This window comes from Halorutilus salinus (assembly GCF_026242195.1).
Classification (GTDB): Archaea; Halobacteriota; Halobacteria; order Halobacteriales; family Halorutilaceae; genus Halorutilus; species Halorutilus salinus.
Window position 1 is genome coordinate 52,956 of the sequence record NZ_RKLV01000002.1, and the last position, 55,130, is coordinate 108,085.

Annotated in this window: 58 protein-coding genes and 4 tRNA genes (2 of these 62 cut by a window edge); 41 read left to right on the forward strand and 21 right to left on the reverse strand. The window is 61.6% G+C overall.

Annotated features, from left to right (window positions below):
• From EGH25_RS02025 to EGH25_RS02070, 10 genes are all read left to right on the forward strand, one after another.
• Positions 1–371, forward strand: the 3' portion of a protein-coding gene (locus EGH25_RS02025) for a DUF7539 family protein (RefSeq protein WP_266085809.1). It extends 49 nt beyond the left edge of the window; the window shows 371 of its 420 coding nt (coding positions 50–420); the start codon falls outside the window, past its left edge; the stop codon is at positions 369–371.
• A gap of 39 nt (positions 372–410) precedes the next feature.
• Positions 411–650 carry a 30S ribosomal protein S28e gene (locus EGH25_RS02030; protein WP_266085811.1) on the forward strand — a complete coding sequence of 80 codons (240 nt, stop codon included), beginning with the start codon at positions 411–413 and terminating at the stop codon, positions 648–650.
• A gap of 42 nt (positions 651–692) precedes the next feature.
• Positions 693–986, forward strand: coding sequence for a stress response translation initiation inhibitor YciH (yciH, locus tag EGH25_RS02035; protein ID WP_266085813.1), 294 nt, complete (start codon positions 693–695; stop codon positions 984–986).
• Positions 987–1,004: 18 nt separating this feature from the next.
• Positions 1,005–1,472: a hypothetical protein gene (locus EGH25_RS02040; protein WP_266085814.1), complete on the forward strand. Its 468-nt coding sequence runs from the start codon at positions 1,005–1,007 to the stop codon at positions 1,470–1,472.
• A 42-nt stretch (positions 1,473–1,514) separates the two neighbouring features.
• Positions 1,515–2,705, forward strand: coding sequence for a phosphoglycerate kinase (locus EGH25_RS02045; protein ID WP_266085816.1), 1,191 nt, complete (start codon positions 1,515–1,517; stop codon positions 2,703–2,705).
• Between the two features lie 135 nt (positions 2,706–2,840).
• Positions 2,841–3,092, forward strand: coding sequence for an antitoxin VapB family protein (locus tag EGH25_RS02050; RefSeq protein ID WP_266085817.1), 252 nt, complete (start codon positions 2,841–2,843; stop codon positions 3,090–3,092).
• The gene (locus EGH25_RS02055) at positions 3,089–3,484 is read left to right on the forward strand and encodes a PIN domain-containing protein (protein ID WP_266085819.1); all 396 of its coding nucleotides are present in this window, start codon (positions 3,089–3,091) and stop codon (positions 3,482–3,484) included. Before EGH25_RS02050 ends, EGH25_RS02055 begins: the two co-directional genes overlap by 4 nt.
• 262 nt (positions 3,485–3,746) lie before the next feature.
• On the forward strand, positions 3,747–4,541 hold the full coding sequence (locus tag EGH25_RS02060; RefSeq protein WP_266085820.1) for a ZIP family metal transporter: 795 nt from the start codon (positions 3,747–3,749) through the stop codon (positions 4,539–4,541).
• Positions 4,542–4,588: 47 nt separating this feature from the next.
• Positions 4,589–4,662, forward strand: a tRNA-Thr gene (locus EGH25_RS02065).
• Between the two features lie 220 nt (positions 4,663–4,882).
• On the forward strand, positions 4,883–5,191 hold the full coding sequence (locus EGH25_RS02070) for a hypothetical protein (RefSeq protein WP_266085822.1): 309 nt from the start codon (positions 4,883–4,885) through the stop codon (positions 5,189–5,191).
• On the opposite strand, the gene EGH25_RS02075 is transcribed toward EGH25_RS02070, so the two are convergent.
• Positions 5,188–6,093 (reverse strand): hypothetical protein, encoded by a 906-nt coding sequence (locus tag EGH25_RS02075; protein ID WP_266085824.1) that lies wholly within the window; start codon positions 6,091–6,093, stop codon positions 5,188–5,190. The genes EGH25_RS02070 and EGH25_RS02075 overlap by 4 nt on opposite strands.
• Before the next feature lie 78 nt (positions 6,094–6,171).
• On the opposite strand from EGH25_RS02075, the gene EGH25_RS02080 reads away from it, so the two are divergent.
• The 3 genes from EGH25_RS02080 to EGH25_RS02090 all read left to right on the forward strand — a co-directional run bounded on the left by EGH25_RS02080 (position 6,172) and on the right by EGH25_RS02090 (position 8,742).
• Positions 6,172–7,122, forward strand: coding sequence for an ABC transporter ATP-binding protein (locus EGH25_RS02080; protein WP_266085825.1), 951 nt, complete (start codon positions 6,172–6,174; stop codon positions 7,120–7,122).
• Positions 7,119–7,928 carry an ABC transporter permease subunit gene (locus EGH25_RS02085; protein WP_266085827.1) on the forward strand — a complete coding sequence of 270 codons (810 nt, stop codon included), beginning with the start codon at positions 7,119–7,121 and terminating at the stop codon, positions 7,926–7,928. Before EGH25_RS02080 ends, EGH25_RS02085 begins: the two co-directional genes overlap by 4 nt.
• A 175-nt stretch (positions 7,929–8,103) precedes the next feature.
• The gene (locus EGH25_RS02090) at positions 8,104–8,742 is read left to right on the forward strand and encodes a hypothetical protein (RefSeq protein ID WP_266085828.1); all 639 of its coding nucleotides are present in this window, start codon (positions 8,104–8,106) and stop codon (positions 8,740–8,742) included.
• 7 nt (positions 8,743–8,749) lie between these two features.
• Here the strand turns inward: EGH25_RS02090 and EGH25_RS02095 are convergent, their stop codons facing one another.
• Together EGH25_RS02095 and EGH25_RS02100 are read right to left on the reverse strand one after the other, a co-directional pair.
• Positions 8,750–9,106: a hypothetical protein gene (locus EGH25_RS02095; protein ID WP_266085829.1), complete on the reverse strand. Its 357-nt coding sequence runs from the start codon at positions 9,104–9,106 to the stop codon at positions 8,750–8,752.
• A 43-nt stretch (positions 9,107–9,149) separates the two neighbouring features.
• Positions 9,150–10,865: an ABC1 kinase family protein gene (locus tag EGH25_RS02100; protein ID WP_266085830.1), complete on the reverse strand. Its 1,716-nt coding sequence runs from the start codon at positions 10,863–10,865 to the stop codon at positions 9,150–9,152.
• Positions 10,866–11,390: 525 nt separating this feature from the next.
• Between EGH25_RS02100 and EGH25_RS02105 the strand changes: the two genes are divergently transcribed.
• From EGH25_RS02105 to EGH25_RS02120, 4 genes are all read left to right on the forward strand, one after another.
• Positions 11,391–11,552 (forward strand): type IV pilin domain-containing protein, encoded by a 162-nt coding sequence (locus EGH25_RS02105; RefSeq protein WP_338071862.1) that lies wholly within the window; start codon positions 11,391–11,393, stop codon positions 11,550–11,552.
• A gap of 334 nt (positions 11,553–11,886) precedes the next feature.
• Positions 11,887–12,267, forward strand: coding sequence for a type IV pilin N-terminal domain-containing protein (locus EGH25_RS02110; protein ID WP_420841080.1), 381 nt, complete (start codon positions 11,887–11,889; stop codon positions 12,265–12,267).
• 318 nt (positions 12,268–12,585) lie between these two features.
• Complete coding sequence (locus tag EGH25_RS02115; RefSeq protein ID WP_266085832.1) at positions 12,586–13,062, forward strand: hypothetical protein; 477 nt, start codon at positions 12,586–12,588, stop codon at positions 13,060–13,062.
• Between the two features lie 280 nt (positions 13,063–13,342).
• Positions 13,343–13,540, forward strand: a complete 198-nt coding sequence (locus EGH25_RS02120) for a hypothetical protein (RefSeq protein ID WP_266085833.1) — start codon at positions 13,343–13,345, stop codon at positions 13,538–13,540.
• A gap of 150 nt (positions 13,541–13,690) precedes the next feature.
• Here the strand turns inward: EGH25_RS02120 and EGH25_RS02125 are convergent, their stop codons facing one another.
• The 3 genes from EGH25_RS02125 to EGH25_RS02135 form a co-directional block, all read right to left on the reverse strand.
• The gene (locus EGH25_RS02125; RefSeq protein ID WP_266085835.1) at positions 13,691–14,059 is read right to left on the reverse strand and encodes an HVO_A0114 family putative DNA-binding protein; all 369 of its coding nucleotides are present in this window, start codon (positions 14,057–14,059) and stop codon (positions 13,691–13,693) included.
• A complete protein-coding gene (locus EGH25_RS02130; protein WP_266085836.1) occupies positions 14,056–14,361 on the reverse strand; it encodes a toxin-antitoxin system TumE family protein in 306 nt (101 codons plus the stop codon). Before EGH25_RS02130 ends, EGH25_RS02125 begins: the two co-directional genes overlap by 4 nt.
• 163 nt (positions 14,362–14,524) lie before the next feature.
• Positions 14,525–14,598, reverse strand: a tRNA-Val gene (locus EGH25_RS02135).
• Positions 14,599–14,681: 83 nt separating this feature from the next.
• Between EGH25_RS02135 and glmU (EGH25_RS02140) the strand changes: the two genes are divergently transcribed.
• Genes glmU (EGH25_RS02140) through glmS form a run of 3 tightly spaced genes read left to right on the forward strand, consistent with a single transcriptional unit; the run spans position 14,682 to position 18,823 of the window.
• On the forward strand, positions 14,682–15,890 hold the full coding sequence (glmU, locus tag EGH25_RS02140; protein WP_266085837.1) for a bifunctional sugar-1-phosphate nucleotidylyltransferase/acetyltransferase: 1,209 nt from the start codon (positions 14,682–14,684) through the stop codon (positions 15,888–15,890).
• Complete coding sequence (gene glmU, locus EGH25_RS02145; RefSeq protein ID WP_266085838.1) at positions 15,887–17,026, forward strand: bifunctional sugar-1-phosphate nucleotidylyltransferase/acetyltransferase; 1,140 nt, start codon at positions 15,887–15,889, stop codon at positions 17,024–17,026. Before glmU (EGH25_RS02140) ends, glmU (EGH25_RS02145) begins: the two co-directional genes overlap by 4 nt.
• On the forward strand, positions 17,027–18,823 hold the full coding sequence (gene glmS, locus EGH25_RS02150; RefSeq protein WP_266085840.1) for a glutamine--fructose-6-phosphate transaminase (isomerizing): 1,797 nt from the start codon (positions 17,027–17,029) through the stop codon (positions 18,821–18,823).
• Positions 18,824–19,048: 225 nt separating this feature from the next.
• Here glmS and EGH25_RS02155 read toward each other — a convergent pair.
• Positions 19,049–19,119 (reverse strand) — tRNA-Gly (locus EGH25_RS02155).
• Between the two features lie 92 nt (positions 19,120–19,211).
• Here EGH25_RS02155 and EGH25_RS02160 point away from each other — a divergent pair.
• The 6 genes from EGH25_RS02160 to EGH25_RS02185 all read left to right on the forward strand — a co-directional run bounded on the left by EGH25_RS02160 (position 19,212) and on the right by EGH25_RS02185 (position 26,402).
• A complete protein-coding gene (locus EGH25_RS02160; RefSeq protein WP_266085841.1) occupies positions 19,212–19,736 on the forward strand; it encodes an Rrf2 family transcriptional regulator in 525 nt (174 codons plus the stop codon).
• A gap of 33 nt (positions 19,737–19,769) precedes the next feature.
• Positions 19,770–19,883 (forward strand) — tRNA-Met (locus tag EGH25_RS02165).
• A gap of 57 nt (positions 19,884–19,940) precedes the next feature.
• The gene (locus EGH25_RS02170; protein WP_266085842.1) at positions 19,941–22,526 is read left to right on the forward strand and encodes a PAS domain-containing sensor histidine kinase; all 2,586 of its coding nucleotides are present in this window, start codon (positions 19,941–19,943) and stop codon (positions 22,524–22,526) included.
• Between the two features lie 95 nt (positions 22,527–22,621).
• On the forward strand, positions 22,622–25,171 hold the full coding sequence (locus tag EGH25_RS02175) for a PAS domain S-box protein (RefSeq protein WP_266085844.1): 2,550 nt from the start codon (positions 22,622–22,624) through the stop codon (positions 25,169–25,171).
• Positions 25,168–25,749, forward strand: coding sequence for a response regulator (locus tag EGH25_RS12070; protein ID WP_266085845.1), 582 nt, complete (start codon positions 25,168–25,170; stop codon positions 25,747–25,749). The genes EGH25_RS02175 and EGH25_RS12070 overlap by 4 nt, the downstream gene beginning before the upstream one ends.
• Positions 25,749–26,402, forward strand: a complete 654-nt coding sequence (locus EGH25_RS02185) for an RAD55 family ATPase (RefSeq protein WP_266085847.1) — start codon at positions 25,749–25,751, stop codon at positions 26,400–26,402. The genes EGH25_RS12070 and EGH25_RS02185 overlap by 1 nt, the downstream gene beginning before the upstream one ends.
• A 1-nt stretch (position 26,403) precedes the next feature.
• Here EGH25_RS02185 and EGH25_RS02190 read toward each other — a convergent pair whose 3' ends face one another.
• Together EGH25_RS02190 and EGH25_RS02195 are read right to left on the reverse strand one after the other, a co-directional pair.
• Positions 26,404–27,063, reverse strand: a complete 660-nt coding sequence (locus EGH25_RS02190) for a CAP domain-containing protein (RefSeq protein ID WP_266085849.1) — start codon at positions 27,061–27,063, stop codon at positions 26,404–26,406.
• A 45-nt stretch (positions 27,064–27,108) separates the two neighbouring features.
• The gene (locus EGH25_RS02195; RefSeq protein ID WP_266085850.1) at positions 27,109–28,209 is read right to left on the reverse strand and encodes an RNA ligase; all 1,101 of its coding nucleotides are present in this window, start codon (positions 28,207–28,209) and stop codon (positions 27,109–27,111) included.
• Positions 28,210–28,265: 56 nt separating this feature from the next.
• On the opposite strand from EGH25_RS02195, the gene EGH25_RS02200 reads away from it, so the two are divergent.
• Together EGH25_RS02200 and prf1 are read left to right on the forward strand one after the other, a co-directional pair.
• Positions 28,266–28,919, forward strand: coding sequence for an RNA ligase partner protein (locus EGH25_RS02200; protein ID WP_266085851.1), 654 nt, complete (start codon positions 28,266–28,268; stop codon positions 28,917–28,919).
• A 63-nt stretch (positions 28,920–28,982) separates the two neighbouring features.
• Positions 28,983–30,209, forward strand: coding sequence for a peptide chain release factor aRF-1 (gene prf1 / locus EGH25_RS02205; RefSeq protein ID WP_266085852.1), 1,227 nt, complete (start codon positions 28,983–28,985; stop codon positions 30,207–30,209).
• Here prf1 and EGH25_RS02210 read toward each other — a convergent pair.
• Positions 30,206–30,943: an SIMPL domain-containing protein gene (locus tag EGH25_RS02210; RefSeq protein ID WP_266085853.1), complete on the reverse strand. Its 738-nt coding sequence runs from the start codon at positions 30,941–30,943 to the stop codon at positions 30,206–30,208. The two genes, prf1 and EGH25_RS02210, sit on opposite strands and share 4 nt — an antisense overlap.
• Positions 30,944–31,106: 163 nt before the next feature.
• Between EGH25_RS02210 and argS the strand changes: the two genes are divergently transcribed.
• From argS to EGH25_RS02230, 4 genes are all read left to right on the forward strand, one after another.
• A complete protein-coding gene (argS, locus tag EGH25_RS02215; RefSeq protein WP_266085855.1) occupies positions 31,107–32,834 on the forward strand; it encodes an arginine--tRNA ligase in 1,728 nt (575 codons plus the stop codon).
• A gap of 58 nt (positions 32,835–32,892) precedes the next feature.
• Entirely contained in the window at positions 32,893–34,104 is a 1,212-nt protein-coding gene (locus tag EGH25_RS02220) for a proteasome-activating nucleotidase (protein WP_266085857.1), read from the forward strand.
• Positions 34,105–34,111: 7 nt separating this feature from the next.
• Positions 34,112–35,035, forward strand: a complete 924-nt coding sequence (locus tag EGH25_RS02225) for an AEC family transporter (protein ID WP_266085859.1) — start codon at positions 34,112–34,114, stop codon at positions 35,033–35,035.
• A 137-nt stretch (positions 35,036–35,172) separates the two neighbouring features.
• Positions 35,173–36,093, forward strand: coding sequence for a DNA adenine methylase (locus EGH25_RS02230; RefSeq protein ID WP_266085861.1), 921 nt, complete (start codon positions 35,173–35,175; stop codon positions 36,091–36,093).
• A 29-nt stretch (positions 36,094–36,122) separates the two neighbouring features.
• On the opposite strand, the gene folP is transcribed toward EGH25_RS02230, so the two are convergent.
• Genes folP through EGH25_RS02245 form a run of 3 tightly spaced genes read right to left on the reverse strand, consistent with a single transcriptional unit; the run spans position 36,123 to position 41,503 of the window.
• A complete protein-coding gene (folP, locus tag EGH25_RS02235; RefSeq protein WP_266085862.1) occupies positions 36,123–38,450 on the reverse strand; it encodes a dihydropteroate synthase in 2,328 nt (775 codons plus the stop codon).
• Positions 38,451–38,492: 42 nt separating this feature from the next.
• A complete protein-coding gene (gene purH, locus EGH25_RS02240) occupies positions 38,493–40,040 on the reverse strand; it encodes a bifunctional phosphoribosylaminoimidazolecarboxamide formyltransferase/IMP cyclohydrolase (RefSeq protein ID WP_266085864.1) in 1,548 nt (515 codons plus the stop codon).
• 23 nt (positions 40,041–40,063) lie between these two features.
• Positions 40,064–41,503 (reverse strand): NAD(P)H-hydrate dehydratase, encoded by a 1,440-nt coding sequence (locus tag EGH25_RS02245; RefSeq protein WP_266085866.1) that lies wholly within the window; start codon positions 41,501–41,503, stop codon positions 40,064–40,066.
• Positions 41,504–41,560: 57 nt separating this feature from the next.
• On the opposite strand from EGH25_RS02245, the gene EGH25_RS02250 reads away from it, so the two are divergent.
• Genes EGH25_RS02250 through EGH25_RS02260 form a run of 3 tightly spaced genes read left to right on the forward strand, consistent with a single transcriptional unit; the run spans position 41,561 to position 43,347 of the window.
• A complete protein-coding gene (locus tag EGH25_RS02250; RefSeq protein WP_266085868.1) occupies positions 41,561–42,001 on the forward strand; it encodes a PUA domain-containing protein in 441 nt (146 codons plus the stop codon).
• Positions 42,002–42,042: 41 nt separating this feature from the next.
• Positions 42,043–42,546, forward strand: a complete 504-nt coding sequence (locus EGH25_RS02255) for a DUF7344 domain-containing protein (protein ID WP_266085870.1) — start codon at positions 42,043–42,045, stop codon at positions 42,544–42,546.
• Positions 42,547–42,585: 39 nt separating this feature from the next.
• Positions 42,586–43,347, forward strand: coding sequence for a TrmB family transcriptional regulator (locus tag EGH25_RS02260; RefSeq protein ID WP_266085872.1), 762 nt, complete (start codon positions 42,586–42,588; stop codon positions 43,345–43,347).
• Here EGH25_RS02260 and EGH25_RS02265 read toward each other — a convergent pair.
• Positions 43,338–43,976, reverse strand: coding sequence for an MBL fold metallo-hydrolase (locus EGH25_RS02265; RefSeq protein ID WP_266085873.1), 639 nt, complete (start codon positions 43,974–43,976; stop codon positions 43,338–43,340). The two genes, EGH25_RS02260 and EGH25_RS02265, sit on opposite strands and share 10 nt — an antisense overlap.
• A 70-nt stretch (positions 43,977–44,046) precedes the next feature.
• Here EGH25_RS02265 and EGH25_RS02270 point away from each other — a divergent pair, with 70 nt between their 5' ends.
• The gene (locus EGH25_RS02270; protein ID WP_266085874.1) at positions 44,047–44,310 is read left to right on the forward strand and encodes an amphi-Trp domain-containing protein; all 264 of its coding nucleotides are present in this window, start codon (positions 44,047–44,049) and stop codon (positions 44,308–44,310) included.
• Between the two features lie 38 nt (positions 44,311–44,348).
• Entirely contained in the window at positions 44,349–45,356 is a 1,008-nt protein-coding gene (locus EGH25_RS02275; RefSeq protein WP_266085876.1) for a hypothetical protein, read from the forward strand.
• A 33-nt stretch (positions 45,357–45,389) separates the two neighbouring features.
• Here EGH25_RS02275 and EGH25_RS02280 read toward each other — a convergent pair whose 3' ends face one another.
• The 3 genes from EGH25_RS02280 to EGH25_RS02290 form a co-directional block, all read right to left on the reverse strand.
• On the reverse strand, positions 45,390–45,584 hold the full coding sequence (locus tag EGH25_RS02280; RefSeq protein ID WP_266085878.1) for a multidrug transporter: 195 nt from the start codon (positions 45,582–45,584) through the stop codon (positions 45,390–45,392).
• A 151-nt stretch (positions 45,585–45,735) separates the two neighbouring features.
• The gene (locus EGH25_RS02285; RefSeq protein WP_266085880.1) at positions 45,736–47,991 is read right to left on the reverse strand and encodes an NADP-dependent malic enzyme; all 2,256 of its coding nucleotides are present in this window, start codon (positions 47,989–47,991) and stop codon (positions 45,736–45,738) included.
• Positions 47,992–48,070: 79 nt separating this feature from the next.
• Positions 48,071–48,478: a CoA-binding protein gene (locus EGH25_RS02290; RefSeq protein ID WP_266085881.1), complete on the reverse strand. Its 408-nt coding sequence runs from the start codon at positions 48,476–48,478 to the stop codon at positions 48,071–48,073.
• A gap of 78 nt (positions 48,479–48,556) precedes the next feature.
• Between EGH25_RS02290 and EGH25_RS02295 the strand changes: the two genes are divergently transcribed.
• Positions 48,557–50,245, forward strand: a complete 1,689-nt coding sequence (locus EGH25_RS02295; protein WP_266085882.1) for a MutS-related protein — start codon at positions 48,557–48,559, stop codon at positions 50,243–50,245.
• On the opposite strand, the gene EGH25_RS02300 is transcribed toward EGH25_RS02295, so the two are convergent.
• Positions 50,242–51,414 carry an NUDIX domain-containing protein gene (locus EGH25_RS02300; protein ID WP_266085883.1) on the reverse strand — a complete coding sequence of 391 codons (1,173 nt, stop codon included), beginning with the start codon at positions 51,412–51,414 and terminating at the stop codon, positions 50,242–50,244. The two genes, EGH25_RS02295 and EGH25_RS02300, sit on opposite strands and share 4 nt — an antisense overlap.
• Before the next feature lie 58 nt (positions 51,415–51,472).
• Between EGH25_RS02300 and EGH25_RS02305 the strand changes: the two genes are divergently transcribed.
• Together EGH25_RS02305 and EGH25_RS02310 are read left to right on the forward strand one after the other, a co-directional pair.
• The gene (locus tag EGH25_RS02305; RefSeq protein WP_266085884.1) at positions 51,473–51,964 is read left to right on the forward strand and encodes a YfcE family phosphodiesterase; all 492 of its coding nucleotides are present in this window, start codon (positions 51,473–51,475) and stop codon (positions 51,962–51,964) included.
• Positions 51,961–52,626: a VOC family protein gene (locus tag EGH25_RS02310; protein ID WP_266085885.1), complete on the forward strand. Its 666-nt coding sequence runs from the start codon at positions 51,961–51,963 to the stop codon at positions 52,624–52,626. The genes EGH25_RS02305 and EGH25_RS02310 overlap by 4 nt, the downstream gene beginning before the upstream one ends.
• On the opposite strand, the gene EGH25_RS02315 is transcribed toward EGH25_RS02310, so the two are convergent.
• Positions 52,620–53,246: a riboflavin synthase gene (locus tag EGH25_RS02315; protein ID WP_266085886.1), complete on the reverse strand. Its 627-nt coding sequence runs from the start codon at positions 53,244–53,246 to the stop codon at positions 52,620–52,622. The two genes, EGH25_RS02310 and EGH25_RS02315, sit on opposite strands and share 7 nt — an antisense overlap.
• A gap of 88 nt (positions 53,247–53,334) precedes the next feature.
• On the opposite strand from EGH25_RS02315, the gene EGH25_RS02320 reads away from it, so the two are divergent.
• Positions 53,335–53,760, forward strand: a complete 426-nt coding sequence (locus EGH25_RS02320; protein ID WP_266085888.1) for a universal stress protein — start codon at positions 53,335–53,337, stop codon at positions 53,758–53,760.
• Here EGH25_RS02320 and EGH25_RS02325 read toward each other — a convergent pair.
• A complete protein-coding gene (locus tag EGH25_RS02325; protein WP_266085889.1) occupies positions 53,757–54,923 on the reverse strand; it encodes an inorganic phosphate transporter in 1,167 nt (388 codons plus the stop codon). The two genes, EGH25_RS02320 and EGH25_RS02325, sit on opposite strands and share 4 nt — an antisense overlap.
• 49 nt (positions 54,924–54,972) lie before the next feature.
• Positions 54,973–55,130: the 3' end of a DUF2270 domain-containing protein gene (locus tag EGH25_RS02330; protein WP_266085891.1), read on the reverse strand. 535 nt of this gene lie beyond the right edge of the window; 158 of the gene's 693 nt are visible here — the last part of the coding sequence; its start codon lies off the right edge, out of view; it ends in the stop codon at positions 54,973–54,975.

Genomic DNA, 55,130 nt, shown 5'->3' on the forward strand with positions numbered 1-55,130 from the left:
GGCTTGAAGGCTGGATAAGGAGCGCCGTTGAGGAGGCGCAGAACAAGGTGTTCGGCGACGGAAGGCTTGACGAGGGCGACCTGCGCAGGATAAACGAGGTCGACGAGGCGCTAAAGAACCGACGCGAGGGCGGTCTGTGGGGTACGGTGCAGTACCGTATATACGCCGAGGAGACCGACGACGGCGACGAGGTCGTATCGATCGACACCTTCGGTGTTCCGTCGATACCTCCTGATATCGAAGCCGTTGAGATGGACGAGGAGAGGCGCGAGATGTACAACGACGTACTCTCCGACTACGGCGTCGAGGTTAGCGAGGGGGTTGAGAGACGGTTCGAGGACTGGCGCGCCGAGAGGCGTGAACAAGCGTAACCCTTATTCGGGTCGCCTGACTTATCTATAGCCGTCAAGATGTCAGAAGCGGAAGAGAGCGGAAACGAAAGCGACGAAGCAACGCCGGCTGAGGTCGTCGAGGTAGTCGGTAAGACAGGGATGCACGGCGAGGCTATGCAGGTCAAGGCGCGTGTACTCGAAGGCTCCGATCAGGGACGCGTCCTCACCAGAAACGCCGTCGGTCCCGTACGAGAGGGCGACATCATAATGCTGATGGAGACGGCACGCGAAGCCAAGCCCCTCTCTTCGCCTATTTGATGATACTGACCCAGAGCCGGAGCCTTACGGGGGGGACGTAGAATGCCTGAGGTCTGCGCAACCTGTGGACTACCCGAAGACCTCTGTATCTGTGAGGACGTTGCCAAGGAGTCACAGAGCATAAAGATACGTATCGAGGAACGTAGGTACGGCAAGGAGGTTACCGTCGTGGAGGGGTTCGATCCCGACGATATCGACGTTAGCGAGATAGCGACCAAGCTCAAGAAGAAGCTCGCCTGCGGCGGCACGGCGGAGGACGGACGCGTCGAGCTTCAGGGCAACCATCAGGGGCGCGTCGGCGACATACTCGAAGACGAGGGATTCAACGTTGGATAGACGCGTTCTGTGGCACCCATGCTCGCCGAGGAACAGACCGTCGCGGTCGGCGTTCTAATCCTGATACTTTTCACGGGATGCGTGGGTAACGCGGGTCTCGAAAGGAGCACCAGCGCCGAGGTGGTCGAGAACCCGCCCGCGAACCTCACAGACGGACTGGAAGGCGACGAACTCCGTGTTCGCGCCGACGGCGACGATCTTCTGATAGCCTACAGCATCGCCGACCGTGATCTTATCGGTGGTACGGACGCGGCTATCGAGGTGATCGAGGCGAACGATTCGGCACGTCAGTACTGTCCCGGAGACTCCTCAGGCGTTCTGCGCGTTCCGCTCTCACGACTTGCGGAGGAACGCGGTAGCACCGTCGCGCTCCGGGACGACGACCGTCTCCTGCCGACGACACCCTGCGGCGACGTAGGCGGGTTCGGCACCGACGGTAGCGTGGAGACGGAGCGGTGGGAGCCGAACGCACGCGGCGGACGGTGACCCATCATAAGATATAATCGTACGAACCACCTCGCTCCGGTAATGCGGTCGCTTGACGACCTAAACGCCGCCGGGAAGACCGTCCTCGTACGTGTCGACTTCAACTCACCCGTCGACCCCGCGACGGGGCGTATACTCGACGACAAACGTATACGCGGACACGTCGACACGATCCGGCGTCTCGCCGACGAAGGCGGTGTGGTCGTCCTTCTCAGCCACCAGTCGCGCCCCGGACGCGCCGACTTTACGACGCTCGAAACCCACGCAGAACGCCTTTCACGTATCCTCGGACGCGAGGTGGGCTACGTCGACTCCGTCTTCGGCGACGGTGTAGACGAACGCGTCGAGTCGGCGGAACCGGGTGACGTACTTCTACTCGAAAACGCCCGTTTCTACAGCGAGGAGTACATAGAGACACCGCCCGACGAGGCGGCGGAGACACACGAGGTGCGCCGTCTCGCGCCCCTTTTCGACGCCTACGTCAACGACGCCTTCTCAACGGCGCACCGTTCACAGCCCTCGATCGTCGGCTTCCCGCACCGTCTACCCGCGTACGCGGGCGAACTCATGGAGCGCGAAACCGACGTTCTGGGTAGCCTCGACGACGCGCCCGAACCCCTCGTCCTGTCGCTCGGCGGTGCGAAGGTTGAGGACGCCCTCGGCGTCGTACGTAACGTCGCCGAGAACGGCGCGGCGGATCGCCTCCTCCTGTCGGGTGCGGTCGGTAACCTGTTCCTCGTCTCCGACGGCGTAGAGACTGGCGACGGCACCGAAGCCTTCCTGCGCGACAAGGGCTTCCTCCGTCTCGTCGACGAGGCGCGCGAACTCCTCGACGAACACACCGACCTGATCCGTCTCCCCTCCGATGTTGCGGTCGAGATCGACGGCGACCGAGTCGAGGTCGGCGTCGAAGAACTCCCCGTCGAACCTCCCGCTTCCGACATAGGCATAGAGACGGTTGCGGAGTACACAGCGACCCTCCGCGAAGCCGGAACAGCGGTCGTAAACGGTCCTCCGGGTGTCTATGAGGAACCCCTCTTCGAACGCGGTACGGAGGAACTGCTCGGAGCGGCGGCGGGCGCGGAGTACGCCGTCGCGGGCGGTGGCGACACGGCGGCGGCGATAGACGCCCTCGGCGTAACGGGGTTCGATCACGTATCGTCGGGAGGCGGCGCTTCGACGGCGATGCTGTCGGGCGACGAACTACCCGGCGTCGAGGCGCTCGACCCGTGAGGCTCGTACCGTCCCGTATTTACCCGCCTCGTACTGAGGTTTTCAGGTACGCGACAGGAACCAGAGAACGAAACGGCGAGAACAGTACCTCTGCCGGCAAAAGAACCAAGTCGTGTCAACGCGAATGTTAACGCGATGAGTACAGCCGACGAACAGATACGCGTCAGCGCCGAAACCAAGCGTGAGCTTGAGCGGAGAAAACGTGAAGGGGAGAGCTTTGAGGACGTACTTGAGCGTCTCCTTGAGAATGACCGCGACCTTCTCGCAGGTTTCGGCGCATTCGAAGGTACAGACAGAGGTGAGAAGCTTCGAGAGGTACACGAACGCACCAAGGAGAAATCGAAGAAACGTATCCGGGAGATGGCTGAGAGCCGAAGCGAAGAATGAGGGTACTGGATGCGACCTTTCTGGTTGACTACGGGAACGAACTCGACGAAACGGCTGAGTACCTGCTTAAACACTCCGCTGAAGAGTTTGTCATCCCCTCTCCCGTCCTGACAGAGTATCTACTCGGTATGGTTCACGGTACTCAACCGACAGATATCCCCTCGGCGCGGGCTGAACTCTCGTGGGCACATATCGCAGAGATAGACGAAGACACGGCGACGACGGCGTCCGAAATAGCCGACGAGATAGGAGAGGAAGAACCTGATCTGACAGGTATAGACTCACTTGTCGCCGCCGTAGGGCGCGAACTCGGTGCGCCCGTCGTCTCCAACGACACCGACCTAACCCACGACGAGACGAAGAAGGTCGTCGAGGTCGAAGAGTACCGGTAGAATACTATTCACGCCCTCTCGTGCCACGGTCTTTACGGGTGCGCCGGAAACCAGCGGACACAGCGACGAAAATACTATCCCCAAGCGGTATATGCACGCGCGACGCACCGTAGAGCATGAGGGTTGGAGACACAGGGGGATCGCTTGGATACGACGGCATACTCACCGGCGAAGGCGGTAGATTAACCGGCGGAGACAGTAACAACGGTTCGACCAAAGGGAATGTTTTAGATACGTTACGTGGGTACTGCGTAGCACGTACATGACACTACTCGCCGACCTGACACTTGTCTTCGTCGCGGGGCTTATCACGGCGTTAGCGACGGGTCTGGGCGCTCTCCCTTTCTTCTTCCTCGACGAGATAAGCGACCGCGGGAACGTCTTCCTCTGGGGTCTCGCCTCCGGCATAATGGTCTCGGCGTCGCTGTTCGGTCTCGTCGACGAGGGTCTCACAGAAGGTGCGCCCGCCGAGGTAGCCGTGGGGGCGCTCGCGGGCGTCGCGCTCGTCGTCGTCGCGCACGAGATAATCGTCGACGCCGAGATCGATCCACGTGACTACGAGGAGGCTGACTTCAAGAAGCTCGTTCTCATACTCGGTATACTCACCGTCCATAGCTTTCCGGAGGGTATCGCCGTCGGCGTTTCGTTCGCCGACCTCAACCTTACGGGACCTGAGTTCCTCGGCTTCACCGTCCCCCTTCTCGCCGTCTTCATGACGGTCGCAATCTCCGTCCACAACATCCCTGAGGGTACAGCCATATCCATACCGCTCAAGTCGATGGGTGTCTCAAAGACGCGTATGGTCTTTTGGGCGATCTTCTCCAGCCTCCCTCAGCCCGTGGGTGCCGTTATTGCGTTCGCGTTCGTCCGTCTCGCGCGCGAGTTCCTGCCATTCGGCTTCGGCTTCGCCGCGGGTGCGATGGTCTACCTCGTCGTCTCTGAGTTCGTTCCCGAAGCCATTGAGACGGGTAAGGGGCTCACACGCGGCGGCAAGCCCGAACTCGTCCTCGGTATCGCCGTCGGCGTCGGCGTCATGCTCCCTCTCGCCTTCATGTGAGACGAGTAAGCAAGATTTATGCTTTGGTCGCGTCTACGCCTTACCGCGCCTCGGTAGCTCAGTCTGGGAGAGCGGTTCCCTTGTAAGGAACAGGTCGTGGGTTCAGATCCCACCCGAGGCTGAACACGGTGAAGCCGAGAGGGTCTGAACCAGTGAACGAAGTGACCGAGTACTCGGCGTGAGCCGATTGCAGGGAACGAAGTGACCGAGGTTCAGATCCCACCCGAGGCTGTCTATCTCGTAGCGCGGATACGGTTCCTTACTACTTCTCGTACGCTTATCTGAACGTTTGTCCAGCGACGGCGGTAAGATTATGTACGAGGGCGACGTATTTCGGTGATATGGGGGACAGGGTCACCTATGCCGTAACCCACGTTCGGTACTGGGACGACGATGGGGATCGGCTGAAACACGTCAAACGCTGTGGTATAGATATCGACGACGGCAACGTCGGTGAGTCTGAGGTGGCGCGTCGGCGTTCGGTACTCTTCGGTATACGGTCGGGCGACAGCCATCTGACAGCTCAAAAGGAGGACGGAAAGCTGAAGCTAAGGGAGGCTGTCGAGGTCGTCGAGTCCGACGGCGGCGACTGGCTCCGTGTCGAAGGCGACGGTACGGGCGACTACCTCGGCGATCTACCAACGTTTTAGTCGAAGACGCGGCGCGCCCCCGCGTATCCTTCGACGACCACGTCGGTTGCTTCGGTCACGTAGGAGTAGCCGCTCGGCAGGACTTCGAGAGCCATCGTTCTGATCTCGTCGCCCGCGTACGGCTGTGAAATCTCGGCTCCTGCGTGTGGCGCGTGACCTTTCCATACATCGACCGCGAGTTCCTCCTTCATAGAGGGTACGGACAGGACGTAGACGCGTCTCGCCTCCTCGGCGTCGATACGTTCGAGCGTGACCTCGTCGCCTTCGTCGGCACCGACGGCGTCGGCGTACCCTTCACCCGGTTCGACGTAATCGCGGTCCGTTTCCAGAAGGCCGCCTTTGGTCGCGCGTCCCGAAGCCTCGCCCGCGACACGTACGACGTCGCCGTCCTCGATACCGAGACGGTTTGCGGTCGCGCGTCCGACGGCGATACCTTCACCGTCGCCGTAACGTACGGGCGCTGTACACGTCGCGACAACATCGGGCTGGTCGGCTTCCGAAAGCGCCACCCATCGGTAGAACGTCTGGTAAAACCCGCCGTCGACGACGAGGCGCGCGAGGCGTTCGGCGTCGACCAGCTTGACGTCTCCTGTCCGTTCCGCCGTGTCCTCGGCTCCTTCGTCGAAGCTTCCGGCGACCGCCACAGGGGTTGCACCTTCGAAGTCATCGGCTGAGTCGGCGAGCGCCTCGAAGCCTTCCGTCGAGCCTGTGAGTGCCACTACCTCCGTCTCTGCTTCGTGACCTGAACCCCGGAAGCCGACGAAGCCCGCGCCGTCGTCTTCGTACACGCCGACATCGAAGCCACGGAGACCCCAGATATCGACGACAAACTCACGGAAATACTCGTCGGGAAGCCTCTCGATACGGTCGCGTACGTGTACGAACCAGCCGTCGTCGGTCATCGTTCTACATACGGCGCAACGCAAAACAGTCTTTTTGCTCTCCGGAACCTACTTCCCCGTATCCGTCTTATCCGTGGTATGTCCGCTGTACGTACCGAAGACCTTACCAAGAGATACGGTGACGTAGTAGCCGTCGACTCGCTCGACATGGAGGTAGACGACGGCGAGGTGTACGGCTTCCTCGGACCCAACGGCGCGGGTAAGACAACGACGATCGACGTACTCCTTGGCTACACGTATCCAACGTCGGGCGAGGCGCGCGTGCTCGGTGAACCCGCGGGCGACCACCGTGTTCACGAACGCGTCGGCGTCATGCCCGAAGGGTTCGGTCTGTACCCGCGTCTCACGGGAAGGGAGCATATCGAGTTCGTCGCTGAGTCGAAGTCCGTCGACGTTAACACCGACGCCGTACTCGAACGCGTGGGTCTGGGTGACGCCGCGGAGGGAGACGACCCCGCCGACAGACGTACGGGCGGGTACTCGAAAGGTATGAAGAAACGCCTCCTGCTCGCGACCGCGCTCGTCGGTGAACCCGACCTTCTCGTCCTCGACGAACCCACGAGCGGTCTCGACCCAAACGGGGCGCGGCGTATACGCGAGATCGTACGTGAGGAGAACGACCGCGGCGCTACGGTCTTCTTCTCCTCCCACATACTTGGACAGGTCGAGGCTGTCTGTGACCGCGTCGGTATCATGCAGGAGGGCGAACTCGTCGCCGTCGATACCGTCGAAGGTCTGCGCGAGGGCGTCGTATCCGTCTCGACACTCTCGGTTCTAACCGACGGTGACGGTGGGACGGAAGCCGCGATGGGCGCCGTTGGGTCGCTCGAAGGCGTCTCGGACGTCTCACGTAAAGGCGACTCGGTTGTCGTATCGTGCCTCCGCGGCGACACCAAGCTGAACGCGCTCGACGCCGTACGCCAACACGCCGATGTACGTGACTTTACGACCCAAGAACGGTCGCTCGACGAGCTTTTCGCGGCTTACACGGGTGAAGACGGTGACGCCGAAACGAAGGGTGAAGCATGAGCTGGTTCGTGATAGCGCGTAAGGAGTTCCGCGACGCGTCGCGGTCGCGCACACTCTGGATACTCACCGCGCTTTTCGTTCTCATAACCGCGGGCGCGGCGTACGTCGTCGGCTTCGCTCTGTCATCGAGTCCGGGTGCGGAGGCGACGGGAACCACGCTCGTCTCCGCCCTCACGGGACGCGCGAGCTTCCTACTGACCTCTTTCGTCCCCATACTCGGTCTCATGGCGTCGTACGTCTCCGTCGTCGGCGAACGCGACTCGGGTAGCATGAAGCTACTTCTCGGACTCCCGCAGTCGCGGCGCGATGTCGTCGTCGGCAAGTTCGTAGGACGTTCAGCGGTTCTCGCCGTGGCGCTCCTCGTCGGCTTCTTCGCGGGCTTCGTCGTCATGTTAAGCTACGAGGAGCTTTCGGTACTCAACTACGCCGTCTTCGTACTTCTCACGACCGCACTCGGTACCGTCTACGTCTCCGTGGGCGTCGGCGTGTCTGCGACGGTCGCCTCACGTTCGCGCGCCGCGGCGTCCGTCGTGGGCTTCTACATCTTCCTCAAGGTTCTCTGGGACACGTTCCCGTCGGTTGTTCCGCGCGGCATCGTCTACGCGACGACGGGGAGCCTGTCACCGCCCGACTGGTACGGCTTTCTCACGGCGCTCAGCCCCAACGTCGCATACACGAACCTCGCCGCCGGGTTTCTCGAACGAGGTATAGGCTCGCTCGAAGCCTTCTCCGCCATCGTTATAGCCGTATGGATAGCCGTACCCGTTGCGCTTGGCTACCTCCGTTTCCGGCGTGTCGACGTGTAGAACGGCTGTCGCCCCTCGGAGTTACCCGTTAAGCTACAGAAAGTTATTTATTCGGTAACTCCCAAAGGGAAGATGTCCCCCGGCGGGGTACGTTCTCCCCCCAGACCGTTAACCCCGCCGTCCTTATGCGAACCCTTTTGATCCGTACCGTAGCTGTGCCTCCGTTCAGCCGGTTATGTACGACGCGACGGGATTAACGGCGTACGATCGACGGCGGGTACTTCTCGTTGACTACACCGACGCCACCCCGCCGAACATCGGCGCGCCGACCGTCGCGGTGAACCCCGACGCTCGCACCGACCTGACGGACGCCGACGGCGGCTTCCGCGCGCTCGAACCCGGTTCCGTTTCCGTACGGACGCCGACGGCTGTTCTCGACCGTATCCCCGTCGGCGTCTTCCGTGCGGGTGACCGTTTTCCTTCTCGGTTCTCTCCGCTCCGATCCCCCGTCGGTTCCATGACGAAGACGTTAGGGTTACGTCGCGGCGTCGCGTACACCGGTTCGATGGACGAAGACGAGCAGGTGATGACAGAGGAACAGTACGACAGCCTTACCGAGACGCTTTCGGGACACGAGCAGTCGGAGCGCGGCGGTCGCACGATCTACGCCAACCCGGGTTTAGACTGTCCCAACCCCCGGTGTCCGTACGGCGAGTTCGACGCCGTGATCGAGACGGATATAGGATGGATGGAGTTCGCGGCGCGTGAGGCTATAGCGCTCTGTATGTGCGAGGTTGAGACGGACGAAGGGCGCAGAAAGCTGATCTTTATGCACGAACTCGAAACGCCCCAAGCCGCGGGCGAGGACGCGTAGCCCCCGCCTAATCCTCGTTCCCTTCGCCGTCTCCGCCGTCGCCGTCCCCCTCCGTAGCCGTGTAGTAAGCCTTGTGCCCGCCCTCGCTGTCGTTGGGTAGCTCGTCGTTCGGCAACGGCTTCCCCTCGACCTTTCCGAGGTAGCTCAGTGCGGAGAGATGGATCGTCATCTGTGTGATTATAGCCGAGTACGAAGACGGGTCGTCGTCGGGGTCGGGCGTCGGCGTGTCGAATGCGTGGTCGTGTATCTCCATCGCCGAGAACGCCTTACCCCGGTTCTGTCCGAGGAAATCGACTATACGTTCGCGCGCACCCGGTCCCGTTTCGGTCTCGTTCCATACGTCCTCGTCGGTTCTTATCGCCATACGAGGAAGACGTGACGAGGGTATAACTGGCTTGCTATACCTATCAGTCCTCGGCGGTCTCCGGCGCGGGTGTCTCCTTCCTCTCGGCGTCGGCGTCTTTGTTGTCGCCGCCCTCACGTCTCTCGATCCCGTCCTCCGTACGGTGTTCATCGCCCCATTTCTCCATCTCGTAACGCATCATGAACATAGGTCCCTTTGCGCTCCCCGTGTCGCGGTACGAGAGAGCGACCTTGCCGAGCGCGACGACGCCCGCGCCGAGAAGGACGCCCGAAACCGCGACGTTCCCGACGGCGGTGTAGGCGACGCCCGAACCCACGCCGAGCGCGGAGCCGACGACGGCGGTGACTGTGCGGCGGTTGCCCTCACGTATCTCGTCCCTGATCTCGTTCTTCATGCTGTCGAGGTAGAGACGTTCGCTACGTTCCTTTGCGTCGCTCCGTATCTCTTCGAGTTCGAGGTCAAAGGTCTCCTTCTCGACGAAGAAACGCGCGAGATGGGCGCTGAAGTCGTAGTCGGTGTCGAGCGTCGTTGCGATCCCTTGGACACCCGTGATCGCGCGGAGGCTGAGGAGTATGTCCTGGTTTAGCTGTATGGGGAACTCGTCGAAGCTCTCGTCGAAGCCCTCCGCGACAGCGCCTATGTCTATCTCGGAGACATCGCCCGCAACGTCCTTTGAGAGAGCGTCCGCCCAGTCGCACATAGCCTCCCAGCCCTTGCGTGAAGAGACCTCGACAGCCCCCATGTCTTCGAGCGCCGCGATGGTGACATCGTGGTCGCGTACGCCGAGTCCGGCGAGGAAACGCGCGAAAGCCTCCGTGACGCCTTCCTCAGGGCGCTGTGACATACCGTAGTCGTAGATTACGACGCGTCCGTCGTCGGCGACGGCGATGTTTCCGTGGTGCGGGTCGGTCTGGTAGACGCCGTAGACGAACGCCATACGGAGGTACGCCTCGACGACACGGCGCGCGATGACACCAAGGTCGTGTCCGCGTTCGCGGAGTTCGTCGAACCTCTTTACCTTGACGCCGTCCTCGAAGCTCATCACTATGACGCGTCCCGTACAGAGTTCGTCGTAGGTTTGGGGGACGACCACCTCGTCGTCGAAGCCTTCGCGTACGACGTTCTCACGTATCTCGCGCATCGTCTCCGCCTCGCGTTCGAAGTCGACCTCCTTACGTAGTGACCTGTCTACGTCCCTGCTTACGGAGACGAGCGACTCGGCGTAAGACGCCTGTCCAGAGACGCGGAGGAGGCGGTAGAGTACGGAGACCATGGTGCTCAGAGCCGAGAGATCCGCCTCGACGCGTTCACGTAGACCCGGACGCTGTACCTTGACCGCGACCCTATCGCCGTCGACGGTCGCGCCGTGAACCTGAGCGATAGACGCCGACGAGATAGGCTCCTCGTCGATAGAGCCGAAGACGTCTTGGGGCGCGCCGAGTTCGTCCTCGATGACGGTCTCTATATCCCCGAAACCCACCGGCGGTACGTCGTCCTGTAGCCTCTGAAGCTCGTCGATATAGACGGGCGGTACGAAGTCGGGGCGCGTCGTCAGGAACTGCGCGAGCTTGACGTACGTCGTACCGAGTTCCTCGAAGGCGTCGGTGAGACGGCGCGCGCGTTCGCGCCTCGCCTCCCTGTCGAGTTCGCGCGGCGCGCCGAACAGGACATACCTTCTCATGTCTCTGGCGTGCGTCAGCATCATGGGTGCGAGGACGCGGAAAGCCTTCAGGAGTCTTGGAAACGTCGAGGGTCGCATCTTGAACCGAGTCACGCGACGGTTCCACATAAAATGACCCTCTTCGGACGACGCGAACCGTGTGACCGTGTTCTTGCGTCTTCTTTGGCGCGCCGTCTCGCGTTCCGACCGGCGCGGGGTCGGGCGTGTGACCGTCGGCGGGGGGAAAGTCGGCGTGCGTCCTCTACGTGAGCGCCGGGGTCAGCGCCGGCGGGTGAGCACCGCGGGTGACCGTCGGCGCGCGGAGCACCGACGGGATCAGCGTCCACGACACACGCAAACGCACCGCGCCCGACCCCGTTCCGCGTTTCCGAGCGCCAAAGTACGTCTTAACCGGCGTATCTAATACCGATAAGCAACGCTTACCGATAGGATAGCCAAGGTTACTGTTAATTATGACCCACATACGACCATACAACGCCTGTCAACTGTCGCACGGTTTTAAGTCGCGCCGCCGAGGTATGTGAACCAAGCGAAACGGGGCACGACGGACGACCCGCCTTAGCCGTAAGCTGGCGGGACACTCTCGTTTCGCAGAGGTGAAACATGAGATACACAGAAACAAACGACGACAGCGCGGTATCGCCGGTTATCGGCGTCATACTGATGGTGGCTATCACCGTCATACTCGCGGCTGTCATAGGTACGTTCGTACTGGGTCTTGGAGAAAAACGTTCAGGAGAACGCGCAGGCGGGTGTGACGTTTGACTACGACGGATCAGAAGACAATCTTACAGTTAGTGTGACCGATCCCGGTAACGTTGACGCGCTATTCCTACAGCTGAGTAACGGAACCACTTACGGTCCGGACACAACACCGGCTATAGCACCTGAGGCAGGTAATAGAACGATCATACAGTCGGCTGCAGCTAACAACCAAGCCGTGACGCTAATCGGACAGGTGAACGGACAGAACAACACGCTCAGGTCATACGAGGAGTTCTAACTTAGCCTCGTACACCCTGCTGTTCTCAAATAGAAACGGGTGAAGTATTCACAAACAAGAAACAGGGCTGTCTCTCCGGTGATAGGAGTTATTCTAATGGCCGCCGTCACCGCCATACTCGCCGCCGTCATCGGTACGTTCGTCACCGGCACCGGGAGCGACGTTCAGCCATCGGCGCAGGCGGGCGTGACGTTTGACTACGACGGTGCGACCGACGAACTAACCGTCCGAGTTATCGACGCCGGGAACGTCGACGCTCTGTACATCGAGAACCGAGACGATCCGGTTCAGAACGGCGATATCTCGTCGCCGAACGGCTGGGATACCAACGTCGACGGCGACAGACGTGTGGTGAACGAAGACCCCGACGGCGGCGACAGCGTCGTCATCGACGGCACCGCGAACGACGACGACGTGGTGATAACCGGCGAGGTCGACGGCGAGGAGACGCTCCTCGACGGCTGGGAGCTTGAGTAGCCCGACGCCGAACCCCGACGGCGGAAGCGCGGATCCGCCGGACGGGAAACGGGGGCAGACGGGGGATATACCCGTACCCCTCCGTCGCGGTCGGCGACCACACGGTTCCCGCGGCGTTGGTGGAACCCTCCTGCCCTGTCCACCCATAGATGGACGACCTCAAACGCACGACCGCGGGTTCCAGACCGGTATTTCCATGACCTCTACGACCCGACGCGTCTTCGACGGCGTCGTGCTACCTGTCTTCGCACGACCGCGTAACAAGACCGCCCCGGTGGTTCGCTCAGACTTAACTGTCCGCCCGACATCTACCGTGACATGACAGGGTCTCGGATTACCGACCTATCCTCTATCGATGCCGAGAACTTCAAGCTCCGAAACGAGCGGTTCTTCAACCGCGGCTACGACTACGATGCCCAACCTCACCACGGTGTGGGGGAGGTCAGACGGAAGATATGGAACACACGAAACGGAGACCTCCGGCGCGTGCTACGCGACTTCCCCAAGGACGCGCCGCTTCTCGATCAGTGCGCCGGATGGATGCACGCAGTCGCAGGAAAACACTTCTTCCCCGACGCGAACCACCGCACCGCTATGGCACTCCTACGGAAGCTACTCCGTGACAACTCAATAGAACTCGCTCCGCTTCCTCCTCAACGGGCGCGTGAGGCATCCCTAAGGTCGCATGAGGTCAGAAACAAGATCGAACCCGTCCGACTCGACACGCTGTACCGTAAGGATAGACTCTTCCTCGTCTGGCGTCTCTACTTCGAACCCGCTATTCTGTATGAGTAAGACCTACTCCTCGTCTCCGTAACTCGCCGCCAGCGCTTCGTACAGCTCTCTGTTCTCCCGAACATCCCTGTCCATATCCTTTTCAGCTTCCCAGTTCATTCCTTCTACCTCTCTAACCCTGTCGGTTGCCGAGCACCGTTCACGTACGGATACTGTGCTCAGACGTGACCTATCTACTCTATCAAAGGATGCGGATATAACTGTTACGCCTCGAACACCGGTCTGTTCTTCTCCGGCACCACAGTCCTTACCCTGTAAGAGGTTGTAAAGATAACACACGATGACCAAACCGGACAGACGAATACCCGTCACGGAGGAGCGCCGGCGCGAGCTAAACGACCTCAAGGACGCGGGACAGACCTACGACGAACTCCTTGCCCAACTCGTCCGTAGCTACAGCCGCGAACACCTCGCAGAACGCGCACGCGAACTCCGAGAAGCCGACGAAGACGAACTGACACCGCTCGGTGAGGTATAACCTGAGCGCAGAGGCACGCGAGTACCACGCATCTCGACGAAAAGAGCCAACACATCGTCCGCGACAGCCTCGAAAAGCCCGAAGATAACCCTACCCGCGCCCCGAAGCCGGTTCGGGCGACGCGTCGAACGCCCGCACGTGCGAGATGAGCTATGCCGTGGCGGTCCTTCTCGGCAGGTCGACCTCAACGTGAACGCTGTCGTAGGGTATCCTCGGCTTCTTGGCACGTCCGTCCTCAACGAGTTCGACGACGCCGCGGCTTGACAGCATCTCGATATCCTCGTGAACCTCACGGAGTCCTCTGTCGAGTATCCGCGCGAGTTCGCGTATGCTGTCCGGCTCCTCGGTCATTATCGCCTCTATCGTCTCCATCCGTCTCTCGGTGAGTAGCTTACCGAGTTCGTCGACATCGGCGAACGCCACGACGTGCGGCGTGTCCTCGTCGCTCTCCAGCTGTTCACCGAAGCTCTCGACGGCTTCGTCTACGGTTTCGTGCTTGATTATTAGCGTGTCTGTCATCTTTCTGTCACCTCTTCTATGAACTCCTTGAGCAGTTCCTGTACGTCGTCGGTCGTTTCGGGCGGGTTTTCTATCGGCTCTATCTCGCCGTCGGGCAGGTGCCGGTGGTGGCGCGCACCGTGCGCATCGTTGGTGTTATCCCACCGCTCGATGTGGTTCTCGTCCATGTCGAGTGCCTGAAATCTGTATTTCAAGCCGTTGGGGAACTCGTCGGACGGCGGTACCTCCCACGCGGACGCCTCTATACGGACGCCCGCTACGATCAGCGTCAACCGGTCGTCCGGCAGTATACTCTCCGCCATCGTTTGTACATAGACAAACATAGAACTGATGCCGTATTAAGCGTTGGGTCTACTACAAACGCCGGTTACTCCCCGACTGTTTTCTTTGATGGATGGCTTCCGAAGGGTAGAGGCATCGCCGTCCGGTGTTCTGCCATCTCTTACTATACCGTAAGAACCGTCATGGGTTCGCCCAGATTTGAACTGGGGACCTCCTCCATGTCAAGGAGGTGTCATAACCAACTAGACCACGAACCCTACCACGGGATACGGAACTGTATCTAAAGAAACCTTCGGAATGCGTGCGAAGATATATGCGTTCCCCGCGCCGTATTACGTCTATGAAAGCAGTACTGCTCGCCGCGGGGCGGGGTACGAGGATGCGCCCCCTCACCGATACGCGTCCCAAGCCCCTCCTTCCCGTCGGCGGGACGACGCTCGTCGAGAACGCGATGGACGCCTGCGCGCCGTACGTCGACGGCTTCGTTCTCGTCGTCGGATACATGTCCGATGAGGTACGCGAGACCGTCGGCGACGAACACGCGGGTCTGCCTGTCGAGTACGTCGAACAGGAGGAGCGCGCGGGAACCGCCGACGCCGTCGTACGCGCACAGAACCGCGTCGGACCCCGTTTCGTCGTGGCGAACGGCGACGCCGTCTTCTCGCCCTCTGTCGTTGGAAGCCTCGTGGAGCAAGAGGGAAACGCCCTCTCTGTAAAACGCGTCGACGATCCTTCGGGGTACGGCGTCGTTGAGGTCGACGACGGACGCGCCACGGATATCGTGGAGAAGCCCGACGAACCACCCTCGTCGCTCGCAAACGCGGGCGTCTACGTCTTCGACCGCGACGCGCTCGACTACATGAGGTCGACCGACGAGTCGGCGCGCGGCGAGCGCGAGATAACCGCCGCGATCGCCGAGATGATGACCGACGGATACGGGTACGGCGTCGTCGAACACGAGGGCGAATGGCTCGACGCCGGCTATCCGTGGGATCTCCTCGAAGCCAACCGTGCCGTCCTCCGCGGTACCGAACGCATTCTCGACGGCGAAGTTGAGGAAGGCGCGACGGTACGCGGGGATGTTGTCGCCGAGGAGGGTGCGCGTCTCCTTTCCGGCGCTTACGTCGAGGGATCCGTCTTCGTCGGCGAGGGCGCTACGATCGGTCCCAACGCGTACGTACGTGGACCTACCGCCGTCGGTGAGGGTGCGAAGGTCGGACACGGGGTTGAGGTCAAGAACTCCGTTCTCATGCGTGACGCCTCCGTCGGACATCTCTCGTACGTCGGCGACTCCGTCCTCGGTGAGGGTATCAACCTCGGCGCGGGGACGGTCGTCGCCAACCTCCGTCACGACGGCAAGAACGTCCGTGCGCGCGTCAAGGAAGAGACGGTCGACACCGGGCGACGTAAGTTCGGTGTTGTTGTCGGCGACAACGTTAAGACGGGCGTAAACACCAGCCTGAACGCGGGTACACGTCTCGGCGTCGGCGCGACCACCGAACCCGGTGAGACGGTTACGCGGGACAGAGACGTGGAGGCGGACGGATGACGAACAAAGCCGTCGTACTCGCCGCGGGCGAGGGTCGGCGTCTCCGCCCTCTCACATCACTCCGTCCCAAGCCGATGGTTCCCGTGGGCAACCGTCCGGTTCTCGAACACGTCGTCGAGGCACTCGCGGACGCGGGGATCGACGAGGTCGTCTTCGTCGTCGGGTACAGACGCGAGAGGATACAGACCTACTTCGGCGACGGCGACGACTGGGGCGTCGATGTCGAGTACGTCGTACAGGACAAACAGCTTGGTACGGGACACGCCCTCCTACAGGCTGAGGAAGCCGTCGACGGCGAATTCCTCGTCGTCAACGGCGACTCTATCGTCGACGCGTCGCTCGTCTCGTCTCTCGTTTCAGCCAACGCCCCTGCGGTCGCGGTGACGCGTTCCGACCAGCCTACCGACTACGGCGTTGTTGATACCGAGGACGGACGTGTCGTCGGTATCGAGGAGAAGCCACGTGTCTACGACGCCGAGACGGAGACGATAAACGCGGGCGTCTACAGGCTTGACGAAGCCGTCTTCGATGAGATACGTTCGAGACCGGGCGGCGAAACCTCGCTTACCGAGGCGCTCGCGTCGCTCGCCGACGGGGACAGAGTCGACGCCGTACGTGTCGAAGGATGGACGGACGTCTCCCATCTCTGGGATCTCCTCCGTGTCAACTCCGAGGTCGTCGGAGGTCGGGACGAAGACGACGCCGATGTACATCCGACGGCGTACGTCGCTGACGGCGTGGCGCTTGGCGACGACGCTACCGTAGGTCCCCATGCCACGATACTCCCTGGAACGGCGCTCGGCGACAACGCCAACGTCGGCGCGGGTGCGGTCGTCGCCAACTCCGTCGTCTTCGCCGACGCGCGCGTGGGCGAGAACGCCGTCGTACGTGACTCCGTCGTGGCTGAGGACGCGCGCCTCGGCTCCAACGCCACCGTCGAGGGCGGACGCGCCGATGTCGTCGTCGAAGGAGAGCTGTACGAGGACGTCCGTCTCGGCGGCGTCGTCGGCGACTACTCCACCATCGGCGGCGGCGCGTGTCTCGAACCCGGTACGGTTCTCGGAAACGATGTCCGTGTGGGCACGGGTACCGTCGTGGACGGACGTGTCTCGTCAGGAACGGAGGTGCGGCGCTGAATGTGCGGGATCGTGGGGTACGCGGGAGACCAAGACGCACTCCCTGTACTCGTCGACGGTCTCCAACGTCTCGAATACCGTGGATACGACTCCGCGGGCGTATGTCTCCGCACCGAACCGTTGACCGTCCATAAGAAGGCGGGCGAGGTCGGGGAACTCGTCTCCGCCGTCCCCGAAGCTTCCGACGCGACCTCCGGTCTCGGACACACACGGTGGTCGACACACGGCGAACCTACGGACGAGAACGCACATCCACATCTCGACTGCGACGCGCGTTACGGCGTCGTACATAACGGTATCATAGAGAACTACGGTGATTTACGCGAGGAACTCGAAGACGCCGGACACGTCTTCAAGAGCGAGACGGATACGGAGGTCGTACCCCATCTCCTCGAAGAGGCTGACGGTACGCTCGTTGAACGTCTCTCGTCGGTCGTCGAACGTCTCGAAGGGAGTTACGCCCTCGCGTGCGTATCCGCCGACACGGACGGTGTTGTCGTCGCGCGCAACGACAGCCCTCTCGTCGTCGGACGCGGTGACGGCGCCAACTACGTCGGAAGCGACGTTACGGCGTTCGTTGAGCACACGCGCAAGGTCTCGTACCTCCACGACGGCGACATAGCGCGTATCACCGCCGACGGCGTCGAGGTGTGGAACCACGGCGAACGCGTCGACCGTGACGTCGAAACCGTCGACTGGGACGTTGAGGCGGCGGAGAAGGGCGGATACGAACACTACATGCTCAAGGAGATACACGAACAGCCGCGTTCACTGCGCAAGACGGTCTCCGAACGCACCGATGAGACCGAAGGCGAGGCGCTCCTCGAAATCAACGACGACGTGCTCGCACGGAACGAACGCGTCGAGTTCGTCGCGTGCGGTACGTCGTACCATGCGGCGCTGTACGCATGCAGGCTTTTCGAGGAGTACGCCGAACTGCCTGCGACCGCCGAGTACGCGAGCGAGTACGACGGTCCCCACGACCCGACGGACACGCTCGTGATCGCGGTTACACAGAGCGGCGAGACGGCGGATACGCTTTCGGCGACACGCCGCGCAGGACGCGAGGGTGCTGAAACACTCGCCGTCACAAACACCGTCGGAAGCACCGCGGCGCGCGAGACCGATGAGGTGGTGTACATACGTGCGGGACCTGAGATAGGCGTCGCGGCGACCAAGACGTTCGCGTCTCAGGTCGTGACCCTCGCGCTCGTCGCCATCTCCGCGGGACGCGCACGCGACACGCTCCCCGCCGTGGAGGCTTCGTCGCTCGTCTCCGACCTACGCCGTGTCCCCGGTGGCGTCCAGAAGATACTCGATCAGGAGGACGCCGTCGAAGAAGCCGCGAAGGAGTACGGCTACGACGACGCCTTCTTCTTCGTCGGACGCCGCCTCGGCGTCTCGGTCGCACTCGAAGGCGCTCTGAAGCTAAAGGAGATCTCTTACGACCACGCCGAGGGCTTCCCCGCGGGCGAACTCAAACACGGGCCCCTCGCGCTCGTCACGTCCGACACACCCGTTCTCGCCGTCCTGACCGAGGGAACACGCCCGGAAAAGACCCTCAACAACGTCAAGGAGGTGGAGTCGCGCGAAGCGCCCGTTCTCGCAGTAGCATCCGAGGGCGACGACGAGGCGGAACGTCTCGCCGACACCGTCTTCACCGTCCCCTCACTCGGCGAGATGGAGCCGCTCCTCGCAAACGTCTATCTACAGCTTTTTGCGTACCACGTCGCGCGTCTCAAGGGGCGCCCTATCGACAAGCCGCGTAACCTCGCAAAGAGCGTGACCGTTGAGTAGCCCGTAAGCCTTGATTACGAAGAGCTTTGCGGAGCAAAACGACCGACGACGGAGGGACGGGGGCACCGCCGCAACCGCGTTCCACAGAGGTGTTCTGGGTCAGGGCTACCTGACCAAGCTAAGCTTAACGCCCCGTTAACTAAAGCTTAACGCCGTCGAGAGAGCGACAGAAGCCGCTACCGCAGATAAGGTTGCTTCTTCTCACCGTTCCGGGCGAAGGGTTGATGCACCGGACGGGACTCGAACCCGTGTTAAGGGCTTGGAAGGCCCTTGTCATACCACTAGACCACCGGTGCGCGTTCGTTCGTTGAACTGCACCGAATAAAAGAATTGTCAAAAGACGGTACGACCCGCAACCCTTATTACGAATTATAATTTAGGTCGGGATATGGCAGACATCGACCTATCGTCGAGTCAGAAACAGATACTGACGGCTCTCGTAGACCTGTTTAAACAGAAGGACGACGTGGTAAAGGGGAAGGAGATAGCCGAACGTATCGACCGGAACCCCGGTACGATACGTAACCAGATGCAGTCGCTGAAGGCGCTCCAGTTGGTCGAAGGAATACCGGGACCCAAGGGCGGGTACAAGCCGACCGCCGAGGCGTACGAGTCGCTCGACATCGAACAGATGGACGAACCCGCGACCGTACCCCTGTACCGCAACGGCGAACGTGTCGAGGATGTCAACGTCTCCGAGATCGGCTTTACGAGCGTACACCATCCGTCGCTCTGCCGCGCCGAGATAGTCGCGCAGGGGAGCATACACGAGTTCGAGGAAGGCGACGCGGTTCGTGCGGGACCGACGCCTATCTCGCGCCTCGTCGTGGACGCCACCGTCGACGCCAAGGACGATACCAACAACACGCTCATCTGTAAGATAGACGACATGGAAGCGCCCGCGAACAGTTAGTTTAATGTACGGAACGCGCCACGGTTTATACGCGCCCGGGTGGCTTAGCTGGACATAGCGCCGCACTCATAGGGTATTATGAGGCGCTTCCCGCGTTCCCTTACCTGGGATATGCGGAGATCGAGGGTTCGGAGCCCTCCCCGGGCATTATCATAACCGATTCTCAGGGATAAAGAATAAGCTAAACGCGTGACTACCATGTTCATGGAGAGTATCTCGCTTCCGGGATCCGGAGGCTTCCCCCGGAAAGCTACGATCGCCGTCGTGGGCGAAACCGAACCTGTGCATGACTTAGCTTCTTCCGTATCCGGGGATATACTGTTTGAGAACGTCGAAGCCGACGAGGCTGTACGCCGTGTAGCGGAAGCCGAAGTTGACTGCGTTGTCTCTGCGCTTTACGGTAGACCCGTCGAACTCCTTCGGAAGGTCAGGGAGGAGGATCCCGAAGTACCCTTCGTAGCCTTCTCGGACGCGGACGACGCCGACGGTGTTCTTGAAGCGGGTGCCACGGAGCACGTCGCGGTTCCCGTCGAAGAACTGCGCGGTGTCGGAAGACGTCTACGGAGGTACGCCGAGGGGCGGCGTTCGAGACGCTCCGAACGTAAGCTCGACTCCTTCATGCGGCATACGCCCGATCAGGTCTGGGTACACGACGCCGACGGCGAGGTTCTCGACGTTAACCGGCAGGCGTGCGAGGCGCTCGGCTACGACAGGGACGAACTCATAGGTAGTAACATCGGTGAGTTTGAGGTCGGTGCGGATCCCGGTGAACTCAAAGACCGCTGGTCGAAGTTCGAGTACGGCGACTCGGTCGTCGTCGAGGGGCGGCACAGGGACAGGGACGGTAGGGAGTTTCCCGTCGAGGTCAACGTCGGAAAGGTTCTCATGGACGGCAACGACCGTTTCCTTGCTATCGTACGCGATACCACACAGAGGGAGACGGTAGAGAAGAGCCTCAGACGTCTGAGGAACGAGCACGAGAAGATCTTCGACAACGTTCAGGATCCCGTCTTTCTTATCGATGTCGAGGAGGAGGGCGAAAGCTTCGTTTTCAAACATCTCAACCCGGCGTACGAGGAGCAGGTTGGGGTTTCGGAGGACGAAGCGCGCGGTAGAACACCCGTCGAAGTCTTCGGCGAAGCCGTCGGTACCGAACTCGTGGGCAACTACAGACGGTGTGTTGAGGAAGCCGAGACACAGAGCTACGAGGAGACCATTCAGGTACCCGTGGGTCAACGTACCTACCATACCAAGATAACCCCCGTCTTCTCAGGCGACGAGGTGACGGCGATAGTCGGAAGCGCACACGACATCACGGAGCAGAAGGAGCGCGAACGCGAACTCGAACGTTACGAGGCTTACATCGGGAACGCTTCGGACATCATCTCACATCTCGACGCCGAAGGCACGGTGCTGTACGAAAGCCCTTCGGTCGAACGCGTCTTCGGAACCGAACAGGACGACTGGGTAGGCGACAACGTCTTCGAACGCGTCCATCCCGACGACAGGGCGAGGGTCGCGCAGGAGTTCATCGAACTCGTCGAGGGTGACCGTAACATCGAGAACGTCGAGTTCAGGATGGAGCACGCCGACGGCTCCTACGTCTGGATAGAGGCGGTCGGCACCGACTGGCGCGGCTCCGACCTCGGAGGTGTCGTCGTAAGCTCGCGCGACATCACCGAGCGCAAGGAACGCGAACGCAAGCTCGAACGCAACCGTGACCTTCTGTACCATACGGAGAAGATAGCCGACACGGGCGGGTGGGAGATAGACCCCGAAGGCGACGGGATCAGATGGACGGACGGGGCGCGTAGGATACACGGCGTCGACGAGGGGTACGAACCCACCATCGACGAGGCTATAGGCTTCTACCATCCCGATGACAGGGAGAAGGTAAGGGAGGTAATAAGATCGTTCGGCGACGAGCAGGAAAGCTTCGACGAGGAGCTACGTATACGGACACCTGACGGCGAGGAGAGATGGACACGGTCGCGCGGCGAGGTCGTCCGCGACGACGGCGAGGTCGCCCATCTACGTGGCGCTATGCAGGATATCACCGAGCGCAAAGAACGCGAAAAAAGCCTGAAGGAGCAGAAGAGGCTACTCGAAGAGAGGAAGGAACAGATAGACTTCTTCAACAGCCTTCTCAGGCACGACATGCTCAACTCGATGACCGTGATACGCGGGAGAGCGCAGGAACTCCTCGACAGACTGTCCGAGGACGACGAGGGCTACGAAAGCGCGGAGAAGGTATACAGACGCGCCGACGACGTGGTTGATCTCACAAACCGCGTACGGTCGGTTCTGAGACGTATCACGGGCGAAGACGACCGTGAACTCTCCCGTGTCGATCTTGCTCAGACCGTCCGCGACCGCGCCGAAAGCCTCGGTGAGGTGTACGAGGTTGGTATATCGGTCGATGCTCCCCAAGATGCGTACGTCGAAGCCGACGACTTCCTCAGCGACATCGTCGACAACCTTCTGATCAACGCAGTCGAGCACAACGACAGCGACGAACCGCGCGTCGATGTCTCGGTTGACTCCGGGGACGAAGCCACCGTTCTACGTGTAGCCGACAACGGATCCGGTATCCCTGACGAGATGAAGAAAGCCGTCTTCGGTCAGGGTGAGAAAGGAAGACGTAGCGGAGGGACGGGGTTCGGTCTCTACTTCGTCGACTCTATGGTTTCGGAGTACGGCGGAGAGGTACACGTCGAGGACAACGAAGCCGATGGGGCTACGGTCGTCGTCGAACTACCCAAGGGTTCCGGGGATGGAGGGAAGGCGTGAAAGAGAACGCTCGTCACACAGGTGGGTATCCGTGTCCCGGCAAAACACGGACACCGGCGTTATAGTTAAACCGCCGGTAACTCTAACTGTAGCCGATGAGCAACGGTGACTCCAAGAAACCCCTCGCGCTCGTCGCGGGTAAGGGGGAGAAACTGCGCGAGGTGACCGAGATCCTGACCGGCGGTGAGGGCTACCGTATCGAGACGGCGAACCCCGGTAAGATCGAGCCGTACGGCGACGAACCCGGTTGCGTCGTGACCGACGATGCGGGACTCATCGAGGAAGTTGACGGAGACGGTGGTATACCTACCGTTCTCGTCTCGGACGGTTCGACGCGTGTTTCCGATGCCGTAGACGCGGGTGCGACGGAGTACGTCGAGACACCTGTCGGAGACGCCGACGGTAGGCTTCTCAGAAGGCGTGTCGAGAGGTATATCCAAGACACGCGCGAGGGACAGAACCGCAGGGGAGAGACGGAACCACAGATCGCAAAACGCAGGCACGAGGCTTTCTTCAACGACCCCGACGTACCTGTGGCGATCTTAGACACGGACGGAAACGTTCTCGATGCCAACCCCAAGTCGGCTGAGTATACCGAGGGCGAACCCGATGATTTCGTTGGGAAGCCTTTCTGGGAAACCGATCTGTGGGGGACGGACGAGAGAGATCCTATCATGGAAAAGGTACGGCGTGCTTCGGAGGGCGAGTACGTCGGATACGAGGTAGAGGATACGGACGCGGGAGCCAAGGGGTACGTAGGTACCGGCTCCGTACGTCCCGTGACCGATGAGTCGGGCGAGGTTACGTCGGTGATCGTCTCCCCACGCGGTGCCACCGGGGGCAACGAGCGTGAAGCCGAACTCGAACGTAACCGCGACCTGCTGAAACATACCGAAAGGATCTCCGACACGGGCGGATGGGAGCTTGATGTCGAAACGGGGGAGCAGAGATGGACGGACGGAACACGTGGGATACACGGTGTTTCGGATGAGTACGAACCGACCGTGGGCGACGGGATCGCCTTCTACCATCCTGACGACAGGGGTAGGATAGAGAGACTGGTGGAGAACTGTATACAAAACGCCGAGCCGTACGACGCCAAACTACGTATGGTGACCGCAGACGGCGAAGTAAGATGGGTGCGTACCGTCGGAGAGCCTGTCGAGGAAGACGGCGAGGTGACCAAGATACAGGGTGCTATACAGGATATAACGGAGCTCAAACGCCACGAGACCCAACTCGAACGTTACGAGAAGCTATGGAAGAAGATCCCCGTCGGCGTCTGTCGCGTAGAAGCCGACAACAGCGGAAGGTTTCTCACCGCAAACGAACGTATGGTCGAGATGACAGGGGCGGGGTCGGAGGAAGAGCTTCTCGGTCTCTCTACAGACGACTTCTGGATAGACGAAGAGGAACGCAAGGGGCTGGCTGAACGTACCGAACAGAACGGCTGGGTTACGACGGAACGCAGGTTCCGGAGCCTCGACGGAAGGGTTGTCTGGGCGCGGATTACCGTAATAGCCCAGGATACGGACGAGGACACCGTCTTCGATGCCGTCGTTCAGGATATCACAGACAGGCACCAGAGGGAAGAGCAGTTGAAGAAGGCACAGGAGATAGCCGACATAGGTAGCTGGTACAAGAACATACCTTCCGATGAGATACACTGGTCTGACAGGCTGTACGACCTCTGGGGTGTCGAATGCGAAGGTTCGGTGGATTACGGTACCTTCCTTGAGTACATCCATCCCGACGACAGGGGGTTCGTCGACAGTAGCTGGCAGGAGGCGAAGGAAGGCGAACCCTACGACATAGAACACCGTATCGTCCGGGACGACGGCGAGGAAAGATGGATGCGCGAAACCGCCGACGTTACGTTCGAGGACGGCGAAGCGGTAAACGCCATCGGCGTGGTTCAGGACATTACCGAACGTAAGCAACGCGAGAACCAGATCGAAAGAAGGAAACAGCAGGTCGAGTTCTTCAACAGCCTTCTAAGACACGAGATGCTCAACTCCATGACGGTGATACGCGGTAGCACCCGAACCGCACTCGACAGCCTCCCTCAAGACCACTGTGTATACGAGGATCTGACAAGGGTCTACGATCGTAGCGATGAGATCGTTGACCTCATAAACCGTGTACGGTCGGTTCTCAGGCGCATATCTGGCGAAGGAAGAGAGTTGGCACAGAAGAACCTCTCCGACACCGTCGAGAAACGCGTGGCATCGCTGGAGAATAGACACCGTGTTGACACCCGTCTGGATCTACCCGGTGAGGTGTACGTCGAAGCCGACAAGTTCCTCGGGGACGTGGTGGACAACATACTCGACAACGCTGTTGAGCACAACGACAAGGACGAACCGCGTGTCGAGGTCTCAGTGGAGCAGGACTCAGGCACCGTTACGCTCCGTATAGCCGACAACGGATCCGGTATACCTGACGAAAGAAAGGAGGAGGTCTTCCGTCAGGGCGTGACGGGCAAGACGGGCGGCAAGCTCGGCTTCGGTCTCTACTTCGTCAAATCGATGGTTTCGGAGTACGGCGGAGAGGTGCGTGTGGAGGACAACGAGCCTGACGGAGCCGTTCTGGTCGTGGAGCTACCGACCGTCGACGGCGTGACGCGAAGGGAGGTACAGGGGTGACGCAAGATCGACCCTCGGTTCTCGTGGTCGAGGACGACGAAGGCGTTGCGGAGACGTTCAGGGGATGGCTCGAAGAGGAGTACGAGACGTATACCAGACTGAGAGGCTCCGAAGCCTTGGAGCTACTCGAAGACACGGACATAGACGTGGTTCTTCTGGACAGGCTCATGCCGGGTATGTCGGGGGGTGAGGTTCTCGAAGAGATACGCGCACGGAACCTCAACGTACGTGTAGCCATGGTCACAGCCGTCGAACCCGGCTTCGATATAATCACCATGGGGTTCGACGAGTACGTCACCAAGCCGTCGTCGCCCAACCGGCTCCGTGGCACCGTCGAGAAGCTGGTTAAACGCGACGAACGTGACGAGACCCGCAGGGAGTACGCGTCCCTGCGCGCCAAGCAGGCGGCTCTCGAATCGGGTAAGACCGAAGGCGAACTCGCCGACAGTCAACGGTACGCGGAACTCGTCGACCGTATCGAGGAGATGGGCGACGAACTCGGTAAAGCCGACGCCGAACTCGTAGACGAGACGGAGTTCCTGAGTTCACTACGTGAGGTGGAGGAGGACAACGGATGATGTCGGAAGGCAAAAGCTACGACGTGGGCGACCTCCTACCCGTCTCCTCCTTCGACGCGGGGACGAACGTTCTCGTAACCGGCTCCGCGGGTTCGGGGAAGACGTACCTCGGCGCACGTATACTGGCGGAAGGCGCCGACGGAAACGAAGGCTCACTCGCGGTAACCACCGACGGTAACGCAGACGAGATACTCGAACTCTACCGCGAGAAAGCCGACGACGGAAGCCTACATTTCGTCGACTGCACGGGTGCGGGCTCGGGTTCGCCCGACGGCTTCCCTTCGGACAGGTTCGAGACGGTTAGCTCGCCGGGCGACATGACGGGTGTCGGAGTCGCATTCGAGAAGTACACAAAGAGGGTCGGCGAACGCGTCGAAGGAAGCCGTGTGATGTACGACTCTCTGACGACCCTTCTCAGGTACGTCGATCAGAAACGCGCGTACAGGTTCGTGGATATACTCACGGGACGTTTCAGAGCCGAGGACTGTCTGTCGGTCTTCACGCTCGACGGCGGTACCGTCGACGAAAAGACCTCAAGTATGTTCACCCACGAGTTCGATGTTGAGGTAAGCCTCCGTGTCGAGGACGGTACACGCGAGGTATCCGTGAGCGGAGACCCCGATGCCCCCGACGGCTGGACGCCCCTTGGATAGACTATCCGCCGCAGAACACCTGTGTGGCGAAGACGGTGTTGCCCGCGCTGACGTAGACGCCGACGGTTACGGAGTCGTACTCACCCAGAAGGTTCTCGCGGTGCGCGGGTGACGCCATCCAGTCGTCTACGAGCATGTCGGCGACATCCTCGGCGTCCGTGTTCATCTCCGTCCCGTCCGTCCGCGCGTTTCTGACGGGAACCTCGTAGAACGTCGCGGCGGCGTTCTCACCTAACGACGAACAGCCGCGCGGTTCGACGCGCTCCTCAAAGCCGCGTCCCTCCGAACCGACATGCCCCACGTAGCCGTGGTTCGCCATGTCGGCGCTGTGGCTCCTCGCGGCGCTTCTGTGTCTCTCCGAAGCCTCCAACACCCCCAGACCCTCGGCACGGCGTTCCTCGTTCGTATGCTCGACGACCGCCTCCTCTATCTCCCCGCGGTCGTACGTCTCCCCCTCGTACCGTCCGGGGTTGTCCCAGTCGCCCGCGACCTCGTAACGTAGCTCGCCAGCCTTCTCGAACTCAGGCGTGTCGGCACCGTCGTCCAACTGGGCGTATCCGAAGACGCCTATGAGCGCGAGAGCGCCTACGAAGAAAAGACCGACTACGATCTTCAACGCCGTCATCGCAAGGCTACCTGAGTCTGTCTTCCGGTTCTGCATGGGGCATGTACGGACGGTCGGGGTTTGAATCTTGCCTCGTCGCACCTACTCGCGCACCACACCGCCTTCGAGGTAGTTCCGCGTCTTGTCGTTCGTAGCCTGTGTCTTCTTTACGAACTCGACGAAACGGTCTTCGCCCTCGTGTCTGTCCTCCTCGACGACAAGCTGAAGTCCCATACCGCGCAGGTGATCGAGTATAGCCTCAACCTCGTCGGGTCGCGCACGTACCGTATGGCGCTCTCCAACGTCTTCTCCCCCGTCGACGGTTTCGATCGTACCGAGCATAGAGCCGAGTACAGACTCGCCGAGCGAACGTGCGCGCTCGTCGGCTTCGTCGGCGTCGTCGAACTCGTGCGCCTGAAACGCCTCACGTATGATACGTCCGAAGATGAAGTCGCGTCCGTAGTCGAACGGTAACGAGAAGGCGTAGCCGAGGTCGCCTTGGTTCGCGGAGGAGGTCGTGTACTTAAGCTGGTGTGAGACGTTCGGTGTCTTCATTATAACGCCTTCGCGTCCGCGGTCGTCGAGGTCGTCGACCGCACCGCGCACCGCCTCCACAGCCTCGTCGACGGGATGTACGCCGAAGAAGGGTACGGACGGAAGACCGTGTTCGTCGCAGAGCGCACGCCGTTCCTCGACGCTCATAGCCTCCCCCGTCGAACCGTCTCGCACGTCGAACACACGGAGGTCGAGAGACGCCACCTCGTCGTAGTCGTGCGCCGTGTACGGGTTGTCGCGCCCTATCATCTCGCCGCAGACGACGGCGTCGGGACGGTCGTCGATGAGGGCGTTGAGTTCGTCGCCGTAGACGCGCCTGAGAAATCTCGTCGTGAACGGACAGACGATGCCGCTACGCGAGAGCGCGAGTAGTTCACCGTCGAGGCGTGCGACGCGCGTGTTGTAGCCGTTCATCTTCTCCTCGACGGCGACCTCACCGTCGAAGTAACGCGGTACGCCCTCCGAAAGGACGAGCGTACGCGGAACCTTGGGAAAGCCGCGTACAACGTCGCCGTCGTACAGAACGGTGCCGCGTTCTACCTTCCCGTAGTCGGGGTAGTGACGGTACTCGGTTCCGTCGTACACCCTATCCTCGAAGCCGTTGAGGTCGTCGACACCGAGAACGTCGGTGTATCTCTGGTCGGTCACGGTGTAGATTCGTTCCCGACGCCAAAAGCTATAGGGTCGGCGTCGAAGATGAACGTATGAGCGAACATCCGCTGAAACAGCGTTTCGTCCTCGACACATCGACGTTCATCACCGAGGAGATACGCCGTGGTGACGAGACGTGTGAGGAAGCCGTCGACCGTCTTCTCGAACTCGTCGCCGACGCACGTCTCGACCTCAACATATCGTGCTACTTCCCGCCGTCCATCTACCGAGAACTCGAAGCCATGCTTGAGGATCGCGGTGTCTCCGACGACGTATTCAAGAAGCTCAACACGTGGGTCATAAAGAAGGATCCCGCACGGTACGAGGTCATGATACCCACCGAACTCGTCTACGACTTCATAGACGAGATGAGCGACCGCGTCAACCGTGGTCTACGTGTCTCGGAGAAGGCGGTACGGAAAGCGGAGAAGTACGAGCCGCACGAGGGCGAGGTTGAGGAGATGACGGAAGTCGACGAGGTTATCTCCGACCTACGGAGCGAGTACAGGACAGCACTACGTCAGGGGGTTCTCGACTCGCGCGAGGACTTCGACCTCCTCATACTCGCGCGCGAACTCGACGCCTGCGTCGTCACCGAGGATCAGGGTATCGTCAACTGGGCGTCCGACTTCGGTCTCCGCCATCTCAAAGGACGCGACTTTCCGGGTCTCGTCGAGGAGTACCTCGAAGCCGTCGACGTCGACTGACCCGCGCTCAGATGGACGTATGAAAGGATACATTAGCCTGACCCGCGTTTCTGAGACAACCAGATGACGGAAGACGACTCGAAGAGGTACGAGCTTCAACGTATCGTCGAGCGACTCGACGACCTCGAAGGCTCGGGTACACAGCTCGTCACCATCTACATACCGCCGGACAAGAGGATAAACGACGTGGTTGCACACGTCCGTCAGGAGCACAGCGAGGCATCGAACATAAAGAGCAAAGCGACGCGGACGAACGTACAGGACGCGTTGTCGTCTATACAGTCACGTCTCAAGAGGTACGACAGGACGCCTGAGAACGGCATGGTGATCTTCTCCGGGGCTGTCGACGCCAAGGGCGACAAAACGGAGATGGAGACGATCGTTCTCGAAAACCCGCCTCAGTCGGTCGAGAGCTACATCTACCACTGCGACTCCAACTTTGAGACGGAGCCTCTCAAGGAGATGATACGTGACAAGTCGCTGTACGGGCTTATCGTACTCGACAGACGTGAGGCGAACGTCGGCTGGCTCAGCGGTAAACGCGTCGAACCCGTTGCGAACGCCACGAGCCTCGTACCCGGTAAGCAGAAGAAGGGGGGTCAGTCCGCACAGCGTTTCGCACGTCTCCGCCGCGAAGCGATCGACAAGTTCTACAAGGAGGTGGCTGAGATGGCGAACGAGGTATTCGTGCCCAGACGCGGTGAGGTCGACGGCGTCCTCATAGGCGGTCCTTCGCCCACGAAGGAGGAGTTCATAGACGGCGACTACCTCCACCACGAGATACAGGACATGGTCGTCGACAAGTTCGACGTTTCGTACACCGACGAGAGCGGTCTGTACGATCTCGTCGACGCCGCACAGGAACGTCTCGCCGATCTTGAGGTGATGAAGGACAAGAGGAGGATGTCCAGCTTCTTCGACGAACTCCGCGGCGGCGAACTCGCCGCCTACGGTGAGGACAAGGTTCGCCAGAACCTCGAAGCGGGTGCGGTCGATACACTCCTTCTCTCCGAAGATCTACGGCGCAGACGCGGTACGTTCACGTGTCCCAACTGCGGCGCGACGGTAGAGGAGACGTTCGAGGGCGACGTTACACCGCCCGACTGCCCCGAATGCGGTGCTGAGACAGAGGCTGACGACGTAGAGGACGTTGTCGACGAACTCGTAAAGATAGCCGAGCAGATGAGTACCGATGTCGCCTTCATATCGAGCGACTTCGAGGAAGGCGAACAGCTACGCGACGCCTTCGGAGGCGTCGCGGCTATACTGCGTTACCAGACCGGGATCTAAGACGCGTCGTAGACGACCTCGACGGTCGCATCTATCTCGACAGGACCGGGATCTACGGAGGTCGACGCACCGCTTTCGGCGAGTTCGACAGCCGCACGGTCGTACGAGACAGGTGAGATGCCGGTCTCCGTGGTTGAGATCGAACGGACACCGCTAACCGAGATACCGCCCGCCTCCGCGACGGCGTCAGCCTGTGAACGCGCGTTCGCCATAGCGTCTTTGAGTGCATCGTTCTTGAGCTGGCTTCGGCGCTCGTCCGAGACGGTAAAGGCGACGTTGGCGACAGTCGTCGCGCCGCCTTCGACAGCGGCGTCTATTATCTCACCCGCCGAGTCCGTACCGTCGACGGTGACACGGAGCGCGTGGCGAGCGTAATGGTCGGGTACGTCGCCCTCGCGTTGCTCGTACGCGCGCGCTTCGCGTAACGTGTATCCCGTGCTATGAACCGCGTCGTCGCCCACACCGGCGTCTTCGAGCGCTTCACGTACGTCCGAGACGTTCTCAGCCACGCGTTCGCGTACCACCGAAGGGTCGTCGGCGCGTGCCTCTACCGCAACCGTCACCTCGGTCGCGTCCGCCTCCGCGTCGACACCACCGTTCGCCGATACGCGTACGAACTCGTCGCCCGCCACGTCGGTACCCTGTCCTTGTGCCGCTACACCCGATGCTAACAACGCCCCTCCGGCGACGAGAGCGCCGAGGAGGAAGACCGCAGTCACGTGTTTCTTTGACATGCAGTACGAGGTACGCGCGAAGACGCCATATACTTGGCGTAGGCTAAAACGCGTATTTTAGCTAACGGAGGAGTGAACCAAAACGACCGTAAAAAACGTCGATAAAAGACGCCGACACGACGGTTTCGACAGTGTTTAACCGCGGTTACGCGTACCACCGCCCATGTTGACCGAACTACGCCGACAGGTCGGGGACGCTCTCGCCGAAGCCCTCGACGAGGCGGGGTACGACGCCGATCCGGATCTCGAAGATCCGCCCGAAGGCGTCGACGCCGACATCGCGTCACCCGTCGCGTTCAAGCTGTCGGGTGACCCTACGGCTATCGCCGACGAGCTCGCCTCCGCCGTCTCACTCGATGACCGCCCTCTCATCGGTTGGGTGGGGACACAGGGACCGTACCTCAACTTCCGCGCGAGCGAACTCTACTTCGAACGCGTCCTCGGTTCGGCGACCGACGACGGCTACCCGACACTACCCGAAAAGGACGAGACGATCGTTCTCGAACACACGTCGGCGAACCCGACGGGTCCCCTCCATATCGGCAGGGCGCGTAACCCGGTTATAGGCGACTCTCTCGCGCGTGTCATGCGCGCCGCCGGGTACGACGTAACCGTGGAGTACTACGTCAACGACATGGGCAGACAGGTCGCCACCATCACGTGGGCGCTCGACGAGTTCGACGAGGACGACGTCGCCGACCTCGATGGACGCGACAAGGGCGACCACGACGTCGTCCGTTACTACAGGCGTGCGAACGAGGTTCTGGAGGGCGAAGAAGGAGAAGAGTACGCCGAACGCGCAGAGCGCGAGATAGACGAACTCCTGCAGGCGCTCGAAGACGGTGAGGAAGGCGCTCTCGAACACGTCGGCGAGACGGTCGACCGTTGCCTCGAAGGACAGCTCGAAAGCCTCGAACGTCTCGGTGCGTCGTACGACGGTTTCGTACGCGAGAGCGGATACGTCCTTGACGGTACCGTCGACGGTGTAGCGTCACGTCTCAAGGCTGACTCACGTAGCTACGAGGAGGATGACGCGTACGCGCTCGACCTGACCGACTGGGGTATAGACAAGGAACTCGTCTTCGTACGCGCAGACGGCACGTCTCTGTACACGACACGTGACATCGCTTACCATATCGACAAGTTCGAACGCTCCGACCGCGCCGTCGACGTTCTCGGAGAGGATCACAAGCTACAGGCGCGCCAGCTCGCCGCCGCCCTCGACGCCCTCGGCTACGACCGCGACCCCGAATCCGTCTTCTACTCGTTCGTCAGTCTGCCGGAAGGACAGATGAGCACGCGCGAAGGCAACGTCGTCAACCTCGACGACCTACTCGACGAGGCTGTTGACCGCGCGCGCGCGGAGATCGAGAAACGCGCCGACGACCGCGACCGGGATGTCGACGAGGTCGAAGAGACCGCCCGCGCCGTCGGCATAGGAGCCGTCCGTTACGACATCGTCGCACGACAGCCCCAAAAGTCCATCACGTTCCGGTGGGACGAGGCGCTCAACTTCGACGGACAGCACGCGCCTTACGTCCAGTACGTCGGTGCGCGCGCGTCGGGTATAGGGCAGAAGACCGACGCGAAGCCCGCCGATCCGTCCGACGCGGTCGCTGAACTCGAAGCACCGGAGGAACGCGCCCTCATCCGCAAGATAGGCGAACTCTCCGCCGTCGTCGAAGACTCCGCCGACGAACTCGCACCCCACCGGCTCGCCACCTACTCGCGCGAACTCGCCGAACGTTTCAACGAGTTCTACCGCGACTGTCCCGTTATGAACGCCGACGAGGATACGAAGCGCGCGCGCCTCGCCCTTGTTACGGCGTCACGCGTCGCCATAGAGAGGTCGCTCGGACTCATCGGCGTCGAAACGCCCGAAGCGATGTAGCTGTTTCGTGACAGACAACCCAAACCCATTTTTAATAGGAGAACCAATTCAGGATACGATGACTGACATCTCGGACGACGTAGACTCACCCGTTGACGACTCCACGCCTCCTAAGGAGAAGGTCGACGAGCTACAGGAGCGCGTCGAGAAGCTCAGAAGCGAGAACGAACAGGTTCGTGACAAGCTACTCGATGCGAACGCGGAGAAGAACAAGTACGAGCAGAAGGTCGAGCGGCTCAAGCACGAGAACGAGAAGCTCAAGAAGTCGCCGCTGTTCGTCGCCACCGTACAGGAAATCACCGATGAAGGCGTCGTCGTGCGCCAGCACGGCAACAATCAGGAGGCGCTGACAGAGGTTACGGACGAGATGCGCGAGGGTATAGAGCCGGGTGACCGCGTCGCCGTCAACAACTCGCTCTCTATCGTAAAGGCTCTCACCGACTCGACCGACGTACGTGCGCGCGTGATGGAGGTTACGGAGACGCCCGACACGACCTACGAGGATATAGGCGGTCTCGACGAACAGGTAAAGGAGGTGCGCGAGACCATAGAGCTACCTCTGACCGACCCCGACATGTTCGACGAGACGGGTATCGATCCGCCGTCGGGCGTTCTCCTCCACGGTCCTCCGGGTACGGGTAAGACGATGTTGGCGAAGGCGGCGGCGCGTCAGACCGACGCGAGGTTCATCAAGATGGCGGGTAGCGAACTCGTACATAAGTTCATAGGCGAGGGCGCGCGTCTCGTACGTGATCTTTTCGAGGTTGCGCGTCAGAAGGCTCCGAGTGTCGTCTTTATCGACGAGATAGACGCCGTCGCTTCGAAGAGGACGGAGAGCAAGACATCGGGCGACGCCGAGGTTCAGCGCACCATGATGCAGCTCCTTTCGGAGATGGACGGATTCGAGGGGCGCGGCGACGTGAAGATAATCGCCGCGACCAACCGTTTCGACATGCTCGACCGCGCGATCTTGCGCCCCGGACGGTTCGACAGGCTCATAGAGGTTCCCCTGCCCAACGAGGAGGGGCGCGAACAGATATTCCGTATACATTCGCGCGAGATGAACGTCTCCGACAACCTCGACTACGAACGTCTCGCGCGCGTTACAGAGGGCATGAGCGGCGCGGACGTAAAGGCGATCTGCACCGAGGCGGGTATGTTCTCGATACGCGACCGCGAAACCACCGTCGACATGGGCGACTTCCTCGACGCGTACGACAAGGTGCGCGAGGACTCCGAGGAGGAAGGCGAGAAGAGCATGTACGTCTGACGGCGCGGTGTCGCTTCTATCCGCCTTCACGCAGGCGGTTCTGCCCGTGCTTGCCGTGGCGGGCGTCGGCTACGTCCTCGGCGTTCTGACAGATATCGAACCCGAGCCTCTGGCTACCGTCACCGTATACGTCCTCGTCCCCGCGCTCGTCTTTCATAGCCTCGTGACGGCGTCGGTGAGCGGTGCCGAAGGTCTGCGTATCGCCGGCGCGGCGGTGGTTCTCACGGTCGTAATGTGGGGGGTCTCTGAAGGCGTCGGTTTCATAGCCTCCGACGGCGCGCGGAACGGTCTGGTTCTCGCGGGTACGTTTCCCAACACTGCGAACTACGGTATACCCCTCTCCGTCTTTGCGTTTCCGTCGGTGGGACGCACCACGGCGGTTCTGTACGTCGTGGGTTCGACGGTCATGATGTACACCGTCGGTGTCTACATAGCGTCGCGCGACGCCGCCTCCTCGTCGCTCGGTGCTATGCGACGCGTCGCACGCCTACCCCTTGTATACGCCGTCGTCGCGGGTGTCGGAGCCAGCTACGTCGGCTTCGGTACGGACGACAGCGCATTCTTGGAGACGCTCCGTCTCGTCGGTAACTCGTCGATACCGCTGATGCTGGTGGTTCTCGGCGTCCAGTTAGCACGCGCCACGCCGTCGGGCGGTGTCCGTGACGTCGCACTCGCCAACGTCGTACGTCTCGTCGTCGCTCCGCTCGTCGCTGTTCCCGTCGTCGTCGCCCTCGGATTCACAGACCCCGACGTGGCGCGCGTCGTCGTACTCGAAGCCTCGACACCCGTCGCGGTCACCACGGTCATACTAACCGTCGAGTTCGGCGGCGACCGTGACTACGCCGCAACCGCGGTGCTGACGACGACGGTGGTGAGCATGGTGACGGTCACTCTCCTCGTGGAGCTGTTGCGGTCAGGCGTCGTCGTGTAGCTCAGAAGAAAATAAAGCCTCAGTCGGGGTTGGTAGACCGGAGAAACAATCCATCTATACTGCTACCCGAAACGGAACCGTTCACATGCATCGAAGGGTAGATTTATGCTATCGGCGACAAGAAGACACAGCCAGAGATGACGAAGCCGGTGCTCAAATGGGCGGGCGGTAAACGTCAGCTTCTTGACGAGATTTACGCCCGGTTTCCTGAGTCGTACGACCGTTACCACGAGCCGATGTTCGGTGGCGGCGCGTTGTTCTTCGACTTGGAGCCGGGGGACGGCACGATTAACGACACAAATCCGCGTCTCGTCAACTTCTACGAGAAGGTACGAGACAGCCCTGAGGAGCTAATCGAACAGTGCCGGAGCTTTGAACACCCGGAGAACGAACCCGACCCGTCGCGTGAGTTCTCCGACTCCGACCGAAAGGCGAAGGACGTAGAGCAGTACTACTACCAGCAACGCGCCCTGTTCAACCGTCGTCCGTACGGTGACGAGTACGACGAACTCGAAGAAGCCGCGCTCCTCCTCTACCTCAACCGAACGTGCTACAACGGACTCTACCGAGAGAACCGGAGCGGCGGCTTCAACGTCCCGATCGGGCGGTACAGTAACCCCGACTGGGTGCGTGCGGATGAGGTACGGTCTGCGAGCGAGGCGGTTCAGAACACCGAGATACTGAACCGTGACTTCGAGTATATCATTGATCGAGCCGAAGAAGGTGACCTTGTCTACCTTGACCCGCCGTACGAGCCGATGAGCGCGACGGAGTACTTCACGAGCTATTCAAAGGAGGGTTTCGGAAGGAAGGATCAGGAACGTATGGTTGAGGTGGCGAAGGAACTCGACGAGAACGGTGTGTACGTGATTCTTAGCAACAGCGGCGTTACGTACAACATGTACGATGAAGTCGGTTTCCGCGTCGAAGTCGAAGGTGCTACGCGGTCAATAAACAGCGACGGTACAAACCGCGGCGAGGTGAACGAGATTATCGCAACAAACGTACCGCCGGACGATTGTCAGAAAGCCGGACAGCGGGGGCTGGCTGGGTTTTAGCGGGTTTCGGAAGCTTCGGGCGCGCAGGGTCAGTCGAAAGACTCCGCGAGACGCAGTGCGCGCGCGGTTTCGGCGACATCGTGGACACGGACGTACGACGCGCCTCTCAAAGCCGCGTAGAAATGCGCCGCGACGCTCGGCGCGAGACGGTCGTCCTCCTCCTCCCCCGTCGCACTACCGAGGAAAGACTTACGCGAACAGCCGTACAGGACGGGGTAGCCGAGCGACGCGATCTCGTCGGTGCGACGGAGGAGTTCGAGATCGCCGTCGGTTCCCTTTCCGAAGCCGACACCGGGATCGAGTACTATATCCTCCGCGGAGACTCCTGCACGCCGCGCCTGCAACGCGGTCTCGGAGAGGCGGCGCGCGACATCCGTTACAACGTCGTCGTAGTAGCTCTGTGCGGACGGGTCGACGGGGACGTTTACGGAGTCCATGGCGACGACCTTGCATCCGGCTTCCGCCGCGACGCGCCGTGTCTCGGGGTCGGCGAGTCCCGTGACGTCGTTGAGTATCTCCGCACCCGCTTCGAGCGCCTCGCGTGCCACCTCCGGCTTCCGTGTGTCGACAGAGACGGTCAGGTCGTCGGCGATACGTTCGACAACCGGCAGGACACGGTCGAGTTCCTCCTCGACAGGTACGGGTTCCGCACCCGGACGCGTCGACTCGCCGCCGATGTCGATTATATCCGCTCCTTCCGCGTTCATCTCGTACGCGCGCTCAACCGCGTCGCCGACCGCGTCGTGCTCGCCGCCGTCGTAGAACGAGTCGGGTGTGACGTTGAGTATACCCATGACGTCCGTCCCGTCTCCCTCCCCGAAGACCTCCTCGAACGGCTTCCTTACCACACCTTCGTCGACGAGAGCACGGTACTCGTCAGGCGTCGCCGTAACGACGGCGTCGACGTACGTATCGGGCGCGTAACGCGAGACGGAGACGGACGCGCCTGTACGTGATGCGGTGCGTTCGAGCGCCAACGCCTCGTTGCGTGTCAGGTCGTGGATACGTACCGTCCTTTCGGGCGTACCGTGGGGTTCGAAGCCCGCGGTTCTGAAGTAGTTTCCGGCGTCTTGCATCCCGTCGAACCTCGCCGCCGTCGTGTCTTCCGTCCAGAGACGACGCGCTTCGGCAACCGTCCACAACGAACCCGCTACCACGACCGCGTCCCCTGCCCCTGCGGCGTCGACTGCGGTTCGTACACCTTCGGCGACACCACAGCACGGCGTAGCTTCCACTCCCTGTCCTTCGAAGACACCGGCGAGCGAATCCGCGTCCTCTGAACGCGCCCTCGACGGTTCGACGGTGTATACGCGATCCGCGCCGGAGAGACACGACGCCATCCCGACGTTGTCCTTGTCCGACATACAGCCGAATACGACGCTGAGTTCGTCGTAGTCGAAGCCGTCGAGAGTCGAGACGAGGGCATCGACCGCCGCTGGGTTGTGCGCCGCATCGAGGACGACAAGGGGTTCGCGCTCTACGACCTCGAAACGTCCGCGCCAGTCGGCGCGCCGTACGCCTTTGCGTATACCGTCGGGGGAGACGCCGAGTTCCTCGGCGACGCCGACGGCTACGGCGACGTTACGCGCCTGATGCTCGCCGAGCAAGGGGGTTCTGAGGTCGTACCTCTCCTCGCCATCTACGACGAGACGCTGTTCGAAGCCGTCGCGTCCGGGGCTCTCAACGTCTATATCCTCGCCGACTGCGCGGAGTTTCGAACCCCGCTCGTCCGTCTTTGAGCGTACGACGTCGAGCGCATCGCCCGTCGCCGCCGTGACGCAGACGCCGTCCTCGGGAACGACACCCGCCACCTCCTCCGCAACCTCGGCTACGGTCTCACCGAGAACGTCCGTGTGTTCGAGAGCGACCGACGTGACGGCGGCGATATCGCTGTCCGCGAGACGCGTGGTGTCGAGTCTTCCGCCGAGACCCACCTCAAGCACAGCGTCATCGACACCACGGCGCGCGAACTCGTCGAGTGCCATCACCGTCGTCGTCTCAAAGAAGGTGGGTGCGTCGCCCTCGGCGATCATCCTTTCGACCGTCGGACGTACGCGTTCGACGAAGCCGCGTATACGTGAACGTCGCGTCTCCGTTCCGTCCACACGGACGCGCTCGCCCAGACGGTACATATGCGGCGACGTGTACAGACCCGTCGAACGACCGTCGTGACGGAGGCATGATTCGACCGTACGTGCGACGCTACCCTTTCCGTTGCTACCGCCGACGGTGACGGTATCGAGAGAAACGTGCGGCTTTCCGACGGCGTCGAGAAGGCGGCGTGTCCTTCCGAAGCCCTCCTTTACGCCGAACCGCCGCAGGTCGTCGAGGTACTCGACCGCCTCGCGTGGTTCCATCGTCCGTCTTAGGCGCGTACCCCGGTTAAGCGTGACGACGCGTCAGTGCTTGAAACAACGTTCCCCCGTGAACGCCATCGCTATACCGTGTTCGTCGCACGCCTCTATGACCTCGTCATCGCGTTTCGAACCGCCCGGCTGGACGATCGCGCGCACGCCGTTTTCGTCCGCGAGATCTATGTTGTCGCGGAAAGGAAAGAAGGCGTCCGAAGCGAGAACCGAGCCTTCGACCTCCTTCTCCGCCTTGTCGCACGCGAGACGGACGGCGTCGACGCGTGACATCTGTCCCGCACCCACGCCGACTGTCTCGTTCTCACGCGCGAGTACGATGGCGTTCGACCTGACGTGTTTGACGACCGTATAGCCGAACACCATACCCCGAACCTCCTCGTCGGTCGGTTGGCGCTCGGTTACGAAGTCGAGATCGTCACGTGTGACGCGGAGGTCGTCGCGCTCCTGTACGAGCAAGCCTCCTTCGAGGCTCTTGGTCACACGGTCGTCGCGTTCGCCGTCGAGTTCGCCCGTGCGCAGGACGCGTAGACTCCCCTTCTCGTGTAGGATGTCGAGAGCATCTTCTGTGAACGACGGCGCGACGACGACCTCCTTGAACGACCCCGTGATAGCTTCTGCGGTCGCCGCGTCGCACCCTCGGTTGAGAGCAACGATACCGCCGAACGCGCTCATCTCGTCTGTCGCAAGCGCGCGGTCGTACGCCTCCGCAACGTCTTCTCCCGTCGCAACGCCGCACGGGTTCGTGTGCTTAACCACGACCACAGCAGGTTCGTCGAACTCACGTACCGCGGCGAGGGCAGAGTCGGCGTCGTTGTAGTTGTTGAAAGACATACCCTTACCGCCCGCTCCGACCTCCTCTGCGTCGACGACGGAACCGCCCTCGAAGCCTCCGTCGCGGTAGACGGCGGCGTTCTGGTGCGGGTTCTCGCCGTAACGGAGCGTTTCAGCCTTGTCGAACGCCTCGAAACGACCTTCGCCGAACGTACCCTCGTCGTAGACGACGTTTCCGTCGTCTATACTCGCGTCCGGATACAGACGGACGGCGCGCGCGTACGCCGACCTTTGGGCACGACGGACGCGATCGCGTAACGAACCGCGGTCGTCGTCGGGACGTACACGGACGGGTTCCTGTGTCAGCACGGGACCTTCTCCTATCTCGTCCGTCACGAAATGCACCGTCGCACCCGTCACCTCAACGCCCGCTTCGAGCGCCGACCCCCACGGATCGGTGGTGTTGAACGAAGGAAGGAGCGAGGGATGCGACGAGACGATACTGTCCGCGAACCCGTCGACGAAGCCGTCGGACAGTATAGGCATGTAGCCGTCGAGAGCGACGAGGTCAGCGTCGACCGAACGTACGGCGTCGGCGATACGTTCCTCGTGTTCGCGTTTGTCGCCCTCGCGTTCGATACGTTCCGTCTCTATCCCTACCCTTTCCGCCTCTTCGAGAACCGGCGCGTCACGGTCGCTCACGACGACCTCTACCTCCGCGTCTACAACGCCTTTCTCCGCCTTACGGTGTAACGACAGAAGCAGGTCGCCCTCGCCTGATGAAAGACCGGCTATTCTGAGGGTCATGGTGAAGCGTGCGCCGCTGTAGACTAAACGTCTTCGTCTTTGCGTAGCGCCTGGGGAAGAGCCTCGACGAGGTCGGTCGCCGTTATACCGTAGCCCTTCTCTTCGACTACGGCGTCGCCCGCGCGTCCGTTTGCGAAGGCGGCGATACACGCCGCGTCGAAGCATCCGAGACGTGCCGAGAGGGCACCGCAGACGCCCGCAAGAACGTCGCCCGTGCCGCCGACGGTCATACCCGGGTTGCCGGTGCGCGACGCGCGTGTCTCACTGCCGTCGGAGACTACGTCGTACCTACCTTTCAGGAGCGTTACGACGCCTTTCTCCTCCGCGAACCTCTCGACCACAGGGCGACGTTCACGCCAGCCGTCGGGTACGCCGTCGACGTGGTGCGCGAGTTCGCCCGCGTGCGGGGTTGCGATAACCTCGGCGTCTTCGTCTACCGTATCGATCTTCCGTAACGCGTCGGCGTCGACCACGGCGTTATCGAGGCGTGGTAGTAGTTCGCCGACAGCGTCGAGCGTCTCGTCCGCCGAACCCAACCCCGGTCCTACGACGACCGTATCCGCGTCCTCCGCACGTTCGGCTACACCGTCGACGTGCCGCGGTTTAAGGTGGTCGCCGTCGAGTGCCGACGTTATCAGGTCGGGCGAGTACGACGCCACCGCATCCGCGGCGCGTTCGGGCGCGACGACCTCGACTAGATCCGCACCGGCGCGTAACGTCGCGCGTGCGGTCAGCCCGGGCGCGCCCGTGTACGGTCCGCCGCCGACAACGAGGACACGTCCGTGGTCGCCCTTGTGGGCGTCGGGCATCCGTTGTAGTAGCCAGAGGTCGCCCTGTCCGACGAGCTCCTCTGCCGAGTCGGGTATGCCAATATCCGCGACGACCACGCGTGCGTCGAGAGCGCCGTGGACGCGTTTCTCGTCGTGGAACGTCACGACGGCGTCGGCGTCGACGTACCCCCCTGACGGCTCCTCAACGTCGGGATCTACCCCTGAGGGAACATCGGCGGATACGACGCGCGCGTCCGAACCGTTGACGGTTTCGACCGCCGAGGCGACGGGTTCGCGTAACCCTCCCGACACACCGACGCCGAGCATACCGTCAACTACCACGTCGACGTCGAAGTTTAGGTCGTCGAGCGCCGTCGAGTCACGTAGTTCGACGAGGTTTGCCTCCGACCGTTCGAGTATCCTCCAGCTCTCGGACGCCTCCTGTGACCGGATTCTCGAAGACCTGCCGAGTAAGACGGTCGTCACGTCCGCGACGTTCGACAGGAAACGCGCCGCTACGAGGGCGTCGCCGCCGTTGTTTCCCGTACCTGCTAGAACGACTGCGTCGTCAGGATCTTCGCGTTTCGCCTCGCGTCCGAGCGCCGCGCCCGCGTTCTCCATGAGACGGTCGGGCGAGACGCCGAGAGCCGATGCGTTCCGGTCTACGACAGCCATACGTTGGGACGTAATCATACACGGAGTTCGACCGAAAGCCGAAAAAAGGTTGTCGAACCGTCGCGTACCCCATCCATGGACGACCTGTCAAAGGTGCGCACGGTCGCCGACTACCAGTTCGGACGCGGCGCGGGCGATGCCCTGTTCCCCGACGACGCCGAGTTCAGGAACACGCGCACCGGACGTGTCTCACAGGTTCTGCACGACGGAGGGCGTCTGGCTACGTTAAAGACGGACGGACGTCTGACCCTCAGCGACACCGCCGGCGAACGTCTCCACCAAGCCTTCGAACCGCCGCGCGGACGCGTCGAGTTCGGCGACGAAAGCGTACCTTACCTCCGCGACGGAAAAAACGGGTTCGCCAAGTTCGTCGAACGCGTCGACGACGACGTACGCGCGGGCGACGAGGTTCTCGTCACGGGACCCGACGACGAGTTCGTGACCACGGGACGCGCCGAACTCTGCGCCGACGAGATGCGTGACTTTGGGACGGGCGTCGCTGTTCTGGTACGTTGATAGGAAAGATTAATGCGGGCTTAACCTATCTGTCTCCGTAGATGAGCGACGAGGACAGGCTGGACGAGACGGTTGTCTACGAGATACTCAGTAGCGAACGCCGCCGTCACACTATCGACTACCTGCGCGCCAACGAGGACGGCGTTGAGGTCAACGATATCGCCGAGTATATCGCCCGAAAGGAAACGGGTGAGTCTCCGCCGCCCAAGGACGCGCGTAAGACCGTCTACGTCTCTCTCCATCAGACGCATCTGCCCAAGATGGACGACCTCGACATCCTAAACTACGACACGGACACGAAGGAGGTCACACTCTCCGACAGCTTCCGCGATGTCGCCGTCTACATGGAGGTTGTCCCCGGCACCGAGATCTCTTGGAGCGAGTACTACCTCGCAGTCGGTCTCGTGGGTCTCGCAACCGTCTTCGCGCATACCACGGGCGCACCGCTCATAGCCGACATCGGCGTCGAGTACTGGGCTGTCCTCTACCTTCTCGTCGTCTCCGCCTCCGCCCTGTACCAGACCTTCACACGCCGGTTACTCTGACCACAAGAGGTATATTAGAAGGTCGACAGTTCCCAAGGGATGGGAAACGACGAAGGGGACGCGGTCGAATCCTTGAAACGTCTCGGTCTTTCGGAGTACGAATCAAAGGTGTTTATCGCGTTACAGCGCCTCGGCGTTGCCACCGCGCGCGATGTCTACAGACATACCGACGTGCCGCGTTCACAGGTCTACGGAGCCGCGGAGACGCTTGAGGATCGGGGTCTGGTCGAGGTACAGCAGTCGAAGCCGATGGAGTACCGACCCGTGACGCTCGAAGAGGCGCGCGGACGCCTACAGGAGCGTTTCGTTCAGGAGACGGATCGTGCGTTCGACTACCTACAGAAGGAGCGTGCACGGTCTTCCCAACACGACGAGGAGCGCGAGGACTTCTGGACGGTCAAGGGCGGCGACAACATCGACTCGCGCGTAACCAGCCTTCTTGACGAGGCGGACAGACGCGTCGTCTTCATGACCACGGACGCCGAACTCGTTACCGACGGTCTTAAGCAACGTCTCATCGAACTCGGCGGTGACCTCGATGTCTACGTCATAAGCAAGGATACACGCCTCCTCGCCGACTTTGAGGACGCCTGCGAGGTCTCGGAGATAGAGACACCCGAAAAAGCCGTCCGTGAGGACAGAGGCGGACGTTTCGTGATGGTCGACGCCGACACAGTCCTTCTCACCGTCCTCGACGAAGAAGGTGTCGGCGAGACGGCTGTCTGGAGCGCCGAGACGGGCTTCGCGTCGGCGCTCGCGCAGATATCCGAGGGATGGCTCGGCGACGAGATTCAGCCCTGAAACGCGGCGCGTACCTTCTCACCAGCGTTCTCGACGGGTTCACCGTGTCCGACGTAAGCCGTCCGGTCGTTGAGAACCTCCCCAAGCTGTTCCGCGGTACGGCGCTCCTCCGTCGTGTCGTAACACATGTACGAGGGCATCGTACCGACGGTACCTCCCGACTCGCGGAACGCGTCGCCCACGAAAGCCGCCTCGTCGCTCAGGTAGGAGACGTGACCCGGTGTATGCCCCGGTGTCTCATAGACCTCAAAACCCGCGACCTCGTCGCCCTCCTCGACGCGTTCGACCTGCGTTTCGGGTGTCGGTATACCGACGCCGACCGCGCGCTGAAACGCGCCTTTGGCGTTCCGGAGAGGTGGCTTCGCCTCACCCGCGAGGAACGACGCATCGGGTTCCGCGGCGTATACGGGCGCGTCAAGCCCCGCCTTCTCAAGAGACGCAAGACCGCCGACGTGATCGAGGTCGTAATGCGTGACAAGGACGCGGTCTATGTCGCCCAACGCGTACCCCGCGTCCTCTACGGCTTCGCGCACCGACGACGCGCTCCACGTCCACCCGGCGTCGACGAGCGTCTCGCCATCAGCGACGTACGCGTTCGTTCCGAGCAGATCGATACGTACGATTTCCATGGTTAGGGAAGCACCCGCGACGACTTCGTTCTTACGCGGTCTTTATGTGACAGGGGCGCAACCTCAAACCATGGAAGAGGTACTGTTCGAAACCGAAACCGTACACGACCGCGGCGAGATAGCCGACTACCTCGAACAGGTCGCCGACAACCTCCGGCACGGAACCGTCACTCTCGTCTCGGGCGGGGACGAGATAACCGTCGAACCCCCGGAGAAGGCGACGTTCGAGGTCAAGGTAGAGCGCGAGACGAACGGAGACGAGGAGATGAGCGTTGAGTTCGAGGTCGAATGGGACGTTGACGGGGGCGACGACCAACCCCTCTCGGTAGAGTAGCCGCCAAGCTTTATGCCGTCGGCGGAAGAAGGACGTTCATGAGACACGGAACGGGTAATGAACCCCATTTCGACTGGGCGCTTGACGAAGGCGACCGCGGACGTGAGGTATGGTACAGCCTCGTCACGCATCCGGAGCGCCGACTCGCTTTCTGGTACAGGTACACGCTCCTTTCGACCGATTCGGGTCACCAAGAGGCGCGTCTCTGGGCGGGGCTGACACGCGACGATGGCGACGACTTCCTGACCACACGTCGGTATCCTCTCGCCGACGCCGTACTTGACGAGCCTTTCGCGCTCTCGTTCGGCGACGCGCGTCTCACCGACGAGTCGGCGCGCGGCGCTCTCGAAACAGATGTCGCAGATGTTTCTTGGAGCTTCGAGTACGACAACGACGACGTGACGTTCACGCCTCTTAGGAGCGAGAAGCTAACCGATCTCGCAGAGAGGTTCCTCGGCTCCGGGCGGCACTGGAGCGCCAACCAGTCTGTGGCGATGGACGGAACGCTGGAAGTAGACGGCACGATGTACGGCTTCGACGAAGCGCCGGGTCATCAGGGGCATACGGTCGGCGAGACCTCCCCCGACGGCTGGTCGTGGCTTCACTCCAACTCCTTCGACGAGGACGCCGTGATCGAGATACTCAACGTCGAGGGTAAGACCTCTGTCTGCTTCCGCCTCGACGGTGACGTCTACACCCTCAACCGTCTCAAGGACGTGGTGGGTCCTCTCGCCAACGAGACGATCGAGAATCAGCCCGGTAGCTGGAGGGTGCGCGCCAAGGGCGAGGGTGTCAGGCTCGATATACGTGTGTCCGTTGAGGACGACGGCAAGTGGCGGAAGGCGGCTTACCTCACACCCGACGATACGTCGAGATACGTCGCTCACTCTTCGCTCTCGAACGTCGAGGTCGTCTACCGCCTCCGCGACGGCGACGGCTGGACGGATCGGCGCACGCTCGAATCCGACGCCGGGCGCTCCGAATGGGCTGGAAAGACACCGCCCGTCGGCGAGGCGGAGGAGTACACGCCCCAGGAGTTCGCGTAGACTCAGAGGCGGTCGAAGAACCCGTCGACCGTCTCAGCCCCGGAGACTCTGCAGGGTAAACCACACTGCGGCAACCGCGGCACCCGCGCCTATCAGAACCAGGATGGCTAACTCAGGGTCGTTCCAGAACCAGTCCAAGAACACCCCACCGATGACGGCGACGACAAAGACGGTGGCTCCCACTACGGTGCCGAGGGACGACGTATCGCGTCCAAGTATAGATTCCATAAATGTATACACGTTCACCGCGGCATAAAATCCATGGTCACACGGGAACCGCCCCGGTAGCTGTATATCGTCAAGCCCCCTGTCAGCCATCCGGTTGCGCGCGCCGTGGACGCGCCTGTACCGTCGGTCTCGTATCAGCGCGGGACGGTCGTCAGTAATCGTTCTTCTGCGCGTCGACCGTCGCCACGGCGGCGAGGTTCACGATGTCCTTAACCTCGTCACCGCGCTGGAGTACGTGGACGGGCTTGTCCATACCGACGAGCATCGGTCCTATTGCCTCCGCGCCGCCGAGGCGCTGGAGGAGCTTGTAGCCTATGTTACCGGATTCGAGGTTGGGGAATATGAGGACGTTCGCTGGTTCACTAAGCTCCGCGAAGTCGTAGGTTCCTTTGAGTATGTCCTCGACGACCGCCGTGTCAGCCTGCATCTCACCGTCGACCTCGAAGTCGACACCGTCCTCGCGTAGGAACCGCGCCGCCTCACGTGGCTGTGCGGTCGCCTCGTTCTCGACGCTACCGAAGTTGGAGTACGAGAGCATCGCAACACGCGGTTCGACGTTAAAACGCCGCGCGAGTTCCGCCGTGTGCTCGGCGATCTCGGCGAGTCCGTTGGCGTCTGGCGAGAAGTTAACCGTCGTGTCCGCGACGAAAAGGACGCGGTTCTCAAACGTCAGTAGGTAGACGCCCGCGGCGTGTTTTGCCTCCTCCGCGGTGCCGATGACCTCCAGAGGCGGACGCAGTGCGCTCGGATAATGGTGGCTCAGACCCGTCAGGAGTGCGTCGGCGTCACCGCATTCGACCATCACGCTACCGAAGTAGTTGCTGTCCTCAAGGAGTTCGCTCGCCTCACTCCTCGTCACGCCCTTGCGCCGCCTCTTCTCGTACAAAGTCTCGGCGTAACGGTCGTACTCACCTGCGTCGGGGTCGACTATGTCGGGTTCAAAGTTCAAGCCGAGATCCGCCGCCTTCTGTACGACCTCCTTCTTGTCGCCTATCAGGACGGGTTCGGCTATCTTCTGATCCTGCATCTGGTACGCGGCGCGTATCATCTTCTCGTCCTCGCCGTCGGCGAGGGCGACGCGTTTGGGGTCGCTCTTAGCCTTGTTGAGGACGACGCGCATCATCTCGCGCGACTTGCCGAGACGCGCTTCGAGTTCCTCGACGTACTCCTCCTCGTCGACCTCTATACGCGCCGCGCCGCTCTCCGACGCCGCACGTGCCACCGCAGGCGCGACACGGAAAAGTACGCGCGGATCCAACGGCTTGGGTATGATGTAGTCGGGACCGAACCGCAGGGGTTCGTCGCCGTACGCCTTGACGACCGCATCCGGAACGTCCTCCTTGGCGAGTTCGGCGAGCGCCTCCGCCGCCGCGACCTTCATATCCTCGTTTATCTCACGCGCCCGTACGTCGAGAGCGCCGCGGAAGATGAAAGGAAATCCGAGGACGTTGTTAACCTGGTTCGGATAGTCGGAACGTCCCGTCGCGGCGATAACCGTGTCGTCACGCGCTTCCTTCACCTCCTCGTACCCTATCTCCGGGTCGGGGTTCGCCATAGCGAAGACGATAGGGTCGTCGTCCATAGACGCGACCATATCCTGAGAGACGATACCTCCGACGGATAGACCCACGAAGACGTCCGCCCCGTCCATCGCGTCGGCGAGATCGCCCTTGGGAGCGTCGGAGGCGAACCGTCTCTTGTACTCGTTGAGGTCGTCCTCCTCCGCGCGCCTCTCGGTTATGACACCCGACGAGTCGCACATCGTGATACTGTCGCGTTCGACGCCGAGGGAGACGTAGAACTCGGCGCATGCGACCGCCGAAGCGCCCGCACCCGAAAAGACGACATCGATCTCGTCGAGTTCCTTGTCCGATATCTCACACGCGTTGAGCAACGCCGCGCCGCTGATAATCGCCGTCCCGTGCTGGTCGTCGTGGAAGACGGGTATGTCCATCGACTCGCGCAGGCGCTCCTCTATCTCGAAGCATTCGGGAGCCTTTATGTCCTCAAGGTTGACACCGCCGAACGTGGGTTCCATAGCGTCGACCGTACGAACCACCTCGTCGGCACCGTCCTGATCGAGTTCGATGTCGAAGACGTCGATATCCGCGAAACGTTTGAACAGGACGCCCTTGCCTTCCATGACGGGCTTCGAAGCCTGCGCGCCTATGTCGCCCAAGCCGAGTACGGCGCTACCGTTTGAGACGACAGCGACGAGGTTAGCCTTCGCTGTATACGTGTACGCCTCGTCGGGGTCGTCGTCTATCTCACGACACGGCGCGGCTACTCCCGGCGAGTACGCGAGACTGATGTCGCGCTGTGTCTGTGTCGGCTTCGTCGTCGATATACGTATCTTACCCGGTGGAGGTCGGCGATGGTAGTCGAGAGAGTCTTCGTCAAGCCCCATGTCAGAAAACTCATACGCCGACACGATAAAGGTTTACGTCGCTCCCCGGTTCCGGATTCGACGCGCGTCGAACCGGCGATCAGACGAGACGACGGTGTTCGACCTTTATGCAACGATCCTCGACGACACGGACGCCCGCATACTCGGCACGGTCGGTCGCCTCGCGGTTCCTTATACCCGTCTGTGTCCAGAGAACGTCTACGTCGCCGCGCTCAACCACGTCGTTCACGATACCGTCGACCTCTTCGCTCGGTCGGAATACGTCGACGATACCGACCTCGCCCGGAACGTCGAGCAGGCTGTCGTACGCCTTGCGTCCGAATACCTCGTCGGCGTACGGGTTGACGGGAACGACGTCGTAGCCGTTTTCGACGAGGTAACGTGGTACGTCGTGCGCCGCCTTTCCGGGCGTCGTCGAGCATCCGACGACGGCTACCGTGTCGGTACCGAGGATCCCGCGTATCTCTTCTTCGTCGGTTACGGGCATGGCGGGTATACGGTGTCGTGAGCAAAAACCCATCGGCGGGTCGCTACCGTTAAGGTATCGCCCGCGCTGTTTCGTCGTATGCTTGAGGAGTACTGGGGCGTTGGACCCAAGACGCGTGACCTGCTCGCCGACTCGTTGGGCGAGGAAGACGCTGTGGAGGCGATAGAGAGAAGCGACGTACGAAGACTCGTCGATGCGGGTCTACCACGCGGACGCGCTACGCGTATCGTACGCCGCGCAAAGGGCGGCGAAGGTCTCGACGTACTCACAACCCGCGACAGCCGCGACGTTTACAAGAGCCTTCTCGAACGTATCGGCGACCACGCCGTCACCGACGAAGCGGCGGATCGCGTTACGGTCATGACGCCTTTTACAGAGACGGAGAAGGCGGAAAGACGTCTCGGACGTGTCGAGGAGGCGCGCGACGCCGTCGAAGCCCACGGCGAAGAACTCGTCGGAGCCTTCGAGGGCTACGACGAAACCGACCGCGCACGCGTCGAGACGGCGCTCCGTCTACGTGAAGCCGGCGTCGGCGATATATTCGACGGTGTCGCAAGCCTCGACGAGGGGGCGCTACGCGACGCAGTCGAAGCACTCGGAAGCCTCGACGGCGAAGACGGTACCGTCGCACGCGGTGCCGACGACGATCTTGACACGCTCCGCGACAGGCTCGAAGCGGTGCGCGAACTCGAAGACGAGGCGCTCGACTTCGCGGAGCGTCTGAGCACCGAGGCTCTCGATGCCGACGAACTCCGTGAGGGCTTCGTCGATCACGTTGTGACGGAGGCGGATGTGACATACGAACGCGCACGCGACGCCGTCGAGACAGAAGCACTCGACGCAACCGACTTCGTGACGGGTTCGTTACGTAACCTACTCGACTCGGTACGTGGCGATGTCGAAGGCCGCGAGGAACAGGTCGCCGGACGCCTCCGCGAAGCAGTTGAGGAGAACCGCGACGCCGTCGAAGAGGCTTCGGAGGTCGTACGTGAGGTCGCCTTCGTCGCCTCGCTCGCGCGTTTCGCCGACGCTCACGACATGACCTCTCCTGAGTTCGTGGACGAAGGTGTCGCCGTACGCGGTGCGCGTAACCTCGCGCTCGTCGGGCGTGGCGAGGACGTTCAGCCCGTCGACTACGCCGTCGGAGCCGACGAGGTAGCCGAGGGCGATGTCGCGGTTCTGACGGGTGCGAACAGCGGAGGCAAGACGACCGTACTCGAAACACTCTGCGAGGTCGTCCTGCTCGCGGGGATGGGCGTCCCGGTTCCCGCCGACGAGGCGCGTGTCTCTGTCTTCGACGACGTTGTCTTCCACCGTAGGCATTCGAGCTTCAACGCCGGCGTTCTCGAATCGACGCTCCGTTCCGTCGTTCCGCCCCTAACCGACGGTGACGACGCACTGATGCTCGTGGACGAGTTCGAGGCGATAACGGAGCCGGGAAGCGCCGCCGACCTCCTTCACGGTCTCGTGACACTCACGGTCGACCGCGACGCAGTCGGTGTCTTCGTCACCCATCTCGCCGACGACCTCGAACCCCTCCCCGACGAGGCGCGTGTCGACGGTATCTTCGCCGAGGGTCTTGACGACGAACTCGAACTCGACGTCGACTACCAGCCGCGTTTCGGTACGGTCGGACGGTCGACACCCGAGTTCATCGTATCGCGCCTTATCGCGCGTTCTGACGGGCGCGACGACAGGGCGGGTTACGACGTTCTGGCGCGGTCGGTCGGTGTGGAGAAGGTGCAGAGGACGCTCGACGAGGTTTAGCGTAACCCCTCCCGTCTGTGACAGTGTTCGTCGGCGGTGTCGCGCACCTCGTCTTCCGTAATCTCTCCCTCCTCCGTAACCAACGTGACGAGATCCGGCGCCACGCGCTCGAAGACAGGTACGCGTGCGCCCTCGTAACCGACGTACTCGTTCCGGTAGCCGTCGTCGGGCGACACCTTGTCTGTTGACGCGACGACCAGAAACGGAACGCCGAAACGTTCGGCGGTGAGGGCGACCGCGAGGCTTCCGACCTTGTTAACCACGGCTCCGTCCCTCAGAACGGCGTCCGCGCCGACCACCACGGCGTCGGAGTTACGTACCTCGCCCGCGACGCACGCGTCCGGCACGACGCGGTCGGCGTCGATCTCGTCCGCAAAGACGACGCCCTCACCGCCGGGTAACGACTCGGCGACGGTTACCGACGCGGTCACGTCTCCGAGCGCCTCCGCTACCGTTCCCGAACGCGACAGTGTAACGACACGGTCGGCGTCGTCGAGCCTTTCCGCAACGCCCGACGCGGCGCGTCGGTCGGCGCGGTATCCATCGGCGATAGCCGCGTGCGCCTTCTCCTCTATCCCGTCCGTCGACCCGGCGTCCGCCGCTCGCGCGACGCGGTTACCCACGACAGCCATCGAAGGGCGCGCGTCTATAAGCCTGCGCGCCGCCTCGCACCCCTCACCGAATCCGTCTACCGCCGCCGTGTCGCGCAGAACCTCAAGCGCCCTCGCCGCGACGTACGATGAGCCGTGTACGTCGTCTTCTGCCACCGTCTCTACCGACGGCGCGACGCGCGCGTACGAGTCCCAGAGACGCGGCACCGTATCGCGGCGTAGAATCTCGGTCGGAGCGCACCGGTCGGCACGTTCGGTTTCGTAGTTCGTATCGATGTCACGTGCCTCCGTGTCGTACAGGAACGGGTGGACGCGCCAGTCCCCGTGTTCGCCGTCCTCCACGACGAACGCCTCGCCCCGGCGTACGAACGACGCGTCACGTATACCCGTCTCCTCACGTATCTCACGTTCTGCGTCCTTGCGCTCGTCGTCGCATTCGACGTACCCCGACACGCCGCCCCATCTTCCGGTGTACGAACCCGTCTCGTCGCTCCTCCGTAGAAGGAGGAGTTCGCCCCTACGCGGGTCACGTACGAAACACGTTACGACCTTGTCCATGTCTCCCGTCGTCCCTGCACGGGTAAGACTCTTACCGCCCGCGTCCGTACCCCACCGCATGCAGGTAGCGCTTGTAAGCGACAGTCACGTACCCGAACGCGCCGACGACGTACCCGACGAGGTTCTGAACGCGTGCGAGGACGCGGATATGACCGTCCATGCGGGCGACTTCACCTCCCCCGACGCGTACGAAGCCTTCGATGAGACGGGCGAACTCGTCGCCGTGTACGGTAACATGGACGAGGTTCTCGACCTCCCGCGCGTCGATTCGTTCGCCGCGGGCGGTGTTGGATTCGTCGTCATACACGGAACCGGCTCACTCATAAACTATGAGGAACGCGTCACAGAGACGGCGCGCAACGAGGTCGGCGACGACGCCGTCGCCGTTTCGGGGCACACCCACGAGGTTACGGACGAAACGTACGAAGGCATCCGTATTCTCAACCCGGGTAGCTGTACGGGGGCGATGCCCGCGTCGCGCGCGACCTACATGCTCGTTGAGGTGGAGGGCGGCGGGATAGACGACGTTGAGGTGGTTGAGGTCGGATGAACCTCGGATGGCTCGCGGTTGAAACCAAGTATCTCGGGCGCGCACGGTCGTTCTACACCGACCGCCTCGGTCTCGATCCGGTACGCGAGTCCGAGACGGAGTGCGCGCTCGCCGCAGGTGACACGGAACTCGTCCTCCGTGCGCCGAGTACGGTACCCCGTGGGGGTACGCACGTCCATTACGCGTTCTCGACGCCGCGTGACGACTACGACGGATGGAAGGAGCGTATAGACATCGCCGAGGAACGCGACTTCGGTGGTTACTCGTCGCTCTACTTCTACGACCCGGACGGTCACTGCGTCGAGATAGGTGAGTCGGACGCGTCGGGTGACGGTATCGTCGGTGTCTTCGAGATAGTCTTCGAGGTCGAGGATCTTGACCGCGCCCTCGACTTCTACACCTCGCTCGGCGCGACGGTCACAGACAGGGGCGACGGACGCAGACGCGCGCGTCTCGACGGCGGAGGGTTCGACATCGAACTCTGGGAGCCGGGGTTGGGTATCGCCGACGGACAGGGCGGCGTACATATGGACGTCGGCTTCGAGGTTGACGACATCGGTGGCACGGTTGAAGCCGTCGAGGACGACGCTCTTTCCTCCGAGACGACGCGCGACGGCGTCCGTCTACGCGATCCCGACGGTCACTACGTGACTGTCTACTGACCGCCGCCGCTCTCGTCGCCGACGCCACCGTATACATCGCCGCGTCCGTCTAACGTACTCTCGACGTACTTTGCGACTATATCTACCTCGAAGTTGACCGGATCGCCCGACCCCTTCTCCGAGAAGTTGGTAACGCTATACGTCTCAGGAACGACCGCGACGGTGAACTCGCCGCCGTCGAGTTCGGCGACCGTAAGGGAAACGCCGTCGAGCGTCACGGAGCCTTTTCCGACGACGTACCTCTCGAAGCCTTCGGGCACCTCAAAGACGTACTCCCAGTCCTCTCCTATCCGACGCGTATCCACCACACGCGTCGTCGTGTCGACGTGTCCCTGAACTATATGTCCGTCGAACCTACCGTCGGCGCGCATCGCGCGTTCGAGGTTTACCTCGTCGCCCTCGTCGAGTTCGCCGAGCCATGTCTTGTCGAGCGTCTCCTCTGCGACGAAGACATCGAAGCCTTCGTCGTCCGTGCTCTCGGCTGTTAGGCACGCGCCGTTGACGGCTACCGAACCGCCGCGGTCGGGTACAAACGACGCTTCTAACCGCATACGGACGCCGTCCTCGTCGGTCTCGATCCCATCGATGCGTCCCGTCTCCTCGACGATGCCCGTGAACATGTATGGAATAGACGTTACACCGTCGAAAGCCGTTCGGTTTCCGCTCCAACGGCGATGAATACTTGACCGTCGGGGATATACGTTGAGCATGAAGGTACTCGTCCCTTACGACGGCTCCGAATACTCCAAGGACGCGCTCCGACACGCTGTCGACACGTACACCGACGCGGAGGTTCACGTCCTCCACGTAATCGACCCCGTGGGCAGAGGCGGGAGGAAACAGCCTAAGGCGGCTTGGTGGAACATGTGGTACGAGGATCGTGAGAAGCACGCCGAGAGCCTTCTCGAAGAGGCGCGTGAGACGGTTGAGGGACACGAAGCCGTTACGACCGAATACCGTACGGGAAAGCCCTCGGAGGAGATACTCGACCTCGTACAGAACGGTGACGTAGACGTTATCGTGATGGGGAGACAGGGCGAGGCGGGTCTGTCGCGCGTCCTGCTTGGAAGCGCCGCGGAGAAGGTCGCGCGCCACGCCGACATACCCGTCACCCTCGTGGGTGAGACGAGTTAGAAGATCGGAACGTACGCGAAGAAGACGTACGAAAGACCCGCGGCTACTGTCGGGCTGATAATCCACATCGATACGAAACGTCCGACTGCGCGCGGGTTGACGAGGTTCTTACCCGATACTATATCAGACGGCTCCTCCTCGCCCATCGACGGTACCATTTCGGGCGTCTCCGCCGTCAGTGCCGAGATTGATAGCTCTACATCGGCTTCCCTACGCGCGTACTCTGCCGCGGTCGCCGTGCGCGTCGCGCGTCCCCAGCCGAGTCCCACGATACTCATAACGGTAGCCATGACGAGGGATATCGGAACCCCCAGCCAAGAGAGGAATGTGGTTATGCTCGAAGCGACGATAGCGACTATAAGCGCGCCGAGCAACGGAAGCTCCGTCAGGTCGTCGCCGACCGAACTCATCGTCCGTCTCGCTATGGTAAACCCGCCTATGCTGACCGACAGAGCCGCGAGGAGTATCGCCGGGTTTTCGTCGAGCGTACCGCCGCCCACGAGCGGTGCGACGGCGTTCGCGGTGTTGCTCGCGCCCGCACTAAACGACATGTAACATCCTATGACGAGTATCAGAAAGACACCCAGAAGCTCACGGTTCGTGGTGTTCTGACCCTTCGCAGGCTTCGGTATCCTACCCGACCTGTCGAGTCTCAGAAGCCGACCGTGGGACTGTCTCAGACGGAAGTATAGGTCGAGGTACGGGTAGAAGTACCGGCCTATCACCATACCTATCCAGAAGGCTACCGCGGGCGTCATCATCCACCACATGAAGATACGTCCGAGCACCTCCCAGTTGAGTGCGTCCACCGCCGCGCCGAGTCCGGCGATCGAGCCTGTTGCGACCATCGATGTCGGTACAGGAACCCCGAAAAGGTTGGCTATGAGCATACCGAGTCCTATGAAGAACAGGACGGCGGTGCTCGCCACGAGCGTGAACTCGTCCTGTGGTACGATACGTCCGCCGAGCGTCTCTATGACGTTACGTCCGACCGTCCATCCTCCGACGACGAAGAAAACCGACATCAGACCCGCCGCGGTGGTCTTGCTAACCACGTTCGCGCCCACAGCCGGACCCCATGCGATACCCGTCGAAGAGCCGCCTATATTGAAGCCAACGAAGACGGCGACCAGTACCCCAAGCAGAACGAGCGCCGAGATCATACAACAGAAAAACGGCTACCTGAGATAACGGTTTTGTCTTCCCGCGGGCTTACTTCCAGTCCTCGGAGCCTTTCTGCTTAAGCTCCCCTTTCGCCCTACGCCCGCGTCTCAGAGCGACGGCGACGAGCGCCGCGTAGAAGACTGAGACGCCGCCGACGACGTAGCTTCCGTGTACGTTCCCCACCGAAGCCGTCTCGACGGGTCCCG

Excerpts from the sequence above, each read along its gene's own strand:
- EGH25_RS02210 (WP_266085853.1), bottom strand. The coding sequence starts at position 30,943 with ATGTCAAAGAAACACGTGACTGCGGTCTTCCTCCTCGGCGCTCTCGTC.
- EGH25_RS02290 (WP_266085881.1), bottom strand. The coding sequence starts at position 48,478 with ATGCCCGTAACCGACGAAGAAGAGATACGCGGGATCCTCGGTACCGAC.
- EGH25_RS02315 (WP_266085886.1), bottom strand. The coding sequence starts at position 53,246 with ATGTTCACGGGCATCGTCGAGGAGACGGGACGCATCGATGGGATCGAG.
- EGH25_RS02230 (WP_266085861.1), top strand. The coding sequence starts at position 35,173 with ATGACGAAGCCGGTGCTCAAATGGGCGGGCGGTAAACGTCAGCTTCTT.
- argS (WP_266085855.1), top strand. The coding sequence starts at position 31,107 with ATGTTGACCGAACTACGCCGACAGGTCGGGGACGCTCTCGCCGAAGCC.
- EGH25_RS02310 (WP_266085885.1), top strand. The coding sequence starts at position 51,961 with ATGAACCTCGGATGGCTCGCGGTTGAAACCAAGTATCTCGGGCGCGCA.
- EGH25_RS02300 (WP_266085883.1), bottom strand. The coding sequence starts at position 51,414 with ATGGACAAGGTCGTAACGTGTTTCGTACGTGACCCGCGTAGGGGCGAA.
- EGH25_RS02090 (WP_266085828.1), top strand. The coding sequence starts at position 8,104 with ATGTACGACGCGACGGGATTAACGGCGTACGATCGACGGCGGGTACTT.
- EGH25_RS02245 (WP_266085866.1), bottom strand. The coding sequence starts at position 41,503 with ATGATTACGTCCCAACGTATGGCTGTCGTAGACCGGAACGCATCGGCT.
- EGH25_RS02220 (WP_266085857.1), top strand. The coding sequence starts at position 32,893 with ATGACTGACATCTCGGACGACGTAGACTCACCCGTTGACGACTCCACG.
- EGH25_RS02095 (WP_266085829.1), bottom strand. The coding sequence starts at position 9,106 with ATGGCGATAAGAACCGACGAGGACGTATGGAACGAGACCGAAACGGGA.
- EGH25_RS02260 (WP_266085872.1), top strand. The coding sequence starts at position 42,586 with ATGGGAAACGACGAAGGGGACGCGGTCGAATCCTTGAAACGTCTCGGT.
- glmU (WP_266085837.1), top strand. The coding sequence starts at position 14,682 with ATGAAAGCAGTACTGCTCGCCGCGGGGCGGGGTACGAGGATGCGCCCC.
- EGH25_RS02160 (WP_266085841.1), top strand. The coding sequence starts at position 19,212 with ATGGCAGACATCGACCTATCGTCGAGTCAGAAACAGATACTGACGGCT.
- EGH25_RS02105 (WP_338071862.1), top strand. The coding sequence starts at position 11,391 with ATGAGATACACAGAAACAAACGACGACAGCGCGGTATCGCCGGTTATC.
- EGH25_RS02050 (WP_266085817.1), top strand. The coding sequence starts at position 2,841 with ATGAGTACAGCCGACGAACAGATACGCGTCAGCGCCGAAACCAAGCGT.
- EGH25_RS02120 (WP_266085833.1), top strand. The coding sequence starts at position 13,343 with ATGACCAAACCGGACAGACGAATACCCGTCACGGAGGAGCGCCGGCGC.
- EGH25_RS02265 (WP_266085873.1), bottom strand. The coding sequence starts at position 43,976 with ATGGAAATCGTACGTATCGATCTGCTCGGAACGAACGCGTACGTCGCT.
- EGH25_RS02305 (WP_266085884.1), top strand. The coding sequence starts at position 51,473 with ATGCAGGTAGCGCTTGTAAGCGACAGTCACGTACCCGAACGCGCCGAC.
- EGH25_RS02275 (WP_266085876.1), top strand. The coding sequence starts at position 44,349 with ATGAGACACGGAACGGGTAATGAACCCCATTTCGACTGGGCGCTTGAC.
- EGH25_RS02320 (WP_266085888.1), top strand. The coding sequence starts at position 53,335 with ATGAAGGTACTCGTCCCTTACGACGGCTCCGAATACTCCAAGGACGCG.
- EGH25_RS02080 (WP_266085825.1), top strand. The coding sequence starts at position 6,172 with ATGTCCGCTGTACGTACCGAAGACCTTACCAAGAGATACGGTGACGTA.
- EGH25_RS02100 (WP_266085830.1), bottom strand. The coding sequence starts at position 10,865 with ATGCGACCCTCGACGTTTCCAAGACTCCTGAAGGCTTTCCGCGTCCTC.
- EGH25_RS02075 (WP_266085824.1), bottom strand. The coding sequence starts at position 6,093 with ATGACCGACGACGGCTGGTTCGTACACGTACGCGACCGTATCGAGAGG.
- EGH25_RS02070 (WP_266085822.1), top strand. The coding sequence starts at position 4,883 with ATGGGGGACAGGGTCACCTATGCCGTAACCCACGTTCGGTACTGGGAC.
- purH (WP_266085864.1), bottom strand. The coding sequence starts at position 40,040 with ATGACCCTCAGAATAGCCGGTCTTTCATCAGGCGAGGGCGACCTGCTT.
- EGH25_RS02190 (WP_266085849.1), bottom strand. The coding sequence starts at position 27,063 with ATGCAGAACCGGAAGACAGACTCAGGTAGCCTTGCGATGACGGCGTTG.
- glmU (WP_266085838.1), top strand. The coding sequence starts at position 15,887 with ATGACGAACAAAGCCGTCGTACTCGCCGCGGGCGAGGGTCGGCGTCTC.
- EGH25_RS02125 (WP_266085835.1), bottom strand. The coding sequence starts at position 14,059 with ATGACAGACACGCTAATAATCAAGCACGAAACCGTAGACGAAGCCGTC.
- EGH25_RS02285 (WP_266085880.1), bottom strand. The coding sequence starts at position 47,991 with ATGGGGCTTGACGAAGACTCTCTCGACTACCATCGCCGACCTCCACCG.
- EGH25_RS02130 (WP_266085836.1), bottom strand. The coding sequence starts at position 14,361 with ATGGCGGAGAGTATACTGCCGGACGACCGGTTGACGCTGATCGTAGCG.
- yciH (WP_266085813.1), top strand. The coding sequence starts at position 693 with ATGCCTGAGGTCTGCGCAACCTGTGGACTACCCGAAGACCTCTGTATC.
- prf1 (WP_266085852.1), top strand. The coding sequence starts at position 28,983 with ATGACGGAAGACGACTCGAAGAGGTACGAGCTTCAACGTATCGTCGAG.
- EGH25_RS02045 (WP_266085816.1), top strand. The coding sequence starts at position 1,515 with ATGCGGTCGCTTGACGACCTAAACGCCGCCGGGAAGACCGTCCTCGTA.
- EGH25_RS02250 (WP_266085868.1), top strand. The coding sequence starts at position 41,561 with ATGGACGACCTGTCAAAGGTGCGCACGGTCGCCGACTACCAGTTCGGA.
- EGH25_RS02185 (WP_266085847.1), top strand. The coding sequence starts at position 25,749 with ATGTCGGAAGGCAAAAGCTACGACGTGGGCGACCTCCTACCCGTCTCC.
- EGH25_RS02255 (WP_266085870.1), top strand. The coding sequence starts at position 42,043 with ATGAGCGACGAGGACAGGCTGGACGAGACGGTTGTCTACGAGATACTC.
- EGH25_RS02115 (WP_266085832.1), top strand. The coding sequence starts at position 12,586 with ATGACAGGGTCTCGGATTACCGACCTATCCTCTATCGATGCCGAGAAC.
- EGH25_RS02170 (WP_266085842.1), top strand. The coding sequence starts at position 19,941 with ATGGAGAGTATCTCGCTTCCGGGATCCGGAGGCTTCCCCCGGAAAGCT.
- EGH25_RS02040 (WP_266085814.1), top strand. The coding sequence starts at position 1,005 with ATGCTCGCCGAGGAACAGACCGTCGCGGTCGGCGTTCTAATCCTGATA.
- EGH25_RS02175 (WP_266085844.1), top strand. The coding sequence starts at position 22,622 with ATGAGCAACGGTGACTCCAAGAAACCCCTCGCGCTCGTCGCGGGTAAG.
- glmS (WP_266085840.1), top strand. The coding sequence starts at position 17,027 with ATGTGCGGGATCGTGGGGTACGCGGGAGACCAAGACGCACTCCCTGTA.
- EGH25_RS02200 (WP_266085851.1), top strand. The coding sequence starts at position 28,266 with ATGAGCGAACATCCGCTGAAACAGCGTTTCGTCCTCGACACATCGACG.
- EGH25_RS02055 (WP_266085819.1), top strand. The coding sequence starts at position 3,089 with ATGAGGGTACTGGATGCGACCTTTCTGGTTGACTACGGGAACGAACTC.
- EGH25_RS02110 (WP_420841080.1), top strand. The coding sequence starts at position 11,887 with ATGGCCGCCGTCACCGCCATACTCGCCGCCGTCATCGGTACGTTCGTC.
- folP (WP_266085862.1), bottom strand. The coding sequence starts at position 38,450 with ATGGAACCACGCGAGGCGGTCGAGTACCTCGACGACCTGCGGCGGTTC.
- EGH25_RS02085 (WP_266085827.1), top strand. The coding sequence starts at position 7,119 with ATGAGCTGGTTCGTGATAGCGCGTAAGGAGTTCCGCGACGCGTCGCGG.
- EGH25_RS02060 (WP_266085820.1), top strand. The coding sequence starts at position 3,747 with ATGACACTACTCGCCGACCTGACACTTGTCTTCGTCGCGGGGCTTATC.
- EGH25_RS02280 (WP_266085878.1), bottom strand. The coding sequence starts at position 45,584 with ATGGAATCTATACTTGGACGCGATACGTCGTCCCTCGGCACCGTAGTG.
- EGH25_RS02270 (WP_266085874.1), top strand. The coding sequence starts at position 44,047 with ATGGAAGAGGTACTGTTCGAAACCGAAACCGTACACGACCGCGGCGAG.
- EGH25_RS02295 (WP_266085882.1), top strand. The coding sequence starts at position 48,557 with ATGCTTGAGGAGTACTGGGGCGTTGGACCCAAGACGCGTGACCTGCTC.
- EGH25_RS02030 (WP_266085811.1), top strand. The coding sequence starts at position 411 with ATGTCAGAAGCGGAAGAGAGCGGAAACGAAAGCGACGAAGCAACGCCG.
- EGH25_RS02325 (WP_266085889.1), bottom strand. The coding sequence starts at position 54,923 with ATGATCTCGGCGCTCGTTCTGCTTGGGGTACTGGTCGCCGTCTTCGTT.